Source organism: Arthrobacter sp. 135MFCol5.1, from assembly GCF_000374865.1.
GTDB lineage: Bacteria > Actinomycetota > Actinomycetes > Actinomycetales > Micrococcaceae > Arthrobacter.
Map to the genome: position 1 here is coordinate 57,364 of NZ_KB895456.1, position 56,932 is coordinate 114,295.

Sequence of the window (56,932 nt, forward strand, 5' to 3'; positions counted from 1 at the left end):
CCCGGTGTTCTGGACGGACGGGCAGTACTTCGGGCCCGCCGCGATCGTCAACGCCCACCGTTTCATCTTCGATTCCCGTGATGACGCCGGCGACATGCGCCTGGAGATCCTGAACGACAAGGAAGGCGTGTGGCGCTGCCGCACCACCTTCAACTGCTCAGAGGCTTGCCCCCGCGGCATCCAGGTGACCCAGGCCATCGCAGAGGTCAAGCAGGCCATCCTCGCCCGCAAGATCTAGCAGGTCCAACAACAGCAAGAACGGCCGACGGCGTCACTCACCACATGTGGTGGGGGCGCCGTCGTTGTTTCTCCCCACCCGTCCCCTGACCGTGCACGCCTGGCCCGGGAACCCGGCGGGCGTGGGAGCACAGCCATTCCTACCAAGCGAAAGGGAACAGCATGTCCCGCTCCGAAAAAGTATCCTTCGCAGGCTCAACCGGTGAGACGCTGTCCGGAATAATCGACGTCCCGGAAGGCGCGGTCAAGGGCTGGGGAGTGTTTTCGCATGGGTTCACGCTCGGCAAGGACAGCCCGTCCGCGTCCCGGATGTGCAAGGCACTGGCGGACAGCGGCATTGGCATGCTGCGGTTCGACAACCTTGGCCTGGGCGGCTCGGCCGGCGAATGGTCCGCCGGCTCGTTCAGCCACAAGGTGGCCGACACGGTGAAGGCCGCGGAGTTCATGCGTGCGGAGGGGAAGGAAATCTCCCTGTTGGTGGGCCATTCCTTTGGTGGTGCCGCCGTGCTGGCGGCCGCACGGGAGATCCCCGAGCTCGACGCCGTGGCGACGGTGGGCGCGCCCTTCTCCCCCAAGCATGTGGCACACGTCTTTGACGCCGCCCTGGACCGGATCCTCAGCGAGGGGAGCGCCGAGGTGGACCTGGGCGGGAAGCGGGTGGAGATCCGCCGGCACTTCGTGGAAGACCTGGAGAACGCCGACTTGACTGACTGCATCCGGCAGCTGCACAAACCGCTGATGGTGCTGCACTCCCCCACCGACAACACCGTGGGGATCGAGAACGCCAGCACGATTTTCCAGACCGCCCGGCACCCCCGCAATTTCGTCTCCCTCGAGGGTAGCGACCATCTGCTGACGGGCAAGGGCCAGGCCGCCCGCGCGGCCCGGATCATCGCGGCGTGGGCCGACCAGTACCTCGACGCCTGAATCACGCCCCGTTCCAGGGAGCGCCCGGGCACCGGGACTATTTGCCGATGGCAGCCTTGCTCTCGCTAATCCACTGCTCGGCGGCCTTGTCCGGCGCCAGCCTCTTGAACAGGACATCGGTGTTGATCCGGGCCGTGATTTCGGAGACGGCCGTCGAGCCGGTGGGTCCGATGTACGTCGGGGCAAAGTCCATCTTGCCGATCTGGTTGATGTAGTCGGCCTCCACCTTCCCCTGCGGCGTGAGCATGTCCTTGATGGCGTTGCGCATGTCGGCGTTACTGGGAACGCCCCGGTCGCTCTGGATGATTTTGGCCGCCGACTGGTCGTTGACCAGGAAGCTCACGAGCTTTGCCGCCGCGTCAGCGTGCTTGCTGCGGGCCGAGATGGTGTAGAACTGCGAGGACTGGAGCCAGATGCCGGGCGTGGGTTTTTCACCCGGGAGCTTGAGCAGCTTGAGGTCGGCGCCGGATGCCTTGCTGAGGGCGGACAACGAGTTGCTCCAGGTCAGCATCATGGCCGCTTTGCCCATGCCCAGAAGGGTTTGCTCGGTGCTGACGTTGAGCTTCTCGACGGTCTCGGAGGCGCTTGGGGCCGCCCCGGTTTCGCTCAACTTCAGTGAGTAGTCGAAGTAGTCCTGGACCGTTTCCTTGCCGAGCCCCAACTGGCCGTCCTGGGTGTAGAGCGATTCACCCCGCTGGCGGGCGAAGGCGTCCAGGGAGTCGTGGGTGAGCACGGTGGCGGTTCCGTAGGTCCCCTTGGGACTGTGGGCCGTGACATCCGCCGCGATCTTCGCGAAGTCGTCCCAGCTCCAGGAAGTATCGTCCGGCAGCGGGACTCCCGCCGCCGAGAACACCGCCGGATTGGCGACGATCGCCAGGGCATTGGCACCGGTGGACACCCCGTATTGCTTGCCCTTGACCTGACCGTTTTCCAGTGCGCCCTGGTCCATCTTTGACAGATCCAGCGGGCCCTTGACCGTGGCCAAATCCAGCAGGGCACCCCGGTTGGCATACTCCGCCGGATAGGCGCCACCCATGGTGATGACGTCGGGAGCATCATTGGCGGCCACCTGGGTGGCAAGCTTGTCGAAGTATCCGCCGATGTCGCCGTACTCCGGCTTGACCTTGATGTTCGGGTTGGCCTTCTCGAATTCGGCGATGGCCTTGTTGGTCAGGTCGGCGCGGCCTGCGTTGCCCCACCAGGAGAAACGGATTTCAACAGGGCCGTCCTCAGGCTTGTTGGATGGGGTACGGGAGCATGCCGCGGTGAGGCCAAGGAGTGCCGCGGCCGTGAGGATGGTTGATTTACGAAGGGTTCGGATAACTTTTCGCGTCATTGGGCAAGCTTCTTCCGAGATGAGAAAGCGATTTCGTGAAACGAATCAAAGGCCTGCTTCCGACGTCAAGGGCTCATTCCCACCCGAATGTGCACCATGGCTTCGCCTGCCAATGCCGTGAGTTTCTGACGCGCATAACGCGTACCAAGGGTTGACAGGGGCCCCGGCGCGCCGCAAGGATAAAGGCGGGAAAACGTTTTCTAACTCTTCGCCTTTCCCGCACCGCGCCTTTCCCGCAGGGTAAGTTACCCCGTCAGGCGGCTTGTCGTAATGGTGCTTTACCCCCGCATTCCCGCATTCCCCAGGAGGCCGTTCAGCGTGCACAGCCAAGGCACCACCGACCGCGCGGTGACGCCCAAGGCCTCGCCGGGCAGCACCGCGCCCATCGACAGGAGGGCCTTGGTCACGAGGCACAACGTCAGCCAGCGAACAGTGGACCCGCGAAGCCCGGTGTCGGTGGGCAACGGCGAGTTTGCCTTCACAATGGACCTGACCGGCGTCCAGACCTTCCCGGCCGACTATCCGGTGGGTGCCCGCGACGACGCCCTCCCGCCCGGGACACTCCTCGGTACGCAGTCCCAGTGGGGCTGGCATTCCCGTCCCGCCGAGGAACCCTACGGACTGGCCGGCTCCACCGTTTCCTACGATTCCCCCCGCGGGCCTGTGCCCTACGTGGACATGGTGGGAGACATCGTCAACGACCGCGAGACCGGCACCTCGGCCGCCGAAACATGGCTGCGGGCCAATCCGCACCGGCTGGACCTGGCACGCATCGGCTTCATGCTGGCGCCAGGCTCAACCGAACAGGCTATCAGCCGAACAGACCTGGCAGGCACCGTGCAGACCCTCGACTTGTGGACTGGCACCGTCCACAGCCGCTTCACCCTTGGTGGCCGTCCGGTCGACGTCCTCACCGCATGCCATCCGCGTCGCGATGAACTGGGCCTCCACGTGGAATCACCCGCCCTCCACGAGGGGCTGGTGCTCTGCATTGATTTCCCCTACGGATCCGAGGCCTGGCACAACGCCGCCGACTGGAGCCGGCCCGAGGCCCATACCACCACCCTCGGGAAGCCTGTCGCGTCAGAGGTCCATCCCGGCTCGACAACGTGGACCATTCACCGCGAACTGGACAACGCCCGCTACCGGATGGTGGTCAGCGGCAGCGGACTCGTCGTGGAGCAAACGGGCAGGCACCGGATCCGGATCAGCACATTGCCCGGCGGCCCCGGCGTACTCGACGTCGCGCTGGCCTTTGTACCCGCCGGCGACGGCGACTGTATCCCGCGACCCGGGGATGACGCCCTCCTGCCAACGGACCTGCCGCCCGGAGACGCAAAGGCCAGTGCCGCCGTCGGGCCCCTCCCCGGCAGCAACAGCCCCGGCAACGGCATTGCCGCTGCCTCCGCGGCCCATTGGGAGGGGTTTTGGACCACGGGCGCGGCCGTGGAACTGGGTGCGTCCGGAGACGCCCGCGCCAAGGAACTTGAGCGCCGCATTGTCCTCTCCCAGTACCTGACGGCGGTCAACTGCGCCGGCTCCCTCCCGCCCCAGGAAACCGGGCTCGTCTGCAATTCGTGGCGCGGACGGTTCCATCTGGAGATGCATTGGTGGCACGCTGCACACTTCGCCCTCTGGGGCCGTTCGGAACTCCTGCTGCCGTCCCTGCGGTGGTACGCCACGGTCCTCGAAACATCGCGGCAGACGGCGAGGGCCCAAGGGTTCGACGGCGTCCGCTGGCCCAAGCAAGTGGGCCCGGACGGGCGGGAGAGCCCCAGTCCGATCGGCACCTTCCTTCTCTGGCAGCAGCCGCACCCCATCTACCTGGCAGAACTTGTCTATCGCGCCAATCCCTGCAAGGAGGTCCTGGATGAGTTCGCGGAGATCGTGTTCGAGTCGGCCTCGTTCATGGCCAGCTTCGCGCACCCCACGGCGCGCGGATTCGAATTGGGGCCGCCCATCGTACCGGCCCAGGAAAGCTACGGCCCTATCCGGGCCTCCGTCACGAATCCCACCTTTGAACTGGCGTACTGGCAGTGGGGCCTCCGGACCGCCGCCTCATGGCGGGAACGGATGGGCCTGGAACCTGTGGCGGCGTGGCAGGACGTTGCGGGAGGACTCGTTCCGCCGCGGGTCATCGACGGCGCCTACGCAGCGATAGACGTGGAGCCGTTCACCATCAGGACCGACCACCCGTCAATGCTGTGCGCTTTGGGGGTCCTGCCGCGGACGGACCTCATTGACGAAGACATCATGCGGGCCACGCTGGCCGATGTCCTGGCCGGCTGGGATTGGGAAAGTACCTGGGGTTGGGATTACCCGGTCATGGCCATGACCGCTGCCCGCCTGGGCGATCCGGAGGCCGCCGTGGACGTCCTTTTGCAGGATGCGGGCAAGAATACGGTCCTGCCCAACGGGCACAACCGCCAAACCGATTCCTTGCCGTTGTACCTGCCCGGCAACGGCGGCCTCCTGGCCGCCACAGCATTGATGGCTGCCGGATGGGACAACGGCCCTGACCATCGCTCCCCCGGTTTCCCGCCGGGCTGGACGGTGCGGTGGGAAGGGCTGCTGCCCTTTCCCTAGGTGCCCGTTCGACCGGGTCAGGTTTGGGGTGTCGCCCGGCGGGCACCAAGGATCGTCTTGCGGGGCTTGCCGCCGGACGCGAGGTCGGCCTCGCGCACCGCTGACCACCCTGCGGAGACGAGGTAGGCCTGGCTGACCAGGTTGAACCAGATGAGCAGGCCGATGATGATGGCAAACGGCGCCAGGATGGGGTTCCGGCTGGCTCCGCCCAGCAGTTCCGTGCTGAAGATCTGCAGCACGGTGGTGCCCACGGCAGCAAGGATGGTCCCCTCGAGCAGGGCCTGGCGGGAAAGCTTCAACCCGGCAGCCAGCCGGAACATGATCAGCGCGGTGACCCAGTTCAGGACCAGTGGCACCACAATCTTGACGGACGTGGTCAGCGGGCCGGCCAAGGCGTCACTGAGATGCAGGAAATCGGCAACCCAACCTGCGGCGGTGCCGAACACCAGCGATGCGCCGGCGCTGATCACCAGCGCCACGCCCAGCAGGAGCAGGGTCCCGGCGTCGCGCAGCTTGAGCAGGATGGGATTGACCACCAGCGGAGGCAACTCAACAATCCCGCGGAGTCCGTCCCGGAGGCCGTTGATCCAGCCGAGCGAAGTAACCACGGTGACCACGGCGCTGATCACGGCCGTCCAGCCCAGTCCGCTGGGATCCAGCAAGTCCTTGGGGTCCACCAGGCCATCGCCGCCATTGACCTTCAACAGACCCGGGGCGCTCCTGGCCACGCTGCTGATGATGGTGTCCAGCAAGGCCGGCTGGCCGCGGAGTACCAGGCCGGCCACGGAAAAGCCGGTGGCCAGCAGGCCCGTGATGGAGAAGAACATGTTGAAGCCGATGCCCGCGCTCATCAACGGTCCGTAATGGAGTCCGTAATGCCTGAATGCCCGCATGGGCCGCACGACGTTCAGCCGGGCAGTGAACAACTGTATCCACGCCATCAGGGCAGGAACCTTGCCGCCGGAGCGGCGCGCCTTATGCCAGTCGCTGCGTTTCTGGATGACGTCCAGCTTCAGCCGGGCGATTTCAGTAGGCAGGGGCTGCTGGTCAGCCGGCGTCCGTTGCGGTGTTCGCGGCAGCGTCCGTGAAGGGGGTGCCGGCGTCGTTGTTAGTTTCGGTCCCAAAATCCAGCTCTTCCCTTAGCTGCCAGATGCCGTCGGCATCATGCTCATAGAGTCCCATGCTAACCACGGGGAAGGTTGCCTTATAGTTCTTTAGTGCCGTTTCGGCCTCGTCCAGGCTTTCCGGGGCGACGTCGTGGGCAATCGTGACGTGCGGATGGTAGGCGAACGGCAGCTCGCGGTGCAGTGGACCCTGCTGCAGCCTGCGGTGCAGATCCACGCAGTGTTCGAACCCGTCCTCCACTTTGATGAAGACAACAGGCGAGACTGGGCGGAACGTTCCCGTCCCGGCGATGGTGACCGTGAAAGGCCTTTGGCAGCGGGCAACCTCGCGGACGTGCTGTCGGGTTGCCTCCCAATCCTGCGTGGGCGTGGTGGTGATCAGGGTTATGTGCGCCGGTATCACTCCGGCCATCGGGTCCCCAAATGACGCGCGCCAGCGCTGCAGCTCCGCGGCAATCTCGTCCGGGAAACCCAGGATGACGCCCACGCTGACGTCTTCGGTCCCGGCCGCGCCGCCTTCCGCCACGGCATCCTGGCCGGGCTGGTCCTCGTAACGGTTACGCCGGGTCCGCTCCGCCTCGCCGGCAGAGCACGCGCTTCCCCTGGCGGTAGCGTTTTTCGAAGACATGGCGCTAGCGGACTCCAGCGAGGGTGAGGGACGGCAGGAAGCCCATGCGCTCGTACACCCGTGCGAGGGTGACCGAAGCGATCTCCCGGGCCCGGTCGGCGCCCAGGGCCAGCAGCCGGTCGAGCTCGGCGGGATCAGCCATGAGCTCGTTCGTGCGGTTGCGGATCGGTGTGATGAAATCCACCACCACCTCGGCGAGGTCCACCTTGAGGTGGCCGTACATCTTCCCCTGGTACTCGGCTTCCAGCTCGGTGACCGTTTTGCCGGTGAGGGCGGAGTAGATGGTCAACAGATTGGACACACCGGGCTTTTCCTCGGCGTCAAAGCGGATCTCCGTTCCGGCGTCGGTGACAGCGGACTTGATGCGCTTGGCTGCGATCTTGGGATCTTCCAGCAGCTGGATGGCACCGTTGGGCGACTCACCCGTCTTGGACATCTTGGCGCTGGGGTTTTGGAGATCGTAGATCTTGGCGCTTTCCTTGACGATCGTTGCCTCGGGCACAGTGAAGGTCTGGCCGAACCGGGTGTTGAAACGCTGGGCCAGGTTCCGGGTCAGCTCAAGGTGCTGGCGCTGGTCCTCGCCAACGGGCACGAGGTCGCTCTGGTACAGCAGGATGTCGGCCGCCATCAGCGTGGGGTAGGCGAACAGGCCCAGCGTGGCGGAATCCGCTCCGGACTTCTGGGTCTTGTCCTTGAACTGGGTCATCCGCGACGCCTCGCCGAAGCCCGTGATGCAGTTCAGGGCCCAGGCAAGCTGCGCGTGCTCGGGCACATGTGACTGGACGAAGAAGATGCTCTTGTCCGGGTCGATACCGGCGGCGATGTACTGGGCCGCGACGATGCGGGTCCGTTTGGCAAGTTCCCCGGGCTCAAAGTCCACCGTAATGGCGTGCAGGTCCGGGACGAAGAATACGGCGTCGTACTCCGCCTGCATATCCACCCAGTTGCGCACGGCTCCGATGTAGTTGCCCAGGTGGAGGGAATCGGCGGTCGGCTTGGCGCCGGAGAGTATGCGCTTCTTGGCTGGCTGGGAAGTCTGGCTGGTCATGGAAGAACTTTCGGGCTCAGAGCTGGTAGTCCACTACCAGCGGGGCGTGGTCGGAGAAGCGTGTGTCCCACGAGGCGGCACGGTCGACGACGGCGGACAGGGCACCGGACGCCAACCCTGCGGTGGCCAGGTGGTAGTCGATGCGCCAGCCGGTGTCATTGTCGAAGGCCTTTCCGCGCTGCGACCACCAGGTGTAGGGGCCGTCCATCTCGCCGGACAGGTTCCGGTGGACGTCGTGCCAGCCGATTTCCTCGCCCAGGAAGCGGTCGAAGTATGCGCGTTCCGCCGGCAGGAAACCGGCCTTCTTCACGTTGCCCTTGGCGTTCCGGATATCGAACGGTGTGTGGGCGACGTTCAGGTCTCCCACCACCAGCGCATGGTCGCTGTGCTTGGCCAGCTCCGGCAGCCGGGTGATCATGGCGTCCAGGAAACGGAATTTGTCGTCCTGCTTTGGCGTCCCCACCTCGCCCGAGTGCACGTAGGCGCTGGCTACGGTGAGCTGGACGGGGTTGCCGGCGGCATCCGGGTACCGGAAGTCGGCCTCCACCCAGCGCCCGGCCGTGGCAAAGTAGTCGTCGCCGATGCCGTTCCTGGTGGCGAGGGGTTCCTGCCGGGACGCGATGGCGACGCCGGCACGGCCTTTCGCTTCCGCTTCGGCGTGCAGGATATGCCAGTCATCCCCGAGCAGCTGCCGGACGATCGCGTCAGGGGCGCGTACCTCCTGCAGGCAGAGAATGTCCACGTCCCGCGGCTCAAGCCACGCCGCCATCCCGTTCTTGTAGGCAGCCCGAAGGCCGTTTACGTTGACGGATGCGATGCGAAGGTGGTCCTTGTTCAATGCCGAGCTCACCCGCTCCACTCTAGTCGATGATGGTTCCGGCGACCGGCTCTCCGCTGCCGCCGGAGGACTTGATCATGTCCCGGGCGTTGGTGGCTGTGATCTCGATGGTCTCCAGGGCACGGTTGATGGTGTCCTGGTTGGCGGACGCACCCTTGGCGCGCTCGTCTTCCACCACGCGGACCTGCACCTGGACGATCTTGAAGGAGTGGTCAAGCTTGAGGTCACGTACTTCGTCAGCTTCGGAGCGTTCGTAGATCACGCGGGTTCCGCCGTGGTCGGCGGAAGCGGGCGCGGGAGCGCGGCCGGTGGCGGTGTTGAAGGCGCTCTGCGCCTCGGTGAGCCTTGCCCCCGCCTTCCTGGCGGCCCGTTGGATGCTGAAGACCACGAACGCTGCCAGCGCCAGCCAGAAGCCGGCAATGATGGCAACAACCCAACCCACGACGTCGTTCTGGTTTGCCGCAAAGAGGACGGCAACGATGAACGCCGTTACCAGGACCATCAGGCCCGGCCCGCTGATGCGGAACATCGAAAAGCCGCCCCTGGCGGGTTTGGAGGATGACGGTGAGCTGCCCAAAGTTCGCATGCAGCCATTGTCTCAAATGGCGGGCAGTGCTCCGGCCGTCTTCCACCCCGGGCGAACAGGGGCTGCTACCTGAGGAAGAGGCTCCGCAGGCGGAGGGTGGTCAGGAGCATTCCGACGGCGGTCATGGCCAGGTAGTAGCCCACGTGCAACGATGTGGCGGCCGTGAAGCTTCCCACGCTGATCTGCCGCAGCAGTTCCACCCCGTGCCACAGCGGCATGGCCTGGATGAACCACTGGATGGGCTCGGGGTAGACGCTCAGCGGGTAGAACGTGGCGCTGAACAGGAACATGGGCAGCAGGATGAAGTTGATCCAGTCCATTTGTTGGAATGTCTTGAGGAAGCTGGTGATCCCCATGCCGAGGCTGGCGAAGCCGAAGGCAATCAGCACCGAAGCCGGAATCATGAGCAGCGCCCAGGCCGTGGTAATCAGCCCCATGGCTCCCATGACGGCGGTGAAGCCGGTGGCGTAGAGCATGCCCCGCAGCAGGGCCAGGAAGATCTCCCCCACCGCAACGTCCAGGGGCCCCAACGACGTGTAGAGCATGCCCTGGTAGAGCTTGGCGAAGTTCATTTTGAAGAAGACGTTCCAGGTGGAGTCGTACACGGCGCCGTTCATCGCCGACACGGCAAGCAGGGCAGGGGCGATGTACGCCGCGTAGCTGATGGAAGTCCCGTCGGGTCCGCGGACGTCTCCCACGATGGCACCCAGGCCCACCCCCATGGACACCAGGAACAGCACCGGTTCGAAGAATCCGGACACCATCACCAGCCAGTTGGTGCTGCGCGTGGCCATCAGTCCCCGGGAGACGACGGCCTTTGCATTGCGCGAGTACAGCGGCCCGAACGTCCGGTTGCGCGCCGCCTCGGTCACGCTGGCGGCGCGGCCTGAGACGGCGCTCATTGGCCCATCCTCAGGGCAAAGCGGCGCCGGGTCAGGAGCCAACCCAACGCGGCCAGTCCGCCGAGGACGGCGATGTGCAGGATGGTCAGCAGTGGCGCTTCGTGGTAGCCGAAGCTGAGTACCCGGCCAAGTTCGGTACCGTGCCAGATGGGCGAGATCCATCCGACCCAGCGCACTGCCGGCGGGAGGTTCTCGAGCGGGAAAAATGTCCCGGAGAAAAGGAACAGCGGCATCACGATGAACCGCATCACCAGCGCAAACTGGCCCTTGTCTTCCGTGATCGACGCGGAGTAGGCCATCAGCGGAAGCCCAAAGGCAAGGCCCGTCAGGGTGGCCACCAGGATCCCGGCCCAGCCCCAGCCGGACGGCGAGGCGCCGAACAGCGCTACGGCGGCGAAGTAGATGGCAGACTGCAGCAGCAGGCGCAGTGTCACGGCCATGATTTGTCCTGCCGCGATCTGCTGTGGAGTCAGCGGTGACGCGTGCGGCCCGTAGTAGATTCGGCGCCACTTGAAGCCGTCCATGACGGGGAACGTGAACTCGTTCGCGGCCGTCATCACGGCAGCGGAGACCAGCAGCGCCGGGGCGATGAAGGCCAGGTAGGACACGCCGCCGAACGCCGCGTTGCCGGAGTCCACCAGGGTGGCCAGGCCCACGCCCATGGCAAACAGGTACGCCACGGGCTGGCCCACGCTGTACATCACAATGGACCAGGAGTACCCCTTCATGACCCGGAGCACCTGCTCCGCATAGTAGAAGGCGCCCCAGCGCCGGGCCTTGGCAGCCGAGATTTCGGGCCGGTGCGCCCTAAGGGCGGGCTGCGGAGCGGCCAGTGGTTCAGTCAACGAGGCTCCGCCCGGTGAGCCGGAGGAAGACGTCCTCCAGCGAGGACCTGCGCACCAGCGACGTCAGCGGCCTCAGGCCGCGGGCCGAGACCTGCTCAAGGGCAGACTCGCCGTCGTGCGCGTACATCAGCACCCGGTCCGGCAGTACTTCGAGGCGGTCACCGATGCCTTCAAGCCGGGACGCGATGGCTGCGTTGCGTTCCGAGCCAAAACGCAACTCCACCACTTCCCTGGTGGAGTGCTCGCGGATCAACTGCGCCGGTGACCCTTCAGCCATGATCCGGCCTTTGTCCACGACGATCAGCCGGTCGCAGAGCTGTTCGGCCTCATCCATGTAGTGGGTGGTCAGGATCAGGGTGACGCCTTGTTCCTTGAGCCGGAACAGCCGGTCCCAGAGGATGTGCCGCGCCTGCGGGTCCAGGCCCGTGGTGGGTTCGTCAAGCAGCAGGATCCTGGGCTCGTTGATGAGGGACCGGGCAATCGTCAGGCGCCGCTTCATGCCGCCGGAGAGCGCGTCCACCTTGGACTTGGCTTTGTCCGTCAGCTGCGCGAACTCCAGCAGTTCGTCGGCTTTTGGCTTCAGGTAGCTCATGGGCAGGCCAAAGTAGCGGCCGTAGACCAGGAGGTTGTCGCGGACGCGCAGTTCTTCGTCGAGGTTGTCCTGCTGCGGCACCACGCCCAGGTGCGCGCGCACTTCCGGCCCGTGCGTGTCCGGGTCCAGTCCCATGATGCTGAGGTTGCCCGAGGTGCGCCGGGTGACCCCGCCGATCATCTTCATGGTGGTGGACTTGCCTGCGCCGTTCGGACCCAGCAGCCCGAAGGACTCCCCCGCCGGAACGCTGAAGGTGATGCCGTCCACGGCCGCCACATCGCCGTACGTCTTGGTCAGGTTCGCTGCGGAGATGACCACTCCGGGTGGCCGATGCGCGGTCATGGTGCCGGAGGGCAGGATGGCTTCGTTGTGCACCTGTGCAGACTAGTTGAGGTGCGGCGCATGTGGAAGTACGCTTGCAGTTTCGTTATAACGGCCGACGGCGGCACGGCGCCTTTCCTGCGAAAGGTGCCGTGCCGCCGTCGTGCGCCCGGTGGCGGGACTACTGCGCGATGCCGGCTGCGCGTTCTGCCGCTTCCACCACGTTGGTCATCAGCAGCGCCACGGTCATGGGTCCGACGCCGCCAGGGTTCGGCGAGATCCAGCCGGCCACCTCCGCAGCGGCGGGATCGATGTCGCCGTAGACGCGGCTCTTGCCCGTCTCAGGATCGGTCTCGCGGGTAACTCCGACATCCAGCAACGCGGCGCCGGGCTTGACGTCCGCCGCCTTGACGATGTGCTTGACGCCGGCAGCACCCACGATCACGTCCGCCTGCCGGAGCAGTTCGGAGAGGTTCGTTGTGCCGGTATGGGTCAGGGTCACCGTGGCGTTGACGTCCCGGCGGGTCAGCAGCAGGCCGATGGACCGGCCGATCGTGACGCCGCGGCCCACCACCACAACATGCTTGCCTGCCAGGCTGTATCCGTTGCGCTCAAGGAGCTCGATGACGCCGCGGGGGGTGCACGGCAGCGGTGTGGTGATCTTGTGGTTGACGTTCAGCACCAGCCGGCCAAGGTTGGTCGGGTGCAGCCCGTCGGCGTCCTTGGCGGGATCGATGCGTTCCAGGATCGCGTCGGTATCCAGGTGCTTGGGCAGCGGCAGCTGCACAATGTACCCGTGGCAGGCAGGGTCCGCATTGAGTTCGTCAATGAGGGCCTCCACCTGCTCCTGGGTGGCGTCCGCGGGAAGTTCGCGCTGGATGGAGTTCATCCCGATCTGCGCAGATTGCTTGTGCTTCATGGACACATACAACTGCGAGGCCGGATCCGCACCGACCAGTACGGTGGCGATCCCCGGAATGACGCCCTTGGCCTTGAGTGCGGCCACGCGGTCAGTCAGCTCGGCCTTGATGGCAGCGGCGGTGGCCTTGCCGTCAAGGATCTGCGCGGTGGTGGTTTCAGTCATTGGTCACCACTGCTCGTGCTGCGGGTACAGCGGGAAATCGGCGGCCAGCTTGTCAACGCGGGACTGCAGGGCCTCGACGTCGGCGCCGGTGCCGGCCTTGAGCGCGGTGGCGATGATCTCGGCGACCTCGGTGAACTCGGCAGCGCCGAACCCGCGGGTGGCCAGGGCCGGGGTACCGATGCGCAGGCCGGAGGTGACCATCGGCGGGCGGGGGTCGAAGGGCACGGCGTTGCGGTTGACGGTGATGCCCACGGAGTGCAGGAGGTCTTCGGCCTGCTGGCCGTCCAGCTGGGAGTTGCGCAGGTCAACCAGTACCAGGTGGACGTCGGTGCCGCCGGTGAGGACGGAGACGCCTGCCCCGGCAACATCGGCTTGGTTCAGCCGGTCGGCGATGATCCTGGCGCCCTCGAGGACACGCTCCTGGCGCTCCTTGAATTCCTGGGTGCCGGCGATCTTGAAGGCAACGGCCTTGGCGGCGATGACGTGCATGAGCGGGCCGCCCTGCTGGCCCGGGAAGACGTTGGAGTTCAGCTTCTTGGCCCACTGTTCCTTCGCCAGGATCACACCCGAGCGGGGACCGGCGAGAGTCTTGTGCACGGTGGAGGTGACGACGTCGGAGTGCGGCACCGGGCTGGGGTGCAGTCCGGCGGCAACCAGGCCCGCGAAGTGTGCCATGTCGGTCCAGAGCAGCGCGCCCACCTCATCGGCGATGGAGCGGAACGCGGCGAAGTCCAGGTGGCGGGGGTAGGCGGACCAGCCGGCGATGATGACCTGCGGCTTTTCGGCGATGGCCTGCTCACGCAGCTTGTCCATGTCGATGCGGAAGTTGTCTTCCTCGACCTGGTACGCGGCAACCTGGTACAGCTTGCCGGAGAAGTTCAGCTTCATGCCGTGGGTCAGGTGGCCGCCGTGCGCCAGGGACAGGCCGAGGATCTTGTCGCCCGGGGTGATCATGGCGGAGAGCGCAGCGGCGTTGGCCTGGGCACCGGAGTGCGGCTGGACGTTGGCGTACTCCGCACCGAACAAGGCCTTGACCCTGTCGATGGCCAGTTGCTCGGCGACGTCGACATACTCGCAGCCGCCGTAGTAGCGGCGGCCCGGGTAGCCTTCGGCGTACTTGTTGGTGAGGACGGAGCCCTGGGCCTCCATCACGGCGCGGGGCGCGAAGTTCTCGGAGGCAATCATTTCCAGGGTGCCGCGCTGGCGGCCAAGCTCCTGGTCCAGGACTGCGGCGATTTCGGGGTCGAGCTCTGCCAGCGGCTGGTTGCTGACGGCTGTGGTTGAGGTGGCTGTAGTAGTCACGAAGAACTCCTGGCTAGGGATACGGGCACTGCTTAGGTCAGGCTACCGGCTGGCGCGCCCCCGCACTGCGTTGATGACACCGCGTGGAAGCACTGGGCATGGTGCTGCTGCATTGACGCAGGAGCAGCCCCACAACCGGCAAAACATGACCCTCGGCCCAGGCGTACGATCCGTGGTCTTCGTGATTGCCGCTCCCTGGTGGTTAGCCACCCAACGCCAGTTGCGACCACTCCAGCCTATCAAAAGCACCGTCCGCAGCGCGGGTAGGCTATTACGCGTGAATGAACAGCTGCTGAACCAAGCGTATGTGGTAACCCTGTCCTGCCCGGACCGTCCCGGAATCGTCCACGCGGTGGCCGGCGCCCTTCTGGTGGCAGGATGCAACATTACGGATTCACAGCAGTACGGCAGCCCCTCAACCGGCAACTTCTTCATGCGCGTCGAGGTCACCACACCCGCCGCCAAGTCCGAACTGCGTGCGGCCCTTGAACCGGTGGCGGAGGCCTTCTCCATGCAGTGGAGCCTGAACACCGTCGGCGACAAGGTGCGCACCCTGGTGCTTGCCAGTACCGCCGCCCACTGCCTCAACGACCTTCTCTTCCAGCAGCGCTCCGGGACTCTGCCCATCGAGATCCCCGCCATCGTGTCAAACCACCGGGACCTGGCCGGACTCGCGGAGTTCTACGGCATCCCGTTCCATTACATCCCCGTCACCAAGGACACCAAGGTGCAGGCGGAAGACAAGCTTCGTGGCATCATCGCCGAACACGGCATCGAACTGACGGTCCTGGCCCGTTACATGCAGATCCTGTCCGACGACCTCTGCACCGAGCTGACCGGCAAGGCCATCAACATCCACCACTCGTTCCTGCCGTCCTTCAAGGGCGCCAAGCCGTACCACCAGGCCCACGCGCGCGGCGTGAAGCTGATCGGCGCCACGGCCCACTACGTGACCGCAGCCCTGGACGAGGGTCCGATCATCGAGCAGGAAGTCATCCGGGTGGATCACGCCCGCACGGCGGAGCAGTTCGTCCAGATGGGCCGTGACGTGGAGGGGCGGACCCTGGTCCAGGCCGTGCAGTGGCATGCCGAGCACCGGGTGCTGCTGGACGGCAACCGGACAGTGGTCTTCAACTGACGCGGTCTTCAACTGGCTTCAACCAGCTGGCAGAGGATGCCGTTTTGCTTCCTCAAAACGGCATCTGCTGCGAGTCAGTTGGGTGCAGGGGTGGCTTAGGGTGAAGCCATGGCTCCTCTGTACCCTTTCGCCGGAAATTCGCCGGCTGTCCATGAAACAGCGTTCGTAGCGCCCTCAGCCTCCATCATTGGCCGGGCGACCCTGGACCAGGATTCCAGTGCCTTCTACGGCGTTTCCGTCCGCGCCGACACCGCGGCCATCAGCGTGGGTGCCGGCAGCAACCTGCAGGACAACGTGGTGCTGCACGCCGACCCCGGCTTCCCCTGCACGGTGGGCCGGGGTGTCAGCGTGGGGCACGCCGCCGTCGTGCATGGCTGCACGGTGGAGGACGACTGCCTGATCGGTATGGGCGCCACCGTCCTCAACGGCGCCGTGATCGGTGCCGGCTCGCTGGTGGCGGCCGGCGCCGTCGTCCTGGAAGGAACCGTGGTTCCGCCGCGGTCCCTGGTTGCCGGGGTGCCCGCCAAGGTGCGCCGCGAACTCACGGAGGAAGAGTTCGACGGCGTCCGCGCCAATGCGGCGCACTACGTGGAGCTCGCAGCGAAACACCGCGAGCTCCACCAGTAGGCTTCGACGCCGAGCCGGCGCTAGTCCAGGCTGATTGGCCCCATTGCGTCCAGCAGGTCACCCGGGCCGGGGTTGCCGGGCGCGGATGTCCCGCCCAGGTGGTTCACCACGCCCCATACGGCGTTCAGCCCGGTGGTGACGGCGCCTTCGGCCCAGCCGGCCGTGAAAGAGACGTCGTCGCCGGCCAGGAAGATGCCGCGCTGGGATTCGGGCAGCGCGTCCTGCTTGAAGTGCGTGAACAGCCGCTGCTGGTAGCGGTAGTGCCCCGGCAGGTTGGCTTTGAAGGCGCCCATGAAGTTGGGGTCGGCTTCCCAGGACACGGTAATGGGCTGCCCCACGATGTGCCCGGCGATATCCACTCCGGGGTAGATCTGTTCCAGTGAGTGCAGCATCAGCTCCACGCGTTCGTCCGCGTCCAGGGCAAGCCATTTCAGGGCGTCGTCGTTCCAGGTGTAGGACAGCAGGATGACGGCGGGCTGGTCCGGGCCGTTGTCCAGCAGGTACGTGGCGCGGTTCAGCCGGTCGGTTAAGGTCATGGACAGGACCTCGTGCCCGGTGTCCGGGTCGGTGTCCTTCCAGAACGGCCGGTCCACCATAACGAACGTCTTGGACGACTGCATGTAGTGCGAGCGCTCCATGGCGGTCCACAGCTCAGCCGGGAACAATGCTTCCTCGGTGTGGATGCGGGTGGACAGCAGCCACGACTGGCACGTGCTCACCACCGCCGGGTAGCTGGCCTCGCGGCCCCAGCGTTCACGGATCCGCAGGTTTCCGTCCGGGTCGCGGCTGATCTTCCCCACAGCGCCGCGGGGCGAGCCGGAGTGGAGGGAAGCAAGGGAGGTGCCGTCGGGCCAGTGGACCAGGTCCGACGGCGCGTGCTGCCAGAGTGCCTCGGGGAGCCGCTGCGCTCCTCCGCGGATGAACCGGTGCTGGTCGTCCGCGTCGGTGTAGACCACGCGGAGGATCTCCAGGATGGAGTTGGGGAAGTCGGTGTCCCAGCCGCCCGTGCCGAATCCCACTTGGCCGAAAGCCTCGCGGTGGGCGAACCCTGCCTCCTTGAACGAATCGCTCGCGGCGATGAACCCGTAGAAGGTCTGCTCATCCATGAGCGGGAGCAGTTCGTTCCACAGTTCCTTGATCCGGGCCGTGTCGCGGGAGCGGATGGCGTCCTGCATTTCGGTGAACTTGGCGCCGTCGTTGACGGCCGCTTTCCAGGCGTCCGCAACCTCACGGAAAAAGGGCGGGAGGTCTGCCGGCTTTTCCGCGTAGTGCTTCTTGCCTGCCAGCTCGATCACGGTGCTGGAGGTGGCCTCGGCCAGGGGGTTGGGGAACTCACAGGTTTCCAGGCCCAGCAGGTCAACGTAGTGGTAGAAAGCCTTGCCCGAGACCGGGAACCGCATACCGCCGAGGTCCGCCACCACGCCGGGAGCTGCCGGGAAGGCTGCCGTGCGGAGGCGGCCGCCGATCTGGTCTGCCTCGTAGACCACCGGGCGCAGGCCGAGTTTCATCAGCTCGTAGGCGGTCACCAGGCCGGAGAGCCCGGCTCCGATGACGGCCACTTCCGTGCCGTAGAGCTCCGGCGGGACGGAGCCCATGCCGTCCGGGTGGGCCAGGTAGTGGTCGTAGCTGAAGGGGAAATCGGGGTTCAGCATGGTGATGGGCGCCCGGCCGTCGGGGCCCTGCCCGGTTGCTGTGTCCGGCCCGGTTGAGGTGCTGGAGGGATCAGGGGCCGGCAGTTCGGTGGCGGTGGTCATGAGTGTTCTGCTTTCACAGGTTCCTGGCGCGGGGGCTTGGCGGTCAGTTCACGGTAGTCGAGCTCGCTCAGGGCCGCTACCTTCGAGTTTCGGCGTCCGTAGCCGAAGTAAATGGCAATCCCTACGAGCATCCAGGCGCCGAAAACCACCCAGGTATCGGCACCAAGGTTCGCCATGAGGTAGGCGCACATGAGCGTTCCCAGCACGGGCGTGACCGGGTACAGGGGCACCCGGAAACTGCGCTCCAGGTCCGGGCGGTTGCGCCGCAGGTAGATGACGGCGACGTTGACCAGGGCGAAGGCGAACAGCGTTCCGATGCTGGTGGCGTCCGCCAGCGCGCCGAGCGGCACGAGCCCTGCGGTCAGGGCGACGGCGGTTCCCACGATGAGCGTTCCGGCGGCAGGAGTGCCGGTCCGGGCGGAGACGCGACCGAAGACCTTGGGCACCAGGCCGTCCCGGGACATCGAGAGCAGGATGCGCGTCTGGCCGTACAGCACGGTGAGGACGATGCTGGCGATGGCCAGGACGGCGCCGATGGAGAAGACCAGCGCAATCCACGGCTGGTGGGTGGTCTCCTCCAGGATCTGGACGAGGGCGGCCTCGGTACCGTCGAACCAGCCCCAGGGCCTGGCCCCGATGGCGGCAACCGCCACGAGGACATAGACGCTGGTGACGATCACCATCGAGAGCAGGATGGCCCGGGGAAGGTCGCGCTTGGGGTTCCGGGCCTCTTCGCCGGCGGTGGAGGCTGCGTCGAAGCCGATGTAGGAGAAGAACACCCGCGAGGCAGCTGCGGAAACACCGGCGGCGCCCATGGGCAGGAGCGGTTCGAAATTGCCCGCATTGAACGCGGTAAAGGCAACGGCGCAGAAGAAGAGCAGGATGCCGATCTTGATGATCACCACTGCCGTATTGATCCAGGCGCTTTCCCGGGCGCCGCGGACCAGCAGGACCATGGCCAGGACCACGATGGCCATCGCCGGGATGTTCACCAGTCCGCCGTCGCCGGGAGGCTGGGACATCGCATCCGGCAGCACCTGCCCAAACGCCGCCAGCGCTTCATTGACGTACTGGCCGGCACCTACGGCTACGGCGGCCACGGAAACGGCGTACTCAAGGACAAGGCACCACCCGCAGATCCACGCCATGCCCTCGCCCATGGTGGCGTAGGAGTAGGAATAGCTGGAGCCCGCTACCGGAACCAGGCCGGCCATTTCGGCATACGACACCGCCGAGAGGAGCGCGGCCAGGCCGGCAATGACGAACGAGATCCAGATGGCCGGCCCGGCCAGCGGCACCGACTCGCCAAGGATCACCAGGATCCCGGTCCCGAGCGTGGCGCCAACACTGATCATGGTGAGGTGGAGGACGCCGAAGCTGCGGACCAGCGCAGTGCCGCCCTCGCCGCTTCCGGCTTCGCTGACCATCTGGCCGATTGGCTTGCGGCGCAGGAGCTGGTCTGCCAGGCGCGGCCGGGAGGCACCCGGCGCAATGGGTTTTTCGGTGGTCACAGGCACAGTCACCGTTGACGTCCCTTCAGAGTAGTTTTCGGTTTCCCCTCCCCAAGGTTGGCATGTGAGCCAACTCTCAAGGCGGTGCAATATGACCTATAGTTGCCAACCATGAGACTATCTGCACACCGCCACCACGGGTCAACCGCGGCCCGGGCGGGCCGCTCCGCCGGGTCGGTCCGCCATGCCCACTGAGCCCGCAGCAGCCGGCCGGCTGAGCTTCGTCACGCTCCAGCAGTTCCTCGACCAACTGCCGCCGGTGTTGAAGACGCTCCACGACGGCGGCAGCGGCGACCGGCTGCTGCGCTGGGTGGAACCCAGTGAGCTGGAGGATCCGACGCCCTACCTGCCCGAGGGTGAGTTCCTGCTGACCGCCGGCCTTCCCTTCCTGGGCAGCGGCGGGGCGCCCGCCAGCGTGGACGCGTATGTCCGGCGGTTGGTAGACGCCAAGGTAGCGGCCTTGGGATTCGGAATCAGGCCCTACTTCGACGCCGTCCCGGACGTGGTCATCGACGCGTGCCGGCACCACAACCTCACCTTGTTCGAAGTACCGGAATCGCTCCCGTTCGCGGCCATCGGCCTCCAATTCTCCCAGCTGCTGGAGTCCGATACTGCGCGGGTCTTCCGGCAACTGGCGGAAACCAACCGGCAGTTGATGCGCGCAGTCCTCTCCCCCAGGCCGGAACACGAACTGCTGGCGGCGCTGGTGCAGCGCGTGCCCGTCTGGGCAGTGATGGTGGGAGCGGACGGCCGGGTCCGGGCCCGCGGCACCAGCGGCGGCGGCAGCCCCGCCGTCGAGCTTTCCCTGCTGGAACCCATGCTCAAACGCTTGTTCTCCGGCAGCGGCCCCCGGGTGGAGATGGACGGGTTTGACCTGCCGGGCTCGGCCTTGGTGGTTGGCCATCCGCTGCGCAGCACCAAGGACGCAAACCTGGGGGCACTGGTCCTGGGTTCAGACGCACCCTTGACGCCGGCGCAGAACAACGTGGTCCAGACCGCCGTCGGACTCCTCGAACTGTTGGTCCGGCAGCGAACCAGCGGTTCGCTGGCACCCAGCCAACTGGCTACGGCTGTGCTGCTGCACCCCGAAAGCCTCACCAGCGGGAGCGCCAGGCACCTGAACACACTCAGGGACCTGATGGCGCAGAGCCTGTCCTCCACCCGGTCCGCGGCCATGCGCGTGGTGCAGGGCATCAAGATGGACGCACCGGAGTGGCCCGCCGGGGACAGCCCGGTCCGGGAGCTCCTCCAGTGGCGGCGCCTGTTCGATACCAAGCTGGTGGAAATCACCGATTACGGATTCGCTGCAGTGACCCGGTTGAAGGTGGACGACTCCCTGCTCGCCGAGGTCGAAAAGCTCGGGTGGCGCCTGGTGGTTGGCGAACCCACCGAACTCACCGGCCTTGCCGCCGCATATCAGGATGCGGGTTCCCTGCGGAGCCGCGTGCAGAGGAGCGGGCAAAGCGTCCGCGCCGACGAGGTTCAATGGTCGGTGGCCGGGCTGCTGGGCCGCGAAGCAGGGACCATGCTGGCTGAACGGCTCCTTCATCCGGTGCTGTCCCTGGAACCGGACCGGCGCGATCCGCTGCTGGCGGTGCTTCGCGGCTGGCTTACCGAGAACGGCAGCTGGGACGGCTCCGCCAAGCTGCTGGGACTTCACCGCAACAGCGTGCGGCGCCAGGTCGGGGTCCTTGCAGACCTCCTCGGGATGGACTTGAACCAGGCGCAGGTGCGGGCAGAGCTGTGGATTGCACTGCAGTACGCGGACGCATTGACCGGCCCGACGGCGGGCAGCTAGGCCAGGTGATCCGCGGACTGGGCCGGGCCGGACGCAAGCCCGGCCTCCCACGCGCGGTACAGCTCCGGCCGGCGCTCCCTCAGGTAGGGCACGTCGTTCCTGGCGGCGCGGACAGCCTCCGTGCCCACGGTGGCGAACAGCAGTTCCGGAGCAGTGCCCGCCGCAGCCAGCACGCCGCCATCCGGCCCCGCCACCACGCTTCCCCCGCCGAACGTAGAGGAATCCTCGGCGCCACAGTGGTTGGCATAGGCCACGTTGAGCTGGCTTTCCAGCGCACGTGCGCGGACAAGGACCTGGGGCACCGCCTCATAGCCCGCGGACAAGGCGGTGGGCACCAGCAGCAGTTCCGCGCCGCGCGCGGCTGTGGCCCTCGCGGCTTCCGGGAATTCGATGTCGTAACAGATCAGCAATGAGGTGCGGATGCCGAGGAAGTCGACGACGGCGGGCGGCTCGCTGGCCGCGACGAATGCCTTGCGTTCCTCGTCGCCGAAGAGGTGCACCTTGGCGTACCGAAGAAGTTCCGCGCCGGTGGCGTCCACCAGGGACGCGGAAATGTGCCAGCCGGGACCGCCCGCGCGGTCCATGTACCGGGAGCCGTTGCCCTTTTGGGCGGCGGCAGCGCCGTCACCTGCGCCACCGGCGGCTTCGGCCGGGAGGCTGTAAACGAGGCCAATCCCGTTGCGGCGGGCAATCCCCGCGAGGCTTTCGCGGAGTGCGGGAAGGGTTGCCGGGTCCAGTTCGCTGCGCAGCCGCAGTGGGGCGTAGCCCACCGGAAACAGCTCCGGCGTCAGGAGCAGGCCGGCGCCGGCGCGGGCGGCCCGGTTGGCAGCCTCGTCAATGGTCCGGAGATTCGCCTCAACGTCCAGGACCGCGGCGTTTGCCTGCAGGACGGACAGCAGCATCATTACCACCTTCTGTATGCCTGTCCGTGGTGACTGGACAGGCCGGACTGTTGACTGCCTCCAGCCTAGCCAGCGCTGCAGGGAAGGAGACGGGTCGTTTGGACCCGTCCGCCCCCTGCCGCGGGACGGAATGCCCACGGCCGGCTCGCAAAAGAGGTCAGACGCGTTTACCGGACACCCGTCCGACGTTATGCGTTAACTTCTTGACTACAAGAGGAACGATAGGGCAATCTTCTTAGCATGTCCGCAACCACGCGCTCAACGAGGAGCAAGCCCAAGAATCCCGGCTCGCAGTCAGCCCTGCGGCAGCTGAACCAGCAGCGGATCATTGAGGCCCTTATGGGGGGTCCGTCCACGCAGGCGGAGCTCGCCCGGCAGACGGGGCTTTCTACTGCCACCGTCTCGAACATCGTCAAAATCATGCTGGACTCCGGCTTGGCCTCCACCGAACCGATTACCAGTTCCGGCCGCCGGGCATTGAACGTGCGGCTCAACAGCAATGGCGCCGTTGCGGTCGGCATCGATTTCGGCCGCCGGCACCTGCGGGTGGTCTTGGCCTCCCTCAGCTACCACGTCATTGCAGAAGAGTCGGTGATGCTTCCGCTGGGCCACCAGGCGGACGACGGCATCCAGGCGGCGGTGGTGCTGCTGGAGAAACTGCTCCGGGAAAGCGGGGTGGAACGGAGCTACATGGTGGGCGCCGGCGTCGGAATTCCAGGCCCGATCGACCGGCGGACCGGCACCGTCGCGCAGGGGGCAATCCTTCCCGAATGGGTGGGCATCAACATCCTCCAGCATCTTGAGGAAACCTTGAGAATCCCCGTGTTTGTGGACAATGACGCGAATCTGGGCGCATGGTCAGAAGTGACCTGGGGGCAGCATTCGGGGGTCAGCAACCTGCTGTTCCTGAAGATCGGTTCCGGTATCGGCGCCGGCCTGATCCTCAACGGAGCGCCGTACTACGGCAACGTGGGAATCACCGGCGAAATCGGCCATGCCACCATCCACGAGCAAGGGCTGGTGTGCCGGTGCGGGAACCGCGGATGCCTGGAAACCATCGCGTCCACCACCACCATGATCGAGCTCCTGAGCCGCGGCGAGGACCGGCCGTTGACGCCCGCCGACATCGTCAGGAAAGCCTTGAACCGGGACTCGGCAACCCTCCGCGTGGTGGACGACGCAGGCCTGGCGGTGGGGCGTGCCCTGGGCAACGTGGCCAATCTGATCAACCCCGAAGTCATCGTGGTGGGCGGGCCGCTGGCAGGCTTGGGCGACATCCTGCTGGACCCTATCCGCAGGGGGCTGATCCGGCACGCCGTGCCGGTGATCGGCGAAACAACCACCTTGGCCATGTCCTCGCTGGGCGACCGAGCCGAAGCCCTGGGGGCGGCCGCTTTGGTGTTCCAGCATGCCGGTATCCGACGCTCGTAGACCATTTCGTTATCCGGCAATTGCGTTAAAGACTTGACGACAACAGCTGTGATCCAGTTTACTTTTGGTTCAGACGGCCCTGCGCTTTGCCGGCCGGACAAAGAAGTCATTGCATTGGAGGGTTAGGGCTCATGACGTCCCAGACCACGCATACGGATCCGATCATCCTTGAGATGCGGTCCATCACCAAGGAATTCCCCGGCGTTAAAGCCTTGTCGAACGTGAGCCTCCGGGTCAGGGCCGGCGAAATCCACGCCATCTGCGGCGAAAACGGCGCCGGCAAGTCCACCCTCATGAAGGTCCTCTCGGGCGTCTACCCCTACGGCAGCTACGACGGCGACATCGTGTACCAGGGCCAGGTCCAGCAGTTCAAGGACATCAGGGCCAGCGAGCATGCCGGAATCGTCATCATCCACCAGGAACTGGCGCTGATCCCCGAGCTGTCCATCATGGAAAACATCTTCCTGGGCAACGAACCCACCAAGCGGGGCGTCATCGACTGGGCCGAGGCCCGGCTGCGGTCCCTGGACCTGCTGGCGCGGGTAGGCCTCCGGGATGACCCGGACACCCCCATCAAGGAAATCGGCGTCGGCAAGCAGCAACTGGTGGAAATCGCCAAGGCGCTGAACAAGTCCGTGAAGATCCTGATCCTGGACGAGCCCACTGCAGCCCTTAATGAATCCGACTCCCAGCATCTGCTGGATTTGATGCTGGGCCTGAAGGCGAAGGGCATCACGTCGATCATCATTTCGCACAAGCTCAACGAGATTGAGCAGGTGGCCGATTCGATCACCATCATCCGCGACGGCAAGTCAATCGAGACCCTGGACGTCAAGAAGGACGGCGTGGACGAGGACCGGATCATCAAGGGCATGGTGGGCCGGACACTGGAATCCCGGTTCCCGGACCACACACCCAAGATCGGCGAGGTGTTCTTCGAGGTCAAGGACTGGACTGTTGGCCACCCGGCCATCCAGGACCGCCTGGTCTGCAAGGGCTCGAACTTTTTTGTCCGCCGTGGTGAAATCGTCGGTTTCGCCGGGCTCATGGGTGCCGGGCGCACGGAACTGGCCCGCTCGGTCTTCGGCCGGTCCTACGGCCGCTTCATCGACGGCCATATCTACAAGGATGGCAAGGAAGTCGTCCTCAAGAACGTCCGGCAGGCCATCGACGCCGGACTGGGCTACGTCACCGAGGACCGCAAGTCGCTGGGCCTGAACCTCCTGGATGACATCAAGACCACCACCGTGGCGGCCAACCTGCGCAAGATCAGCCACAACTTCGTGGTGGACGCCAACCAGGAATTCACGGTTGCGGAGCAGTACCGCAAGTCGCTGCGGACCAAGACGCCCTCTGTCGAGGAAGGTGTCGCCAAGCTCTCCGGCGGCAACCAGCAGAAGGTGGTCCTCGCCAAGTGGATGTTCACGGACCCCGACCTGCTGATCCTCGACGAGCCCACGCGCGGCATCGACGTCGGCGCCAAGTATGAGATCTACGGCATCATCCAGCAGCTCGCCAACCAGGGCAAGGGCGTCATCGTTATTTCCTCGGAGCTGCCCGAGCTCCTGGGCCTGTCCGACCGCATCTACACCATCTTCGAAGGCGCCATCACCGGTGTCCTGACCAAAGACGAGGCCAGCCAGGAAAGCCTGATGAAACTGATGACCTCCGCTACCCGAAAAGCCGCCTGACCTTCTGGCAATCCCCAGAACCTTCCGGACACAAGGACTGACACCATGAACGCCCTCAAAAAGCTGTTTGGCGGCAACACCCGCCAATTCGGCATGATCTTCGCCCTGGTTGCGCTGATCATTTTCTTCCAGATCTTCACCGACGGCCGCACCCTCACACCCGGCAACGTCATCAACCTCTTCAACGGCAACTCCTACATCCTGATCCTGGCGATCGGTATGGTCCTGGTGATTATCGCCGGCCACATCGATCTTTCCGTCGGTTCGGTCGCGGCGTTTGTCGGGGTCAGCGTCGCCCTGGCCATCCGCGACTGGGGAATCCCCTGGTATGCGGGCGTGCTCCTGGGCCTGCTGCTCGGAGCGCTGATCGGAGCCTGGCAAGGCCTGTGGACAGCGTATGTGGGCATTCCGGCCTTCATCGTCACCCTGGCCGGCATGCTCCTGTTCCGCGGCTTCAACCAGTTCGTAGGCAAGTCCAACACCATTCCCGTCCCGGAAGACTTCCAGTACCTCGGCTCCGGCTACCTCCCCGAGGTAGGACCGGACACCGGGTTCAACAACCTGACACTCCTGATGGGCATCGCCGTTGCGGTCTTCGTCGTCGTAGGTGAACTCCGGGCCCGGGCACGGGCCAAGGCGCTGGGCGCAGGCGTCCCCGAAATGTGGGTGACCGTGGTGAAGCTGGTGCTGATCTGCGCCGCCATCCTTTACGCCACGTACCTGTTCGCCACGGGCCGGCCCGGCACGTCCTTCCCCATCCCCGGCCTGATCCTGGCCGTCCTGGTCCTGATCTACGGCTTCATCTCCTCGCGCACCGTCGTTGGCCGCCACGTCTACGCTGTCGGTGGCAACCGCCACGCAGCCGAACTGTCCGGCGTCCAGTCCAAGAAGGTCAACTTCCTGGTCATGATGAACATGTCCATCCTGGCCGGGCTGGCCGGCATGATCTTCGTGGGCCGCTCCACCGCGTCCGGCCCCTTTGACGGCGTCGGCTGGGAACTGGACGCCATCGCCGCTGTCTTCATCGGCGGCGCGGCAGTGACAGGCGGCGTGGGCACCGTGGTCGGCTCCATCATCGGTGGCCTGGTCATGGCCGTGCTCAACAACGGCCTGCAGCTCCTGGGCGTCGGCGCCGACCTCACCCAGATCATCAAGGGCCTGGTCCTCCTGATCGCCGTCGCCTTCGACGTCTACAACAAGTCCCAGGGCAAGCGGTCCATCATCGGCATGCTGACCCGGAACATGAACCGCAACACCGCCGGCCCCAGCGGCCCCATCCAGCCTGACGAAACAACCTCCACCAAGGAAGCGATCGCCAGGGAAGCCTGAAGTTTGCAGCCTGAATACTGTTCCATCACACAAAGAAAGAGAACCAACAATGCGAATGTTTGGTAAAGCAGGGAAGGCCGCAGCGGTTGCTGCCATCGCAGCACTGGCGCTGACGGGCTGTGGACGCTCGGAACCCTCCGGTGGTTCCAGCAGCGGTGCCGCGGGATTCGACCAGAACTCCTCCATCGGCGTCGCGCTTCCGCAGAAGACCAGTGAGAACTGGGTCCTGGCCGAGAAGCTGTTCAACGACGGCCTGAACGGCGCAGGGTTCAAGGCTGACGTCCAGTTCGCCAACGGCGGCGTTTCCGAGCAGCAGAACCAGATCAGCGCCATGGTCACCAAGGGTGCCAAGGTCATCATCGTGGGCGCCATCGACGGCTCCCAGCTGGGTACCCAGCTCAAGCAGGCAAAGGACGCAGGCGCCACCATCATCGCCTACGACCGCCTCCTGCTGAACACCGCCAACGTGGACTACTACGTGGCGTATGACAACTTCAAGGTCGGCGTTCTCCAGGGCCAGGCCCTGCTGGACGGCCTCAAGGCCAAGAAGCCGTCCGGTCCCTACAACATCGAACTGTTCGCGGGTTCACCGGACGATGCCAACGCCAAGGTGTTCTTCGACGGCGCCATGAGCGTCCTGAAGCCCAAGATCGACGACGGCACCCTCAAGGTTGTCTCCGGACAGGCCAGCTTCGAGCAGGCCGTAACCCAGGGCTGGAAGGCTGAGAACGCCCAGCGCCGCATGGACACCCTGCTCAGCGGCAGCTACAGCAGCGCCAACGTTGACGGCGTCCTGTCCCCCAACGACACCCTGGCCCGCGCGATCCTGACCTCCGTCAAGGCCGCAGGCAAGCCGATCCCGGTGGTCACCGGCCAGGACTCCGAGGTTGAGTCGGTCAAGTCCATCCTCGCCGGCGAGCAGTACTCCACCATCAACAAGGACACCCGCAAGCTCGTTGAGCACGCAATCACCATGGTCAAGGACCTGCAGGCCGGCAAGAAGCCTGAGGTCAACGACGACAAGTCCTACAACAACGGCAACAAGGTTGTACCCGCCTACCTGCTGGAGCCGGTCATCGTGACCTCCGCCAACGTGAAGACGGCCTACACGGACGACCCCGTACTCGGCCCGATCACCAAGTAGCACCCGTGCAACAGCCGGCGTAAAACCGGCTACAGGAAAGCCCGGTCCCTTCGTGGGGCCGGGCTTTCCTGCGTCTGCCTAGCGCTGGACCCGGAGCACTCCCGGACCGGTGAACTGCAGCGCGTGGTTCTTCACGGCCGCAGGGGTGGTAAACGCCTTGTAGGCGTAGGCGTCGGCGGGGTTCCAGCCCACATCCGTGGTGAAGTCCCAACCGGTCCAGTCCGGGGCAATAGTTCCGGTCTCTTCTGCTTCGGCAAGGGCTTGCGCACGATGTTGGTCGAAGGAGGCACGGGCTATGGCATTCAGGTCTGCTTCGGCCCCGTTGAACCAGGACCCGGTATCGCTGAAGCGGTTGCCGTTGTAGCTGCTGACCATGACGCTCTGGTCAGCCCCGGGACCGGTGTATTCGAACGCATTTCGCTCTGAAAAGATTCGTGATTCATATCCGGCGCCGAGGAAGTAGCTGTGGCCGCCCTGCCCTTCGCTGATCATGGGGTACTCGGGATCATCCGTGCTGCCAACGAAGTAGTTGTTCACCACATGGACCTCGCCGAAGCGTACGCGCGGTCCGCGCTGCTGGATGTTCTCGAAGAGGTTTCCGATATATGTGACACGAAGCTTCCCGCCGTCCTTGTCCACGTGCTCATCACCCGATCCCAGGAGCATGGTCTTGTCGTGGTCGGACAGGCTGCTGTTCGAAACGGTGACGAAATCGGTGCCGTCCTTAAGGTCCAGCAGTCCATCGTGCCGGTTCGCAGGCTTGTTCCGGAAGCCCATCGGCGCCTCGCTGTCGGGGAACCTGCCGTCGGACAGGTGGACGTGATCTATCCACACGTGGTTGGACGTCACTGAAGAGACAGCATCAAAGCGCGCGTTCCAGGCTCCGTCGCCGTCGTCGGGAGACCATGTGGTGAAGAAATCCACGGGCGCTTCAATGCTGAGGTTTCGAATGACCACGTTCGAGGCGCTAAGGATCACGATGTTGGCACCCACGAAGCCAGCGCCGCCATCCACCCCAACGAGGGTGGTGTTGCTGGGGATGCTGACCTCGATCTGCCGCTTCATGTTGTTGCTGCCCGTCTGGCGCAGTTGGCGCTGCTTTTTGCAGTAATCGAAGGCCTGGTCGCTCCACTCCTTGCCCTCCGGCCCGAAGCAGGACATGTACTTGGTGATGTCGTATCCGGGCGCGTAATCCTGTTCCCCGAGGATGCGGCCGTCCGGTGCCTGGTTGCCGTCGATGGTGCCGCTGACGTAAACCACCTTCGGCGCCGTGGGCTCACCATGGTTGGCCAGCGCAGCCTTCAGCCCGGCAAGTGTGCTCACCTCATAGGTGTTTGCGGCAGGTGCGCCGGCGCCGCCATTGGTACCGCTTCCGACGGCGGCCCAGCCAGTGGGTGCCGCATCATCAGCACGGATGATGCCGCCGCCAGCTGGCGCCGGGGTGGCCGGGGCGGGAGCTGCCACAGCAATTCCGACGGCCAGCGCGCAGAGGACGGAAGTGGAGAACGCAGCGACACGCGGCAGACACCGCTGCGCTAAGGGGAAGGGTCGAAGCATTTTCAGGGACGTCATTGGCCTGGTTTCCGGCATGCCAAATAGAACCACATGCCTTGGTACGTGGTGCATCGGATGGGTTACGACTCGAGTCAGAAAACGCTTTCTGAGGAGACTCTTAATATTTAGTACTTCTGTGACAAAGCTGTCAATAGCACTTCACAGCACAAACACAGCTTTGGCCGGATTCCTGCACAGCATGCCCGGGGAAGGTTGATTCGAAGCCGGCTCTCCGCGCCGGCACCTGAGTCCTAGGAGTAACGTGAGCGTCCTTGCCCGAAGCGTAGGCAATGCCTTCAGAAACAAGGTCCGCACCGCAGCTGTTGTCGCGGTGCTGGCCGTCGCCATTGGACTGGCTCTGGCCATGCTGGTGGCCAACCAAGCGGTCGGAGCGAAAGTGCAGGAGCTCAACGCCTCCGTGGGCACGGTGCTGACCGTAAACCCCGCCGGTGGGCAGGGCTTCGAAGGCGGCGGAGAGCCGCTCACCGCCGACCAAGCAGCTGCCGCCGCTGCCGTGCCCAACGTCAGTGCCGTCGTCGGGACCTCATCGCTCCGCCTCCGCAACGCCACTGAAGCCGCAGCGCAAGCAGCAGCGGGGCAGACCGGGCAGACTGGTCCCGGGGGCCAGGGCGGCCCCGGCGGCCAGTCGGCAGCGACCCTGACCACCAGCCTGACTGCGGCGGTGGACGCCGGCACTCTGGGAAACCGCAACCAGCAGGCCAACGGAACCACCGGTTCCACCGGGGGCACCCAGGCCGTCAGGTCCCTGCCCATCACTGCCACGGGGATCGGCGCAGAGGTGGACACCACGGGCAAAGCCTTGAACATCACGCAGGGCTCCGGACTCGGAGACTACTCAACCGCTTCGACCAGCGCGCTGCTCGGCACCACACTGGCTGAGAAGAACAACCTCACGATCGGTTCCACCTTCACCATCAATGACCAGGCCTACACAGTGGCGGGACTGTTCGATGCAGGCACCGCGTTCGGCAACAACGCCGTATACGTGACACTGCCTACTGCCCAGACCTTGGCCGGGACGCAAAATGAGCTGTCCAGCATGATTGTCACGGTCAACTCGATGGACAATGTGGCCTCCACCAAGACAGCGCTGCAATCGGCTCTCGGCACCGACAAGGCTGACGTCACCCAAGGCCAGAACCTGCAGACGGCGGTCAGCTCCCTGGACAGCGTCAAGAACATTTCCTTGATCGCATTCATCGCCGCCCTTGGCACGGCAGGCCTGATCATCCTGCTCATTATGGTCATGCTGGTCCGCGAGCGCCGCCGAGAGATCGGCGTACTGAAGGCTATCGGGGCACCCAACCGCACCATCGGACTGCAGTTCGTGCTGGAAGCACTGGTCCTCGCCGCACTGGGCAGCGCGGTGGGAGCCGGTATCGCATCATTCGCCAGCGGCGGCATTGCCTCTGCCCTGATCAGCAGCAACACCACCCCGACGGCGGCCACAACCACCGGCCGCGGATTCCCGGGCGGGGCCGGTGGCTTCCCCGGTGGCCAGGGCGGTCCCCTGGGTGGCGCCTCCCAGCTTTTGAACTCCGTGACCGCGAGCGCATCGCCGGGAGTCATCGCCGGTGGCATTGCGGCCGTCTTCGGCGTCGCCATCGTCGGCGCCCTGGTTCCCGCGCTGCTCACGGCGCGTATCCGTCCCGTCGAAGTCCTGCGAGGAGAATAGCCATGATTGAAGTCAAGAACCTGATCCGTACTTTCAACTCCGGTGACCGCACCATCAAGCCGGTCAACGATGTCAGCTTCGCCTTGGAGCAAGGAACCCTTGCCTCGATTGTTGGCAAGAGCGGCAGTGGCAAGAGCACCCTCTTGTCCCTCCTGGGCGCGCTTGACAAGCCCACCAGCGGTGACGTGCTGGTCAACGGGGTCAGCCTCGCCAGGATGCCCGACGCAAAGCTGACCGAGTACCGTCGGCGCGATATCGGTTTCGTTTTCCAGCAGTTCAATCTGATCCCCAACTTATCGGCAGTGGACAACGTCATGCTGCCCATGGAGTTCGCCGGCATGCGCAAGGCAGCCCGGCTGCAGCGGGCAAAGGAGTTGCTGGAGCAGGTCCAGCTGGACCCTTCCAAGCATGAGCGGCGCATCAACCGGCTCTCCGGTGGCGAGCAGCAGCGCGTGGCCATTGCCCGGGCACTGGCCAACGAACCCAAGCTCATCCTGGCCGACGAGCCCACCGGGAACCTGGACGAGCAAACCGGCGACCACATCATCGAGCTCCTCAGTTCGCTGAGCCGGGACCACAACACCACCATCCTGGTGGTCACGCACGACCGCGCCTTGGCCAACAAGACCGACCGCCGTTTCCGGCTCCAGCAGGGCAAGTTGACGGAGGAACCCGTCCGCGGCCGGGCCGCCGTCGCCGCTTCTGCCTGAGGCGTCCGGGGCTCGAGGCGGGGCACCGCGCCCCGCCTTGGGCCCGTTGTGCTGGTGCCGTCCTCCCCCGTGGCGGCGCACTCCCCCACCCCGCAGCGCGCTGTGACAGGATGGCAGTTATGACTGCTCCCATCGCCACGCCATGGCTGACCGGCCAGCCTGACCAGGACCCCCGCTCCGCCACCGGAACGCCCCTGCGCTGGGGAATCATCGCAACAGGCAGCATTGCCCGCGCCGTCTCACAAGATCTTGCGTTGCTTCAGGACGCCAGGCTGTACGCGGTCAGTTCCCGGGCCCAGGACTCTGCGGACGCGTTTGCTGTCGCCTACGACTTTGAGAAAGCCTACGGGGACGACGACGGCGTGCCCGGCTACCAACGGCTCCTCGCCGATGACGCCGTGGACATCGTCTACGTCGCAACGCCGCATGCGCAGCACCACGAGATTGTCCTCGCCGCCCTCAACGCCGGCAAGCACGTGCTGTGCGAAAAAGCCTTCACCATCAACGCCCGGGAAGCGGCCGAACTCATCGACGTCGCCCGCAAACACAAGCTCTTCCTGATGGAGGCGGTCTGGAGCCGGTTCCTGCCGTCAATGCAGCGGGCTTTCGAAATTGCCGCATCGGGTGAACTGGGCGACATCCACTGGATCAGCGCCGACCTCGGCTTTCCTGCACCGTACTCCCCCACCGCCCGGCTCTGGGCGCGCGAAGACGGCGGGGGTGCGCTGCTGGATCTGTCGGTTTATCCGCTTCTCTGGGCCTTGGGGACCCTCGGTTTTCCGCAGACCGTGAGCGCCACCGGATTCGTGAACGACGACGGCGTGGACGCCCAGAACGCGATGACCCTCGGCTACAGCCACGCGGCCCAGGTCCAGCTCACCTCATCGCTGCTGGCGCATGGGCCCCGTACCGCCACCGTTGCCGGAAGCCTGGGGTTCCTGCAGAGCGTTGGGTCGATCAACAGTCCGCGCGAACTCATCATCGCCAACGGGTGGGAGAACCGCCGGACGGAAACGTTCGACGTCGTCGGAAAGGGCTACACCTACGAGCTGCGCGAGGTGATGAGGTGCGTCCAACAGGGGCTCACGGAGAGCCCGGTGATGCCTCTGGAGGATTCACTGAACACGATGCGGCTGTTCGACGGTGTTCGCGCGCAGCTGGGCGTCACCTACCCGAACGACAACCGCTAGGGCTTGGGGCGGAGTTCCCAGATTGTTTGCGCCAACCCCTAGACTTCCCGGAATGCCCGGTCCTACCCTGTAGGCAGCATCGATTGCGCCGGTCACTGGGGGGTGGTACGCATGGCTCGAAGGAGTTCGCCATGGTGTGCCCTGCGCCCTGCGCTCCTCGCCGGAGCGGCCGCAGTCTTGTGGCTGACGCTGTCGTCAGCCCCAGCGTCGGCGGATTCCGGTCCTGGCTCCCCGCCCGTGCTCGGCGACGTGACCGGCTCGGTTTCAGCAATGACCCACGATCTTGCGAATCCGGCGTCCCCAGTGGCCCCTCCGGCCGGACCTGCTGCAGCACCCGGACTGGTGCAGACGGTGGCACCGCCGGTATCCGAGGCTGGGGACACTACCATTTCCACGGTTCCCGTGGTGGACCAGCTTGTTCCGGGGGGAAGCGTTTCCGCTGTCTCCGCTGCAGTTGGTGGCATGGCCGACCAGATAGCGGCCGGGGTGGCGGAGGTTGTTGCGGCCCCTGCAGCCGAGGCCGTCCCGGCACTCGAACCGGCGCTCCAACCGGTTGCTGATCTTCTGACCCGTGCCACCGCAACACCGCTTCCGCTTCCCGCTCCGACCGTCGACGCCGTGCTGGCAGATCTGCCTTCCGTGGTTGCTCCTGTTCCCGCAGCTGGGCCCGAGGCCTTGGAGGCGCTTCCGGATGTACCTGGAATGCTCCCGGAAGCGGAACAGGGAGCAGGGGCGTTGCCCACGGCGCCGGCCTGCAGCAGCAGCGCTGGCTTTGCGACGGTAGGTCGCGCAGCCTTGGCGAACACGTCTGCCCCGCAGGCTGGCATGTCTGTCCCTGCTGGGCCCGCTTCAGGACAGCCCCTTCCCGTCGATCCGGCAACGCTGCCTGCCCAGGTTCCTGCCGCACCGGCATCCGGCACGGGCAGCGGTGCATCATCCGGCGGTGCGGCCGGTGCCGCAGCATGGCTGAGCCCTGCCTACTTTGGCTTTGAACGTCCCGGCGCTGTTCCCGCCGGTGAGACCTTCGAGCACGCCCCTGCGCCGGTGTCATTCGACCCCGGTTCTTCCCCTGACTAGTTGAGGCCGCCTGCCCTCTAACGGGCAGCACGTGGCTTTACGGGCAGCTGATCAGCGCCCGAACAACATCAACCATTCAGGAGTCACCATCATGAACTGCACCCTTCGCAGGGGGCTGCTTTGCACCCTCTTTGCCGGCGGCCTTCTGGCCTTTGGCTGCGCTGCCGCCAACGCGGCGGACACAACCAGCGGGACGGATCTTTCCGCGTCCGCCCTGATCTCGGCGGCGCCCGCTGACTCGACGTCGTTGGGCCTGCTGGGTGGCCCAACGCCGTCCAGCTCAACGGGCGTCGCCGCTGCAGTGGATGTCAACCTCGGCCTCAGCACCAACGGCACCGGGACCACGGACGGCACAACCGCCGACCTCGGCGCAACCGTAGACCTGGGACTCGGCAGCGCCACCACCCCCGCAACCGGCACCACCGACCTCGCAGCCGCAGCCGACGTCAACCTCGGCCTCGGCACCAACGGCACCGGGACTACAGACGGCACAACCGCCGACCTCGGCGCAACCGTAAACCTCGGCACCGCCACCACCCCCGCAACCGGCACCACCGACCTCGCAGCCGCAGCCGACGTCAACCTCGGCCTCGGCACCAACGGCACCGGGACTACAGACGGCACCGCCGGAGACGCCGGAACAGCTGATCCCGGAACAAGCACCCCCGGCGCAAGCAATGCTGCCTCCGGCGACGTCCCGGCGGCATCCGCAGGCTCCAGGGCCGTCAGCGGAGCCATCGCACCTGTCACTGTCCCGCTCAGCAACCCCGCGCAGGGCCGTCCCGGCCTCGCCACCACGGGAACCGCGAACACCGGCCTCGCCAAGACCGGCTGGGATGGATCCTTGGCGCCTCTGGCACTGCTGCTCCTGGTGGCAGGACTTCTGGTGCTCCGGAAACGCAAGGTCTCCTAGGGGTTCGTCTTTCAATAGGCAGCGCCCGCGCGGAGGCGCCTGAAAGGGCTGCCTCGCGCGGGCCGGCGAGAGGAGGACATCCACCCGGAACAAACCTGAGCACAACACAAAACATGTCATCAGCACACATGTCCTTGTAGCCAATGGTCCGGCGGAAATGCTTCAACACACCGCCGGACCGTTGGCATGCGCACCGCCAAATCTGTGGTTTAACCGCGGCCCTCGTATAATTTGGGGTACGACAGTGCCGCAGCGCACCGGGAGGAACGGTCATGGTGGCGGAATCGCCTAGCTCCATCAAGAATGAAGTGGTCGGCGGACGTTACCGTTTGAGCGAAGTAATCGGCCGCGGCGGAATGTCATCGGTGTACTGCGCCCGCGACGAAAACCTCGGCCGCGACGTCGCCTTGAAACTCTTCGCTCCGCAGGCCCCGGACGCGGACGAGCTCAAGCGCCAGGAAGCCGAGATCCAGCTCCTTGCCACGCTCAACCATCCCGGCCTGGTCACGCTCTTCGACGCCGGGATTGATGACCGGATCCCGGACGAACCCCGGCCCTTCCTGACCATGGAGCTCGTCGACGGACAAGACCTCCGCAGCCGCATCCGGCACAGCCGGGTGCCCCTGGAAGAATTGTCCGTCATCGGTGCCGGCATCGCCGATGCCCTGGCCTACGTCCACGGCCTGGGCATCATCCACCGCGACATCAAACCCGGCAACATCCTGCTGGTCCAGATCCGTCCCGGCGAGCCGCTGCGCCCGAAACTCACGGACTTCGGCATCGCCAGGATCGTGGATTCCACCAGGCTCACTGCCACCGGGACCATGGTGGGCACCGCCGCCTACCTCAGCCCCGAGCAGGCACTCGGCAAGCCCCTGTCCCCCGCAACCGACATTTACTCGCTGGGGCTGGTGTTGCTCGAGTGCATTAAGGGCACCGTGGAGTATCCCGGCAGTGCGGTGGAATCGGCTGTGGCGCGGCTGCACCGCGCCCCTGAAATTCCCGACGACGTGCCCTCCGAATGGGCTGAGCTCATCCGCTCCATGACGTCCATCGAGCCGCTTGAACGGCCAACGGCTGCCGACATCGAGACCTCGTTGCGCCAGGCCCTCGTCTCGCCCGCCTCCACCCCCGGGGAACTGGCTGCGGAGACCACCCGGGTGCTGCCCGCCATGCCCTTCCACCCGCCGTCCATCACTGCCGAAGAATCGATGGATGAGCTGCGGGAAGCGGCTGCCCCTGGGAGCGCGCGACGCCCTGTAAAGAAGAGCGCCTCTTCGCTGCGCCGGTTCCTGTGGAGCAAGCGAATCTGGCTGGCCGTGGTCCTCGGCCTACTGGTGGTTGCCGCTGCTGCGGCAGCGGTGATGATCAGCGTCTCCGCCCGGCCCGCCGACGTCGTCCCTTATCCCACGGTCACAGGCACCTTGGGTGACCATCTGAAGGAACTCCAAAAGAGCGTGGCCCCGTGACGTTGCACCCGACCACAATGGCGAGGTTTGCCCTGGCCGGCACCGCGGCGCTGCTTGTGTCCGGTTTCCTGGGCGCGTGTGCCTCGCCCGGTTCCGGCCTGCAGCGGGAGGCCGCCACACAGTTCCAGGCGCGGGTACTTGAGGTTACCCAGGCGGCTTCGCAGGACGATCCTGCCTCGGCCCTGAAGGCGCTGGACGGGCTTGAATCCGACCTCTCGGCGGCAACGGCGAAGGGCCAGGTCTCCGAGGAGCGGAGCCGCAGCATCACCACGGTCGCCAGCGCCGTCAGGGCAGACCTCAACGAGGCCGTTGCCGCCCAGCAGGCTGCCGCCAAGGCCGCCGAGGACGCGCGGACAGCAGCACAGCAAGCGGCGCAGAGCGCGTACCCCACGGCGGATGCGCCCGTGCCCCAGCCTGCCCCCGCCCAAGGTAGTTCCGGCAGCGGCGGCGCAAAGAACAGCGGCGGCGACAAGGGCAAGGGCAAGAACTGACCTGCACCCATCCGCCGACATGCAAAGGGGCGGTGCCCCGGAATCATCCGGAGCACCGCCCCTTTCATTGCTGCCGAAGCCGCGGCGGCTAGGCCAGGCTGGCGATGACCTTGTTGAGGGTGGCGGAAGGACGCATCACGGCGGAGGCCTTGGCGTCATCCGGGCGGTAGTATCCTCCGATGTCTACTGGCGAGCCCTGGACTTCAGCCAGCTCGCCAACGATCGTTTCCTCGTTGGAAGAAAGCTCGTTGGCGACCGAGCTGAACGCGGCGGCAAGGTCGGCGTCGGACGTCTGCTTGGCCAGCTCCTCAGCCCAGTAACGGGCCAGGAAGTAGTGGCTGCCGCGGTTGTCCAACTCGCCGGCGCGGCGGCTGGGCGACTTGTTCTCGAGCAGGAACGTGCCGGTGGCGCGGTCCAGGGTGTCTGCGAGGACCTGGGCGCGGGCGTTGCCGGTGGTGGTGGCCAGGTGCTCGAAGCTGACGGCAAGGGCCAGGAACTCACCCAGGCTGTCCCAGCGAAGGTGGTTTTCCTTGAGCAGCTGCTGGACGTGCTTGGGGGCGGAACCGCCGGCGCCGGTCTCGAAGAGGCCGCCACCGTTCATCAGCGGCACAACCGAGAGCATCTTGGCGCTGGTGCCCAGTTCCAGGATGGGGAACAGGTCCGTGAGGTAGTCGCGGAGCACGTTGCCGGTGACGGAGATGGTGTCCTCGCCCTTGCGGATCCGCTCCAAGGTGAAGGCGATGGCCTTGACCGGGGACATGATCTGGATGTCCAGGCCCTCGGTGTCGTGGTCCTTCAGGTATTCGTTGACCTTGGCGATGAGGTTGGCGTCGTGGGCACGCTCCTCATCCAGCCAGAACACGGCGGGGGTCTGCGAGGCGCGGGCGCGGGTGACAGCCAGCTTGACCCAGTCGCGGATGGGGGCGTCCTTGGTCTGGCAGGCGCGCCAGATGTCACCGGGGACGACGTCGTGTTCGATCAGGACGTTGCCGTTGCCGTCAACGATCTGCACCGTACCGGCTTCCTGGATTTCGAACGTCTTGTCATGGCTGCCGTACTCTTCGGCGGCCTGGGCCATCAGGCCAACGTTCGGGACGGTGCCCATGGTGGTGGGGTCGTAGGCGCCGTTGGCGCGGCAGTCATCGATGACCACCTGGTAGATGCCGGCGTAGGAGCTGTCCGGCAGGACGGCCAGGGTGTCGGCTTCCTTGCCGTCCGGGCCCCACATGTGGCCGGAGGTGCGGATCATGGCCGGCATGGAGGCGTCGACAATGATGTCGGAGGGCACGTTGAGGCTGGTGATGCCCTTGTCGGAGTCCACCATGGCCAGCGCGGGGCCATCTTCCAGGCCCTTCTTGATCAGGTTCTGGACGCCGTCGCGGACATCCGCCGGCAGGTCCTCGAGGCTGCTCAGGATGGCGGCGAGGCCGTTGTTGGGGCTGATGCCGGCGGCGGAAAGCTGCTTGCCGTAGGTCTCGAAAAGTTCGGAGAAGTAGGCCTTCACCACGTGGCCGAAGATGATGGGGTCCGAGACCTTCATCATGGTGGCCTTCAGGTGCGCGGAGAACAGCACGCCCTCTTCCTTGGCACGGGCCACCTGGGCCTTGAGGAACTCGTCAAGGGCGGCGGCGCGCATCACGGTGCCGTCGATGACCTCGCCGGCCAGGACGGGGAAGGCCTTCTTCAGGACCTTGACCGAGCCGTCCTCACGGACCAGCTGGATGGCGATGGTGCCGTCGGCCTCGATGACCACGGACTTCTCGTTGGAGCGGAAGTCGTCCTGGCCCATGGTGGCCACGTTGGTCTTGGAGTCTGCGGTCCAGGCGCCCATGGAGTGCGGGTTCTGCCGGGCGTAGTTCTTGACGGACAGCGGTGCACGGCGGTCCGAGTTGCCTTCGCGCAGGACGGGGTTCACGGCGGAGCCCTTGATCTTGTCATAGCGGGAGCGGATGGCGGTCTCTTCGTCCGAGGTGGGGTTGTCCGGGTAATCCGGCAGTGCATAGCCCTGGCCCTGCAGCTCGGCGATGGCCGCCTTCAGCTGCGGGATGGAGGCGCTGATGTTGGGCAGCTTGATGATGTTGGCTTCCGGCGTCTTCGCCAGCTCACCAAGTTCAGCAAGGGCGTCACCGATCTGCTGTTCCGGGGTGAGGTAGTCACCGAACACGGCAATGATGCGGCCGGCGAGCGAGATGTCGCGGGTCTCCACCTCCACACCTGCAGTCGAAGCGAAGGCCTCGATGATGGGCAGGAACGAATAGGTAGCCAGCATCGGCGCTTCGTCGGTGTGGGTGTAGATAATCTTGGACATGCGCGGGCGTCTCCCTGAAGGTCGGCTTGGTTGTGAAATCTTTGTCTATTTCACCAAGTACAACTTACCCGAGGACGCCGGTTTGAACCTTAACGGGCCTCCCGGATTACCCCGGTGAGAGCAGCATTACAGCGATGGAGAACGCCCGACGACGGCACGCTTCCGGGTGCACCGCCGCCGTTGCCACAGGTGGGGCGGTACCGGGCGGCCGCCCGGCTCGTGCCGCCTGATGATTGGTCACGAGTGTGTACAAACGCCGCGCGCGGCGATAAGTTCGCTAAGTCACTCCCGATCCCGGGCCCAACCCCGTTCAGACAGGACAACAATGACACGTACCAGGTCCCTGGCATCCGGCTTCCTGACCTTCTCCGCAGCCGCGGTGCTGGCACTTACGTCCGCCGGCGGGGCTTCCGCCACCCCCGCACCGTCCGACGGTACGTCGAATCCCTCGGTTGCCAGCATCTCAGTCGACGCCGGCGGAGCAGCTGACTACTGGACCCCCGAACGGATGCAAAGCGCCCTTCCAGGTGACACCCTTGCAGGGAAGGCGCTCGAGCGCGGCAACCGCTCCAGCCTCGCCGTGGTGGAGAAGGGCAAGCCCTCCACCACCAAGGGAACCAAGGGAAAGCCCACCATCGCCAAGAGTGAAAACCCCGTCGCCCACATCGGCAAGGTCTTCTTCACCATGGGCACAACCAACTACGTGTGCTCGGGCAACGCCGTCTCCTCCGCGAACGGCAGCACTGTGGCAACGGCCGGACACTGCGTTAACGAAAGTGGCGCCTACGCCACCAACTTCGTCTTCGTGCCCGCCTACGACAACGGCGCAGCCCCCTACGGCAAGTGGACCGCCAAGGCCCTCTACGCCCCCACCCAGTGGGTTTCAACCGGGGACATGACCTATGACACCGGCTTCGCGGTCATGAACCCCTTGAACGGCCAGAAGCTGACAGACGTCGTTGGCGGCTCGGGCACTGCCTTTAACCAGGCCCGCGGCCTGACCTACACGGCCTACGGCTACCCGCAGGCCTCACCGTTCGACGGCACGTCCCTGTGGAGCTGCACCGGCACGGCCAGCAACGATCCCAACAACCCGCAGTTCGGCACCCAGGGCATTCCGTGCGACATGACCGGCGGTTCCTCGGGCGGTCCGTGGTTCATCGGCATCGGGTCCGACGGGCTGCAGAACTCGATCAACAGTTACGGCTACAACGGCTCCGCCGTCATGTACGGCCCTTACTGGGGCTCGGTTATCGAGGCCACGTACACCAATGCAGCGAAATCCTAAAGAACCCGCACCGGACCAGGACCCCGTCAGCCATGTCGACCTTGAACAGTCCAGCGAGGAAGTCCTCGAATACTGGACCGAGGAGCGGATGGCTGAAGCCCGGCCCCGGGAGGTAAAACTTCCGGAACCCGGCCCCGGCCCGGCGGCCCGGCACTAACCGCACAACAGACGACGGCGCCCGTCCCCTTCTCAGGGGACGGGCGCCGTCGTCGGTTCAATCCGCCATCGATTGCTCCGTACCCGTGGGGAGCAATCGATGCAGCCGATCAGTGGAAGAAGTGCCGGGCTCCGGTGAAGTACATGGTGATGCCGGCCGCGTTGGCTGCCGCGATGACTTCCTCGTCGCGGACCGAGCCACCGGGCTGGACTACGGCGCGGACACCGGCGTCGATCAGGATCTGCAGGCCATCGGCGAACGGGAAGAACGCGTCCGAAGCCGCCACGGCACCGCGGGCGCGCTCAGGTGCGCCGCTCGCGTCCGCATTCGAGGCGCCGCCGGCGCCGTCGACGTCGGAGGCAACCTCCACGCCCAGCGTGTTGGCCCGCTCAACGGCCAGGCGACAGGAATCGAGCCGGTTCACCTGGCCCATGCCGATGCCCACGGCTGCGCCGTTGTCGGCAATCAGGATGGCGTTCGACTTCGCGGCCCGGCACGCGGTCCAGGCGAAGGCGAGGTCTGCGAGGGTCTTCTCATCCGCGGCCTCACCGGCGGCGAGGGTCCAGTTGGCGGGGTTGTCGCCGTCGGCGTCCACCTTGTCGCTGACCTGGACCAGCATGCCACCGGATACCTGGCGGAACTCCGTCGGATACCGGCCGTAGCCTTCGGGGAGGGCAAGCAGGCGGATGTTCTTCTTTTTGGACAGGATCTCCACGGCCTCGGGTTCAAAGCCGGGGGCGATGACGACCTCGGTGAAGATGTCCTTGACGGTGTTGGCCATGCCGGCGGTGACGGTGCGGTTGGCCGCGATGACGCCGCCGAATGCGGAGACGGGGTCGCAGGCGTGGGCCTTGGCGTGTGCGTCGGCGATGGGGTCGGCGGCGTCCGCGGAGCCGACGGCAACACCGCAGGGGTTGGCGTGCTTAATGATGGCGACGGCGGGTTCGCTGAAGTCGTAGGCGGCGCGCAGGGCGGCGTCGGCATCCACGAAGTTGTTGTAACTCATGGCTTTGCCGTGCAGCTGGTCCGCCTGGGCGATGCCCACCGGCGCAGCCTTGTCCACGTAGAGTGCCGCCTGCTGGTGCGGGTTCTCGCCGTAGCGCAGGACCTCCGAGCGTTCCAGGGAGAGGCCCGCGTAGGCAGGCCAGTCGATGACGCCGTCGCCGTCTTCATCCAGGAACTGGCTGGCGGTCCAGGTGGCCACTGCGTTGTCGTACGCGGCGGTGTGGGCGAACGCCTTGGCAGCGAGGCGGCGGCGGGTCTTCAGGTCGAAGCCGCCGGCGGCAGCGGCCTCAACCACCTGACCGTAGAAGGTCGGGTCCACCACAATGGCGACAGCGGCATGGTTCTTCGCGGCAGAGCGGACCATGGCGGGGCCCCCGATGTCGATCTGCTCAACGACATCGTCCTGCGCGGCACCGGACTTCACCGTCTCCACGAACGGGTAGAGGTTCACCACCACCAGGTCGAAAGCCTCAATGTCCATGCTTTCGAGCGTCTCCATGTGGGCGGGGACGCGGCGGTCGGCCAGGATGCCGCCGTGGACGCGGGGGTGCAGCGTCTTGACGCGTCCATCCAGCATTTCCGGGGAACCGGTGACTTCCTCAACCTCTTGCACGGGGATGCCGGCGGCGGCGATCTTCTTGGCCGTGGAACCGGTGGAGACGAGCTTCACGCCGGCCGCGTGCAGGCCCGTAGCGAGTTCCTCCAGACCGGTTTTGTCGTACACCGAGATGAGGGCCCGGCGGATGGGTACACGGTCAATGGATACGCGCTCATGCTGCGTGAAGCTCACAAATGTCTCCGTCTTATCTCGCGGAACAGGGCCGCGGTTGGTGGGGATACGGCCAGTTTATCGCGAAGGCAGCGGTTACCCCCTGTGTGCTCCGGAGTGTGAACGTCCGCGGGCCCGGATAGAGTCTTCAGCAGGAGGCGGCGATGAATACTTACACCACTGTGCCCAGCGGCGAACAGGTGGTCCAGGAACTGCCCTGGCGATGGAAAGTCCAGGGCAGGATATTCCTGATCGGGGGCCTCGGCTTCATGTTCGACGCCTGGGACGTGACCCTTAATGGCATCCTCATCCCGCTGCTGTCCACGCATTGGGCCCTGACACCGGGCGAGGCCGCATGGGTGGGTACGGCCAACCTGATCGGGATGGCCCTCGGGGCGTTCGCCTGGGGCACCATTGCGGACACCGTGGGCCGCAAGAAGGCGTTCACGGCCACGCTGCTCCTGTTTTCCATCTTCACCGTACTGGGCGCTTTCTCACCCGACTTCATGTGGTTCTGCATCTTCAGGTTCCTGGCTGGTTTCGGACTGGGCGGCTGCATTCCGGTGGACTACGCCCTGGTGGGTGAGTTCACGCCGCGGAAGCAGCGCGGCAAGGTCCTGACGGCCATGGACGGCTGGTGGCCCATTGGCGCGGCCCTGGCCGGGTTCGTCTCGGCCGGCCTGGTGGCCCTGAACGGTGACTGGCGACTGACCATGCTGGTGATGGTGCTCCCGGCCCTGCTGGTGTTCTGGGTCCGGCGGAGCGTCCCCGAGTCCCCCTTGTTCCTGATCCGAAAGGGCCGGCGGGAAGAAGCGGCCAGGATTATTGACGGGCTGGTGGTGGCCACAGGCGCCGAATCCCGGGCCTACAGCCTGCCCGATGCCAAGGATGCCCCGAGGCTTTCGGCCGGCAGCGCCTGGACCCAGCTGCGCTCTGTCTGGCAGTTCAACTGGAAAATCACCACCGCCGCCTGGGCCCTGTTCTTCAGCATCCTGCTGGTCTATTACCTGTCCCTGACCTGGATGCCCAGGATCCTGATCGGCGCCGGATTCGCCGAGTACAAGGCGTTCGTCACCACGGCGTCCATGGCCGCCGTCGGCTTCCTCGGCGTGGTGGCGGCAGCCCTGCTCGTGGAACGTGTGGGGCGCAAGTGGATCCTGGCCATCACCGGACCGCTGTCCGCCCTGACCCTGGTGATCGTGGCGTTCGTGGTGGACATTCCCACGGCCGCGGTGTTCTGGCTGCTGGTCTTCGGGTTCGTGGTGCAGGTGGCCATCCCGGTGCTCTATGCGTACGTCTCCGAGCTCTACCCCACGGAACTGCGGGGCAGCGGCTTTGGCTGGGCATCAACGTTTTCCCGCCTGGGCGCCGGCTTTGGGCCGCTGATCTTCGCCAACTACTTTTGGCCGGAACTGGGCCTCGCCACGTCCTTTGCGCTGGCGGGTGCCCTGGTGCTGCTGTCGGTGCTGTGGATGGCTTTCTTCTCCCCGGAAACCCGCCAGCGCCGCCTCCAGTAGGGTTGACCGCTACGCGTACGAGGGGTCTGCGGCGAGGGCGGCCAGGGTGGACACCAGCAGCCGGCGCTCCACGACCTTGATGCGCTCGTGCAGCGTCTCCTCGGTGTCCGAGTCCTCGATGGTCACGGCCTCCTGGGCAATGATGGGCCCGGTGTCAACGCCGGCGTCGGCCCAGTGCACGGTGCAGCCGGTCACCTTCACGCCGTAGGCCATGGCATCCCGTACGCCGTGGGCCCCGGGAAAGGCCGGCAGCAGGGCGGGGTGGGTGTTCAGGTACCTGCCCTTGAATGCGTCAATGAACTCGGGGCTGACGATCCGCATGAAGCCGGAGGACACCACCACGTCTGGCTTGAAGGCGGCCACGGCCTCGGTCAGGGCGGCGTTCCAGTCCGCACGGTCCCGGTACGACCTGAAGTCCACCACAAACGTGGGGATGCCTGCCGCGGCGGAACGTTCGACGCCGAAGGTCCCCTCCCTGTCGGCCCCCACCGCGGCGATTTCCACGTCGAGTTCCCCCGCCTTGACGGCGTCGATGACTGCTTGGAGATTGGACCCGGTGCCGGAGACGAGGACGACGATACGCATTGGTCCAGCTTAGGTGCACGCTCGCGTACGCTGGAAAACATGAACAGCCAACCGGGCCGGGGCGTCCAGCAACAGGCCAAACCCCCGCTCAGCGAGGCAGCAAAGGCCTCCCGCACCAAGACCTTTGCCCTGTTCCGGATGTTTCTGGTTTCGGTCCTCGGCGCTCTGTTCGTCTACCAGTTGGACGTCAGCTACCTGTGGTTGTCAACTGTCCTCACGGCAGCCGGCCTGGCCCTGGGGATCTCCCTGCTGGTCAGGGCTATCCGGTTGAAGGAATCAAAACTGGTCCTGGTTGGCACCATCTCGGGCCTGGTGATGGCCGTGGTCATGGTGCCGCTGCTCGTGACCGCCATGGTCTTCTTCAACCAGGTGCGCGACTACCAAGGATGCATGGGACGGGCGCTGACGGACCGGGCGACTAATGCGTGCGTGACGCAGTTCCAAAATTTCTTACCCACCAAAGTGGGTTAGCGCGCCGGCGAAGCGCCTAGCTGACGAGTTCGGCGTCCCGTTCCGCGGCCCCGCTTTCCTCACGTTCCAGCCACGGCCCGGCCGCGTAGCCAATGACGACGCCGATGCCGACCTCGGCCGCCACCCACAGGCCGGTCCAGAGCGGGTCGGGTCCGATATCCGTTAGTCGGCCGAGTCCCGCGGACCCCCGCGCCACCCAGGAAAGGCACATCGTCAACACCCCGGCGGCCAGCCCGGTGAGTGCCCCGAGCACCAGGGTGGAAACGGTGGCGGTGAACCAGCGTGCATGGATCTTGATGGCGAGCCATTCGTCGAAGTGGTTCTCCCCCTCCCGAAGGAACCACCACCCGGCCACGACGCCGGCCAGCACCGGTACGAGCAACGCCACGAACGCGTAGTCCATGGGGCCGGACGGGATGGCCGCCAGGACCGGAACGGATGGCATGGGCCCCACCGCGGTGCCCAGCGGCCCCGCCTGGGACCCCACGCCCATGGCGAAACCGGCGCCTGAGGTCCAGGCGAGGGCGAAAACCACCAGGTTCGGCAGGAAGCCGAGCTGCGCGATGGTGAGGGCGGCGCCTCCTACCGGACCGGCGTCGAGCGCCTCATAGACAGAAACCACGAGGTTCCAGTGGATGAACAGGTCCACGGCCAGCAGCACTGCGGCCAAGGTAAGGGCCGACACCACGGCCACGAAGCCGGCCTTCGCGGCAGAGCCAAAGTATGAGCCCGCCCAGCGGGAGTGCTGGCTGGTGCGCGAAATCCAGTCCACCGCGTCGACGCCGATGAGCCGGCTCCAGGAGCCTGCTTCCCTGCGGGCGCCGATCACCATGCCGAGTCCGTAGGGAATGAGCGGCACCAGCATGGCATACCAGAGATTGATGACGACGTCGGTGCTGCGGCACACGAAACCGGTGGCTGCACCGAAGGCGGCGTAAACCAGCCATGAGCCCAGCAGGGCCTGCCATAGCTGGTCGGTGTAGGAGGCCCGGGCCAGGCGGCGGCCGGCGCGCCAGGCCAGCAGGAAGGGGATCAGGGTCAGGCCGAGGGGAATCAGGTTCAGGATGTCCGAGCCGGCATGAGCTGCCGGGGCCGGCCCCGCTCCCGTGAGTTCCAGTGGCACGCCATGGACCAGGAGCCAGGACTGGCCGGCCAAACGGGCCAATACCTCGAACTGCCCGTTCTGGAAACCCGCAGTGGCCCAGACGGCGACAATGGGGGCTATCACCACCAGCGCGGAAATGACGGCCGCCTGTGCTGTTTCAAGGGCGCCCTGCAGCCACAACGGCATGGGGAGGCCACGGTTTCCGGTCTGATCAGCACGCAGTTTCATCGTCTTCCATGGTGTCACGCCGGGTGCCTCCTGCCCGCGAACGACAGGCTCCGCGGCGGCACTGGGTGAACAATCAAGTGGGGATGCGACCGGCGCTTTTCCAAGGGCCTCGCCGTAAAATTGGTATCTAAACCAACACCCGCCCACCCGGGCGCAGTGCGATGTGTTTCGGCGCCGGACATTTGCCGCGCCGGCCAATGACCCGGATCCGTAAACCGGGAAACAGGAGCCGCGAATGAGAGATGAACCGTAAGTTCTGACGATATTCGTCCTACTGGCTGGTGCACCCACGGCATACAGCGTGGTTGCACCAGCGCTTAACGGTGCGGCGCCGGGAACCCCCAAGGTTCCCGGCGCCGTTCACTGCCAAAGGGGCCAGGTCAGTGGCCGTACTTCCGAAGCCTGGGTGCGGTGTCCCGTTCGGAGCTGATTCCGGCGGTGGGGGTGCCGGCGTTCAGGTCGGCGTCGCCCTGCAGGTCCACGTCTCCGGCGTCGGAGTCCATGCCGGTCCGGGCTTCCGAATACGTCCGTGCGCCGCGGTCGTAGTACGTGTACAGCCGGTCCTCTTCTTCAGGGGTGAGGTGGCCGTCAGCGTCCACCCGGGGAGCGTCCTTCACGTGCTCCTTGGTGAACGGGACCACCAGGTCCTCTCCCTCGCTGCGGGCCCCTTCGACCGGGACGAAGGTCTCGGACGTGCCAAAGAGGCCGGTCTTGACGGTGACCCAAGTGGGCTCGCCCGTGTCGTCGTCAGCGTACAGCTGGCCGATCGAGCCGATCTTCGCACCATCGGTACCCACGACGTTGCCGCCCTTGGCCAGCAGGCTTTCGAGGTTTTCCCTGTTGAGCATGACGTCTCCTTGGTTGTGTCTTAGTACCGGGTTTGCCAGCCCGGAGCCCGGGCACCGGGTCACCCCGGTGTCCGGCCCCTGCCCCGGCTGCTTGAGGCTAGTGCTGGCTACCCGTTTAACGTAAGCATGCTTAGCATCAAATGCCAAGCTTACTTAGTAGTTTTCCTGGTTGAGGGGGCAGCTGTTCACCCAACCTTTCCCTGCGGGTCATGCCCCCTCCCCCGCCATTTCAAGGCGGCCACCCACGGTTGAAGGGTGAGGATCGCAATCGTTGCCGAATCATTTTTGCCGCTGATGAATGGCGTCACCCATTCAATCCTGCGGGTCCTGGACCACCTCCAGGACCGGGGCGACGACGTCCTGGTCATCGCCCCGTCCGCCCATGACGGACAGGCGCCGGGACGGGTCAAGGGCGCTGCGGTCCACCGGCTTCCCGCGGTTCCGCTGGCGGGATACACGAACGTGCGGGTGGCACTGGGAGGTGTGTACCGGGTCAAGCGAATCCTTGCCGAGTACGCCCCTGACGTGGTGCACCTTGCCTCGCCGTTCGTGCTGGGCTGGCGGGCCGCCCAGGCTGCCCATCAGCTCGGCATCCCGTCGGTGGCCATCTACCAGACCGAGGTTCCCAGTTACGCCGCCCGGTACGGAGTGCCGTTCCTGGAGAACTGGGCCTGGAACCGGGTCGAGAACATCCACCTGCTGGCCACCCGCACCCTGGTGCCGTCCACGTTCGCGCTGAACCAGTTGCGCGGGCGGGGGATCCCCCGGGTGCGGATGTGGCGGCGCGGGGTGGACACCGCGCGGTTCTCGCCGGGAAAGCGCGACGACGGGTGGCGGGCTTCGGTTGCCCCCGGCGGCGAGCGGATCATCGGCTACGTCGGCCGGCTCGCGGTGGAAAAGCAGGTGGAAGACCTTGCCGCGCTGGCCGGGCTCCCCAACTCGAAGCTGGTGGTGGTGGGCGACGGGCCGCAGCGGGCCGCACTGGAAGCCGCGCTCCCCGGTGCAGCCTTCACGGGATTCCTGGGCGGTGATGAGTTGGCACGCGCCGTGGCGTCGTTCGACTTGTTCGTCCATCCGGGCGAGTTCGAAACCTTCTGCCAAACCATCCAGGAGGCCATGGCATCGGGCGTGCCGGTGGTGGCCACGGGCCGGGGCGGCCCCCTGGATCTGGTCGAGAATTCACGGACGGGTTGGCTGTACGAGCCGGGCGACTTGTCCGCCATGCGTGCCCGTGTGCAGGACCTGATGGGCGACGATGCCAAGCGCCGCGCGTTCGCCGCCGCGGCACACGCCTCCGTGCAGGACCGAACCTGGCCCGCCCTCTGCACCGAACTGGTGCAGCACTACGCCGACGTCATCGCGGACGTCCAGATGGCAACGGCGGTCAACAGCAAGGGAGCAACCCTGTGAAAATCTCCGTGATCGGCTGCGGTTACCTCGGAGCAGTCCACGCTGCAACGCTGGCTTCCATGGGCCATACCGTGATTGGCATCGACGTCGATCCCCGCAAGGTGGCGCAGCTGTCCAGCGGCGCGGCACCGTTCCACGAGCCCGGACTCGATGAGCTCCTCCGGGACGGCCTCGCCACCGGCCGGCTGCGCTTCTCCACCGACCCCGCCGGGGCCAAGGCAGCGCAGGTGCACTTCCTGTGCGTGGGGACGCCGCAAGAGAAGACGTCCGACGCCGCCGACCTCACCTTCCTCGTCTCCGCTTCGGAAGCCTTGCTGCCGCACCTGGCCGCGGGCGCCGTCGTCGTTGGCAAATCAACCGTGCCCGTGGGCACCGTGGACATGCTCCGCGGTGTGCTGGCGCCGCGGCCTGACGTACTGGTGGGTTGGAATCCCGAGTTCCTGCGGCAGGGAACCGCCGTCAAGGATTCCCTGGTGCCGGACCGGCTGGTGTACGGCGTGGAAGGGGGCCGGGCCGCCGCCTTCAACCGCGACACCGGCGCGCCGCTGGGCGTGACGGCGGCACTGGACGCCGTCTACGAACCGCTGCTACGCGCCGGAATCCCCCGGCTGGTCTGCAACTTTGCCACGGCGGAACTCATCAAGTCGGCCGCGAACGCATACCTTGCCACCAAGGTCAGCTTCATCAATGCCGTCGCCGAATTGTGCGACGCCGCGGGAGCCGATGTCAGCGAACTCGGCGAAGCGATGGGGCTGGATCCGAGGATCGGCAGCCGCTACCTGCACGCGGGCCTGGGCTTCGGCGGAGGCTGCCTTCCCAAGGACATCCGCAGTTTCCGGACCCAGGCCGCGGCGCTGGGCGTCCCTGCCGTGGAGGACTGGATGGGCCTGGTCGACTCGGTGAACCTGGACCAACGGGCGCGCACGGTGGGCCTGGCAGCGGCTATGTGCGGAGGCTCGCTGGCAGGGCGTTCCATCACTGTGCTCGGAGCCTCCTTCAAGCCGGACACGGATGACATCCGCGACTCCCCCGCCCTGGACGTGGCGGACCGGCTGGCCGCCGCCGGCGCGCACGTTACCGTGACGGACCCCAAGGCGGTGAACCACGCGTGGCGCCGCTACCCCGGGCTCCGGTTCGAGGTGTCCACCAGGCGGGCACTCCAGGACGCAGAGCTGGTGCTGCTGCTGACCGAATGGGACGAGTACCGGCAGCTTTGCCCTGCCGCCACCGGCAGGCTGGTCCGACGCCGGGCGGTCCTGGACGCGCGGAACGTGCTGGACGCCGCGGCATGGCAGGCAGACGGCTGGACCGTGCGGGGGCTTGGAACGTCCGCCGCGGTCATGGCCGCAGCTGCGGCCGGCTGAGGTTCAGCCCAGGAGCCCCAGATCGGCGAACGCCAATGCGACACCTGCCCCTGCCGGTCCGGCGGTGGTCCTGTCGGCCACGGCGAGGACTGCCGGGTGGCCGCCTTCGACGGCAATGCCCACCCCGGCGTATTCGAGCATTTCAATATCGTTGGCACTGTCACCGATGGCAACAATGTCCGCCCGGTGGAGGCCAAGCCGGGCCTCCACCACCTGGATGCCCACCGCTTTGTGCGTGCCCGCCATGAAGATCTCCCCCGCGCGGTCTCCCAGCGCCGAAAGCGAACTGGGGATCAGCCCGACGCCGGGACCGAGCTTATCCATCAGCCGCCTCAGCGGGACCGTCGAATCGAAGACCGAGATCTTGGCATAGGAGGTGCTGCGGAGGTCGTCGCTGTACTGCATCGGACCCAGGATGTCCTCCAGCGGATCAACGTCGGTGCTGAGGACTCCATCGTGCCGGGGGCGGCCGGCGAAGATGGGCCCCAGGACCTCCCTCAGCCGCTGGTCCACGCCGGTGCGGCCGTGCAGGGCCTCGGGTGCTTCCAGGATGTAGGCGGCCCCGTGGGCATCGAGGGTTTCCACGATGAGCGCCCCCAGGTCCGGCTCAAAGCGCTGGTCCCGAAGGACCTCACCGTCGACTTCCACCCTGGCGCCGGCCCCGGTGATGGTCCCGTCGAAGCCGGCGTCCAGGATGTGGCCGGGCACCATGGACAGCGGGCGCCCGGTGCAGACGAACACCAGATGGCCCAGCCCGCGGGCGGTCCGGACCGCGTCCACGTGGGCATCCGGGGCCAGGCCGTGGTCCGCATACGTACCGTCGATATCGAGGAACACGGCACGCGGCCTGGCGGTCTGGCTTGGCATGCCTGGGCTCCTTGGTCAATTGCGGGACATCCAAATCCTATCCCCGGCCCCTGGTTCACCAGGGTGGACTACGGTGGCCTGCTCCGCCTTAAGTGACAGCCATCCTGTGATATTCAAAGCCTTGCACAACAAATAAGCCTGCTGATTGAATAAGGGAACCGGAAATGGGGGCCCGGCACAACTTACTGACAAGGAGTGACAACATGGGCATTCTCGGATTTCTCATTTTGGGCCTGATCGCCGGCGCTATTGCCAAGGCCATCCTTCCGGGCCGCCAAGGCGGCGGCTGGGTGGTAACCATGGTTCTCGGAGTTGTGGGGGCCATCCTGGGCGGCTGGATCGGATCGCTTATTTTCGGCGGCGGACTGGCCGAATTCTTCGACCTTCGGACATGGCTGCTGGCGATCCTCGGCTCGATCATCGTGCTGCTGGTCTACGGAGCAATCACCAACCGCAGCGGCCGCAGGGCATAGCCGCACCACCGTCTTTACCATCAGTAAAAAGGCGCCGGACTCCGCGCAGGAGACCGGCGCCTTTTCACATTCCCGAAGAACGCATCCGCAAAAGGGAAACCCGCCCAACAGCTTTGCCGGTGAGCCGCCCAATTTGGGGATCTGCCCTTTATGATGGCCAAGGGGTGGTGTTATGACCGGTATTTCGGGCCGTGGCAATGATGTGGCATTACAAATTTTTGGCGCGGCCATGAATGCCAGTCCGGACGCCCTCCTGGCACTGGACGCCGACGGCATGGTTCTCTGCGCCAACGCCGCTGCGGCCCGGCTCTTTGGGTTGCCCCAGGACGCGTTTGCCGGCCTGGACCACCGGCCCCTGATCGCCGAAGGATTCCGCGGTGAGGTGGCGAACCTGTTCCGGCAGCTCCTGGCCCACCCTGACCAACCGCAGCCGCCGCGTGAGATCGCGGGCCTCCGCAGCGATGGATCCGAGTTCCCCCTGGAGGTTGCCGCTGCGGTCCTCCCCGCCGGGCCGCTGTCCGATCCCGCCCTCATTCCTGCCGGGGACACCGGCCCTGCCGGAGCACGCCTCCTGCTCTCCGCCCGGGGCACAGCACACCGCCAAGCCACCAACGAAAGCCTTCGCGAAGCCATGTCACTGCTCACGGCCACCCTGGAATCCACGGCGGACGGAATCCTGGTGATGGGCGTTGATGGCAGTGTGGCCGGATTCAACGAGCAGTTCCTCACCATGTGGGGCATCCCGCCCGCCTTGTTGGAAGCGGACAGCGAGGAGCCTGCGGTCCGAGTGGTGATGGCCCAGGTGGCCGACCCTGTTTCCTTCACGGCCCGGCTGAACGAAGTCCAGAAGGACCCGTCTGCCGAAAGCCACGACGTCGTCGAGTTGCTCGACGGGCGGACCTTTGAACGGTACTCACGCCCGCAACGGGTGGGTGAGAAGATCGTAGGCCGGGTGTGGAGTTTCCGGGATGCGACGCCCCGGCGGAAGGCACAGGAACAGGTGCACCAGGCGTTGAAGGACCTCGCGGAACAGGCCGAGAAGCTACGGGCCATGGCTTTCCAGGACCCGCTGACCGGGCTCGCCAACCGGGCGGTGTTCAACGAGGCCTTGGCCAACTCGCTGGCGGAGCCACGGCTGAAGACGGTCGACGTCCTGCTCCTTGACCTGGACGACTTCAAGGAGGTCAATGACATCCTTGGCCACCAGGCCGGCGACGACATGCTGGTGGAGGTGGCGCGCCGGCTCCGCGGCTGTACACCTACGGCGGACGTGGTGGCACGCCTTGGCGGCGACGAATTCGTGGTGCTCCTGACGGCCTGCCCCGACCCCGACGAGATCGCGGCGTGCATTGTGCGGTGCCTGCATGTGCCGGTGACCATCGGTGGCACCGTCCTGCGTCCGAGCCTGAGCCTGGGGCTTGCCTCCCTGGGGCAGGACAGCGTGGGTCCCTCCGAACTGCTCAGGCACGCGGACATCGCCATGTACGCGGCCAAGGCTGCGGGCAAGAACCGTTTCCTGCGCTTCCACCCGGACATGATGCAGGCGCTGGTGCAGCGGACGCACATGGAAAGCGGCCTGCAATTGGCGGTTCCGCGCGGCGAGATCACGGTCGATTTCCAACCGATCGTTTCGCACCGCATGGGGCAGGTAGTCCAGCTGGAGGCGCTGGCCCGGTGGGACCGCGGCGGTGAACGGGTGCCGCCGTCGATCTTCATTCCGCTCGCCGAGCGCACCGGCCTGATCAACGAGATCGGAGCAGAGGTGATGGCCAGCGGCATGGTGCAGCTGGCGCGCTGGCTGAGCGAGGATCCGTCCCGGTCGCTCGCCGTGAACGTCTCCGGGGTCCAACTGCAGGAGCGGGACTTTGCCGAGACGGTCCTCAAGCTCGCGGAAGCCAGCGGGGTGGCCCCCTACCAGCTTGTCCTGGAAGTCACCGAAAGTGTCTTCTTCGACGCGGACGGCGACCTGATCGACCAGCTGGGAACCCTGCGCGCCGCCGGCGCCCGGGTGGCGCTGGACGACTTCGGCACTGGGTATTCCTCGCTTGGCCGGCTGCAGGACCTGCCCGTGGACACGGTCAAGATCGACAAAACCTTTGTCTCAATGGTGCGCACCGGAAACGAGCGGCTGCCGATCCTCAGCTCCATGATCAACATGGCCCACAGCCTGGGCCTGACCGTCACCGCGGAAGGGATCGAGACGGCGGCGCAAGCAGACTATCTGACCGCCCTGGACTGCGACTCCCTTCAGGGCTACCTGTTCTCATTGCCGGAGCCGGGCGACCGGCTGATACCGGCCCTGCATCACGCCGAAGAGGCGCTCAATGCTTTGAAAGGACGTTAGGGCGGGAAGGCCTAGGCTGCTTCCCGGCCGGATTGCCGCGGCTTCTTCGCGGGCAGAGGAGGGCGTGAGGCTTGCGCCGCAGCGGGAGAAGGCGTCACGGCATCTGCCTCCGCTGGGCCCGCAGGCACGGCGGAGGGCGCAGTAGTGGATTCCGACGGTGCCTCACCGCTGAAGGTCTCCGCCTCGAATTCCCGGCGGGCTTCAGGAGCGGCGGCGCGGTTGCGGCGCCAGCGGCGGACCAGGTCGATGCCGGCCACCAGTCCGGCGACGGGGCTGAGGACGGCAGCGGAGTAGACGAACAGCAGCCAGGTCAGGGTGGTCAGCGGCGGCTGGTTGTTGTTCAGCAGCGACAGCCCGCCGAGCAATCCCACCACCCAGAAGAGCAGCACGGCCGCCAGCACGGATCCGGCAGGAAAATACTGGTTGGTCACGATTTTCTTCAGGGTTTCCATGCACTTCCTCCTGCCTGGCCCGGGGACGGCAAAGGCCGTTCAAGACAAGTATGGGGCCCGGCCCGTGCGAAACTGCGCAAGACGCCACGGCGAGTGACCAAACTAACCCGGCCGCCCGGCGTCGTACGGATTTCCGGGCCGAAGAAGCCCTGCAGAACCCTTCCGCCCGGCGCCTCCGGACACATAGCGTAGGGCTGACCACTCGATCAATGGAGGACCCATGCGCAAAGTCACTGCCGGCCTGTTCCACTCAGTTGACGGGGTGGTGTCAGAACCATTCAAGTTCCAGTTCGACAGCTTCGATGAGGAACTCGGCCACGGGCTGACCCGGATGATGAACACCGTGGACACGGTGGTGCTGGGCCGTGTCAGCTACCAGGAGTGGGCGGGCTACTGGCCCAACGCCTCCGCCGACCAGGACTTTGCCGCCTTCATCAACCCCGTGGAGAAGTACGTGGCGTCGCGGACACTGGCGGGGCCGCTGGAGTGGGAGAACTCCCGGCTGATGGATGCACCGCTCGAGGACTTCGTGGCGGCCCTGAAGGAGCGCGAAGGCGGTGAGATCGCCGTGTGCGGCAGCATCTCCGTGGTGCGGCAGCTGCTGTTTGCCGGTTTGCTGGATTCGCTTCAATTGATGACGCACCCGGTCATTGCGGGCACCGGCCGCCGCCTGTTTGAGGACGGCGACCCGTTGACCCGCCTGGAGCTGCAGGAGCAGTCCCGGACCAGCAAGGGGAACGTGCTCAGCACGTACGGAGTCCGCGCCGGCTAGGTCATGCCGCCAGCCGTGCCCCGAACAGCTCCTCCGCGAGCCGGGGCAGGTGTTCCGGCACGTCCGCTTCGGTTCCGTGTTCGCCGCGGCCGAGGAAGACGGCGGTGCCGCGGATCCCGTCCAGGTCCAGGCCGCATTCGTGCATGAGCTGGCCTGCACGGAAATTCACCGGCAGCAGCATGGCCACGCTTTCGGCGTTCAGGTACACGTGCCAGTCGCCGCGGATCACGGATTCAAGGGGCCCGTCCACCAGGGATTCCAGGGCCTGCAGCTCCGCTCCCACCTGCTCCATGCGGATGGGCTCGGCGTTGTTGGCCGGTACAACGAGTGCTTGGTACGTTCTGCTGTCCATGATTGGTCTCTCCACAGGGTTTAACATGCGGGGAGGGTGTGGTGTTCCCGGCCGGGCGCGGGCGAGTGGACCGTGCCCGGCCGACTACAAAGCGGCGACGGCGGCGATGTCACCCGGAGTGGTCCGGCAACAACCCCCGATGATCCGGGCACCCTCTTCGCGCCAGGCAGGAACTCCGCCGGCGAGGTCCTGTGGTGCCCCGTCCGGCGTCCCGCCTATTCCGGGCGCACCCCACGTCTTGGTGTCCGCGTGGTACGTTTCGCCGGAATTCGGGTAAGCCAGCAGGGGCTTGTCCGTGTACTGCCGCAAGGTTGCGAGTGCCGGAGCCACCAGGTGCAGGGGCACGCAATTGACCCCGACTGCGGCAACGTGAGGGTGCATATCGAGAAGCCTGGCCACGTCCGCCAGGGGTGTGCCGTCGCTGATACTGGCGCCGTCGCGCAGCGTAAAGGAAAACCAGGACTCGACGCCGGCTTCCGCAGTGAGCGCCAGCAAGGCCTCCGCCTCGGCGAAGGAGGGCAGCGTTTCACAGGCCAGGACGTCGACGCCGGACTGAACCAGGGCGTTGATGCGGGGTGCGTGGAACGCACGGAATTCCGCAGGGCTGAGGACGTAATCTCCGCGGTACTCAGACCCATCTGCGAGGTAGGCGCCGTACGGACCCACCGATCCAGCGATGAGCAGGGGACCGGCGTCAGGGTGGTCCGCCAGGTGCTCCCGCCGGGCCTCCTCCGCGAGCCGGACCGACAAACCAACAAGGTCCAAGGCCTCCTGCCGGCCGATCCCCCGGGCAGCAAATCCCTGCGGCGTGGCCTGGTAGCTGGCGGTGGTTGCGATGTTCGCCCCGGCGGCGAAGTAGTCCCGGTGCACGTCCCTGATGAGTTCGGGTTGCTCCAGGAGGACCTTGGCGGACCACAGCGGATCGTTCAAGTCGCAGCCGCGCGCTTCAAGTTCGGTGGCGAGGGCGCCATCGGAGACCAGGGTCCTGCCTCCAAGCGAGGTGGCAAGGGAAAGACGGTGGGGCATCGCAACTCCGGTCGATTTGTGCGGTTTTACTCATTATAGACAAGTTTCCATGCTTGTAATGAATATCACTCTGTGTCACCATGACTGCATTGATGACCACCCCAGAGGAGAATTTCGTGAGTGTGCACCTGAACAGCGTCCGTAAGCTGCGGGTCCATTGGCCCATCAGCGCAGAAACCTTCAGCCGCATCGCAGCCGGAAACGCTGACGCGGTCCAGCAGGATCCAGGGCTGGCAAAACTCCTGAAGGCCGTTGAACAGTTTCCCGACCTTGGTGATTTCGGAAACTACAAGCACGTCTTCGAATCCGGAATCGGGTTCGAGGGATTCTCCTGCGGCGAGGGGGCGACGCCCACCCTCGGCCGGGTAGGCGAGCAAACGCTTTCGCCCACGTTCGTCTTCACCACCTATTTTGATTCCGCCTTGGACGATTCCGTCCTGGAGCGTGCCATGCAGGAACTTGTGGCCATCCACCCGTGGGAACTGCCCGTCATCGAGGTGACCGGCCCACTCAGCGTTGCCGGAAGACTGCACCGCAATACTCCTTCAAAGGCGGCATCATGACCCTCACCACCACCGCCGCTTGGCCGGCACTGCAGTCCGCACTGGCAGGCAGGACGTTTACGGACCTCACCCACGCCTTCCACCCGGGCCAGCCGCGTTTCGCCGCTTTTCCGGACGAAAGCCGGGAAGCGCTTTTCGATCTTGAAAAAGGCGACGGATTCACGGCCCACCGGTATTCGATCGTGGGGCAATGGGGAACGCATGTGGACCCCCCGTCCCACTTCATCCGCGGGGGCCGCACCCTCGA

General features: G+C 65.8%; 52 protein-coding genes and 1 riboswitch (2 of these 53 running past the window's edge). Of the genes, 28 read left to right on the forward strand and 24 right to left on the reverse strand.

Features of this window, described 5'->3' with window-relative positions; translation table 11 throughout:
• Together C563_RS0110095 and C563_RS0110100 are read left to right on the forward strand one after the other, a co-directional pair.
• Positions 1-238: the 3' portion of a succinate dehydrogenase iron-sulfur subunit gene (locus tag C563_RS0110095; protein ID WP_018761929.1), read on the forward strand. It extends 545 nt beyond the left edge of the window; the window shows 238 of its 783 coding nt (coding positions 546-783); its start codon lies off the left edge, out of view; it ends in the stop codon at positions 236-238.
• A 161-nt stretch (positions 239-399) separates the two neighbouring features.
• Positions 400-1,164, forward strand: coding sequence for an alpha/beta hydrolase family protein (locus C563_RS0110100; protein WP_018761930.1), 765 nt, complete (start codon positions 400-402; stop codon positions 1,162-1,164).
• 37 nt (positions 1,165-1,201) lie between these two features.
• On the opposite strand, the gene C563_RS0110105 is transcribed toward C563_RS0110100, so the two are convergent.
• A complete protein-coding gene (locus tag C563_RS0110105; RefSeq protein ID WP_018761931.1) occupies positions 1,202-2,500 on the reverse strand; it encodes an ABC transporter substrate-binding protein in 1,299 nt (432 codons plus the stop codon).
• A 318-nt stretch (positions 2,501-2,818) separates the two neighbouring features.
• On the opposite strand from C563_RS0110105, the gene C563_RS0110110 reads away from it, so the two are divergent.
• On the forward strand, positions 2,819-5,086 hold the full coding sequence (locus C563_RS0110110; RefSeq protein WP_442852932.1) for a hypothetical protein: 2,268 nt from the start codon (positions 2,819-2,821) through the stop codon (positions 5,084-5,086).
• Positions 5,087-5,103: 17 nt separating this feature from the next.
• On the opposite strand, the gene C563_RS0110115 is transcribed toward C563_RS0110110, so the two are convergent.
• The 10 genes from C563_RS0110115 to glyA all read right to left on the reverse strand — a co-directional run bounded on the left by C563_RS0110115 (position 5,104) and on the right by glyA (position 14,356).
• Entirely contained in the window at positions 5,104-6,027 is a 924-nt protein-coding gene (locus tag C563_RS0110115) for a YihY/virulence factor BrkB family protein (protein ID WP_196803324.1), read from the reverse strand.
• A gap of 106 nt (positions 6,028-6,133) precedes the next feature.
• On the reverse strand, positions 6,134-6,838 hold the full coding sequence (locus C563_RS0110120; RefSeq protein WP_018761935.1) for a 2'-5' RNA ligase family protein: 705 nt from the start codon (positions 6,836-6,838) through the stop codon (positions 6,134-6,136).
• 4 nt (positions 6,839-6,842) lie between these two features.
• Entirely contained in the window at positions 6,843-7,886 is a 1,044-nt protein-coding gene (gene trpS, locus C563_RS0110125) for a tryptophan--tRNA ligase (protein ID WP_018761936.1), read from the reverse strand.
• A gap of 16 nt (positions 7,887-7,902) precedes the next feature.
• Positions 7,903-8,736, reverse strand: a complete 834-nt coding sequence (locus C563_RS0110130) for an exodeoxyribonuclease III (RefSeq protein WP_026264634.1) — start codon at positions 8,734-8,736, stop codon at positions 7,903-7,905.
• Between the two features lie 10 nt (positions 8,737-8,746).
• On the reverse strand, positions 8,747-9,310 hold the full coding sequence (locus C563_RS0110135) for a hypothetical protein (RefSeq protein ID WP_026264635.1): 564 nt from the start codon (positions 9,308-9,310) through the stop codon (positions 8,747-8,749).
• 65 nt (positions 9,311-9,375) lie between these two features.
• Entirely contained in the window at positions 9,376-10,212 is an 837-nt protein-coding gene (locus C563_RS0110140) for an ABC transporter permease (protein ID WP_018761939.1), read from the reverse strand.
• Complete coding sequence (locus C563_RS0110145; RefSeq protein WP_018761940.1) at positions 10,209-11,057, reverse strand: ABC transporter permease; 849 nt, start codon at positions 11,055-11,057, stop codon at positions 10,209-10,211. Before C563_RS0110145 ends, C563_RS0110140 begins: the two co-directional genes overlap by 4 nt.
• Positions 11,050-11,991: an ABC transporter ATP-binding protein gene (locus tag C563_RS0110150; RefSeq protein WP_026264636.1), complete on the reverse strand. Its 942-nt coding sequence runs from the start codon at positions 11,989-11,991 to the stop codon at positions 11,050-11,052. The genes C563_RS0110145 and C563_RS0110150 overlap by 8 nt, the downstream gene beginning before the upstream one ends.
• A gap of 160 nt (positions 11,992-12,151) precedes the next feature.
• Positions 12,152-13,054, reverse strand: a complete 903-nt coding sequence (locus C563_RS0110155) for a bifunctional methylenetetrahydrofolate dehydrogenase/methenyltetrahydrofolate cyclohydrolase (RefSeq protein WP_018761942.1) — start codon at positions 13,052-13,054, stop codon at positions 12,152-12,154.
• Positions 13,055-13,057: 3 nt separating this feature from the next.
• On the reverse strand, positions 13,058-14,356 hold the full coding sequence (gene glyA / locus C563_RS0110160) for a serine hydroxymethyltransferase (protein ID WP_018761943.1): 1,299 nt from the start codon (positions 14,354-14,356) through the stop codon (positions 13,058-13,060).
• 148 nt (positions 14,357-14,504) lie between these two features.
• A riboswitch (ZMP/ZTP riboswitch) is annotated at positions 14,505-14,590 on the reverse strand.
• Between the two features lie 43 nt (positions 14,591-14,633).
• Here glyA and purU point away from each other — a divergent pair.
• On the forward strand, positions 14,634-15,494 hold the full coding sequence (gene purU, locus C563_RS0110165) for a formyltetrahydrofolate deformylase (protein ID WP_018761944.1): 861 nt from the start codon (positions 14,634-14,636) through the stop codon (positions 15,492-15,494).
• Between the two features lie 108 nt (positions 15,495-15,602).
• On the forward strand, positions 15,603-16,121 hold the full coding sequence (locus tag C563_RS0110170; protein ID WP_018761945.1) for a gamma carbonic anhydrase family protein: 519 nt from the start codon (positions 15,603-15,605) through the stop codon (positions 16,119-16,121).
• 20 nt (positions 16,122-16,141) lie between these two features.
• Here the strand turns inward: C563_RS0110170 and C563_RS0110175 are convergent, their stop codons facing one another.
• Positions 16,142-17,875 carry a flavin monoamine oxidase family protein gene (locus tag C563_RS0110175; protein ID WP_018761946.1) on the reverse strand — a complete coding sequence of 578 codons (1,734 nt, stop codon included), beginning with the start codon at positions 17,873-17,875 and terminating at the stop codon, positions 16,142-16,144.
• Positions 17,872-19,398: an amino acid permease gene (locus tag C563_RS0110180; protein ID WP_196803325.1), complete on the reverse strand. Its 1,527-nt coding sequence runs from the start codon at positions 19,396-19,398 to the stop codon at positions 17,872-17,874. The genes C563_RS0110175 and C563_RS0110180 overlap by 4 nt, the downstream gene beginning before the upstream one ends.
• 172 nt (positions 19,399-19,570) lie before the next feature.
• Here C563_RS0110180 and C563_RS0110185 point away from each other — a divergent pair, with 172 nt between their 5' ends.
• Positions 19,571-21,184 carry a PucR family transcriptional regulator gene (locus C563_RS0110185; protein ID WP_018761948.1) on the forward strand — a complete coding sequence of 538 codons (1,614 nt, stop codon included), beginning with the start codon at positions 19,571-19,573 and terminating at the stop codon, positions 21,182-21,184.
• Here C563_RS0110185 and C563_RS0110190 read toward each other — a convergent pair.
• Positions 21,181-22,089 (reverse strand): nitrilase-related carbon-nitrogen hydrolase, encoded by a 909-nt coding sequence (locus C563_RS0110190; RefSeq protein ID WP_018761949.1) that lies wholly within the window; start codon positions 22,087-22,089, stop codon positions 21,181-21,183. The genes C563_RS0110185 and C563_RS0110190 overlap by 4 nt on opposite strands.
• A 237-nt stretch (positions 22,090-22,326) precedes the next feature.
• Here C563_RS0110190 and C563_RS0110195 point away from each other — a divergent pair, with 237 nt between their 5' ends.
• The 4 genes from C563_RS0110195 to C563_RS0110210 all read left to right on the forward strand — a co-directional run bounded on the left by C563_RS0110195 (position 22,327) and on the right by C563_RS0110210 (position 27,681).
• Positions 22,327-23,517: an ROK family transcriptional regulator gene (locus C563_RS0110195; RefSeq protein WP_018761950.1), complete on the forward strand. Its 1,191-nt coding sequence runs from the start codon at positions 22,327-22,329 to the stop codon at positions 23,515-23,517.
• Between the two features lie 131 nt (positions 23,518-23,648).
• Complete coding sequence (mmsA, locus tag C563_RS0110200) at positions 23,649-25,208, forward strand: multiple monosaccharide ABC transporter ATP-binding protein (protein ID WP_018761951.1); 1,560 nt, start codon at positions 23,649-23,651, stop codon at positions 25,206-25,208.
• A gap of 45 nt (positions 25,209-25,253) precedes the next feature.
• On the forward strand, positions 25,254-26,537 hold the full coding sequence (gene mmsB, locus C563_RS0110205) for a multiple monosaccharide ABC transporter permease (RefSeq protein ID WP_018761952.1): 1,284 nt from the start codon (positions 25,254-25,256) through the stop codon (positions 26,535-26,537).
• Positions 26,538-26,586: 49 nt separating this feature from the next.
• Complete coding sequence (locus C563_RS0110210; RefSeq protein ID WP_043424015.1) at positions 26,587-27,681, forward strand: substrate-binding domain-containing protein; 1,095 nt, start codon at positions 26,587-26,589, stop codon at positions 27,679-27,681.
• A gap of 78 nt (positions 27,682-27,759) precedes the next feature.
• Here the strand turns inward: C563_RS0110210 and C563_RS21055 are convergent, their stop codons facing one another.
• On the reverse strand, positions 27,760-29,145 hold the full coding sequence (locus tag C563_RS21055) for a pectate lyase family protein (protein ID WP_018761954.1): 1,386 nt from the start codon (positions 29,143-29,145) through the stop codon (positions 27,760-27,762).
• 352 nt (positions 29,146-29,497) lie between these two features.
• Between C563_RS21055 and C563_RS0110220 the strand changes: the two genes are divergently transcribed.
• The 7 genes from C563_RS0110220 (at position 29,498) to C563_RS0110250 (ending at position 36,781) form a co-directional block, all read left to right on the forward strand.
• Positions 29,498-30,931, forward strand: coding sequence for an ABC transporter permease (locus tag C563_RS0110220; RefSeq protein ID WP_018761955.1), 1,434 nt, complete (start codon positions 29,498-29,500; stop codon positions 30,929-30,931).
• A gap of 2 nt (positions 30,932-30,933) precedes the next feature.
• Positions 30,934-31,641 (forward strand): ABC transporter ATP-binding protein, encoded by a 708-nt coding sequence (locus C563_RS0110225; protein ID WP_018761956.1) that lies wholly within the window; start codon positions 30,934-30,936, stop codon positions 31,639-31,641.
• A 119-nt stretch (positions 31,642-31,760) separates the two neighbouring features.
• Positions 31,761-32,831, forward strand: a complete 1,071-nt coding sequence (locus tag C563_RS0110230; RefSeq protein ID WP_018761957.1) for a Gfo/Idh/MocA family protein — start codon at positions 31,761-31,763, stop codon at positions 32,829-32,831.
• Between the two features lie 270 nt (positions 32,832-33,101).
• Complete coding sequence (locus C563_RS0110235) at positions 33,102-33,908, forward strand: hypothetical protein (protein ID WP_231369868.1); 807 nt, start codon at positions 33,102-33,104, stop codon at positions 33,906-33,908.
• 91 nt (positions 33,909-33,999) lie between these two features.
• Positions 34,000-34,821, forward strand: a complete 822-nt coding sequence (locus C563_RS21860) for a hypothetical protein (protein WP_026264641.1) — start codon at positions 34,000-34,002, stop codon at positions 34,819-34,821.
• A 272-nt stretch (positions 34,822-35,093) separates the two neighbouring features.
• Positions 35,094-36,290, forward strand: a complete 1,197-nt coding sequence (locus C563_RS0110245) for a serine/threonine-protein kinase (protein WP_018761959.1) — start codon at positions 35,094-35,096, stop codon at positions 36,288-36,290.
• Entirely contained in the window at positions 36,287-36,781 is a 495-nt protein-coding gene (locus C563_RS0110250; RefSeq protein ID WP_018761960.1) for a hypothetical protein, read from the forward strand. Before C563_RS0110245 ends, C563_RS0110250 begins: the two co-directional genes overlap by 4 nt.
• 88 nt (positions 36,782-36,869) lie before the next feature.
• On the opposite strand, the gene C563_RS0110255 is transcribed toward C563_RS0110250, so the two are convergent.
• Positions 36,870-39,089 carry an NADP-dependent isocitrate dehydrogenase gene (locus C563_RS0110255; protein WP_018761961.1) on the reverse strand — a complete coding sequence of 740 codons (2,220 nt, stop codon included), beginning with the start codon at positions 39,087-39,089 and terminating at the stop codon, positions 36,870-36,872.
• Between the two features lie 325 nt (positions 39,090-39,414).
• On the opposite strand from C563_RS0110255, the gene C563_RS0110260 reads away from it, so the two are divergent.
• Positions 39,415-40,377: a trypsin-like serine peptidase gene (locus C563_RS0110260; RefSeq protein ID WP_018761962.1), complete on the forward strand. Its 963-nt coding sequence runs from the start codon at positions 39,415-39,417 to the stop codon at positions 40,375-40,377.
• Positions 40,361-40,534: a hypothetical protein gene (locus C563_RS22560; protein ID WP_018761963.1), complete on the forward strand. Its 174-nt coding sequence runs from the start codon at positions 40,361-40,363 to the stop codon at positions 40,532-40,534. The genes C563_RS0110260 and C563_RS22560 overlap by 17 nt, the downstream gene beginning before the upstream one ends.
• 109 nt (positions 40,535-40,643) lie before the next feature.
• On the opposite strand, the gene purH is transcribed toward C563_RS22560, so the two are convergent.
• The gene (purH, locus tag C563_RS0110270) at positions 40,644-42,329 is read right to left on the reverse strand and encodes a bifunctional phosphoribosylaminoimidazolecarboxamide formyltransferase/IMP cyclohydrolase (protein WP_018761964.1); all 1,686 of its coding nucleotides are present in this window, start codon (positions 42,327-42,329) and stop codon (positions 40,644-40,646) included.
• Positions 42,330-42,472: 143 nt separating this feature from the next.
• Here purH and C563_RS0110275 point away from each other — a divergent pair, with 143 nt between their 5' ends.
• The gene (locus C563_RS0110275) at positions 42,473-43,825 is read left to right on the forward strand and encodes an MFS transporter (protein ID WP_018761965.1); all 1,353 of its coding nucleotides are present in this window, start codon (positions 42,473-42,475) and stop codon (positions 43,823-43,825) included.
• A 9-nt stretch (positions 43,826-43,834) separates the two neighbouring features.
• Here C563_RS0110275 and purN read toward each other — a convergent pair whose 3' ends face one another.
• A complete protein-coding gene (purN, locus tag C563_RS0110280) occupies positions 43,835-44,410 on the reverse strand; it encodes a phosphoribosylglycinamide formyltransferase (RefSeq protein WP_018761966.1) in 576 nt (191 codons plus the stop codon).
• A gap of 39 nt (positions 44,411-44,449) precedes the next feature.
• Here purN and C563_RS0110285 point away from each other — a divergent pair, with 39 nt between their 5' ends.
• The gene (locus tag C563_RS0110285; protein ID WP_018761967.1) at positions 44,450-44,881 is read left to right on the forward strand and encodes a hypothetical protein; all 432 of its coding nucleotides are present in this window, start codon (positions 44,450-44,452) and stop codon (positions 44,879-44,881) included.
• Positions 44,882-44,897: 16 nt separating this feature from the next.
• On the opposite strand, the gene C563_RS0110290 is transcribed toward C563_RS0110285, so the two are convergent.
• Positions 44,898-46,214 (reverse strand): cell division protein PerM, encoded by a 1,317-nt coding sequence (locus C563_RS0110290; RefSeq protein WP_018761968.1) that lies wholly within the window; start codon positions 46,212-46,214, stop codon positions 44,898-44,900.
• Positions 46,215-46,594: 380 nt separating this feature from the next.
• Positions 46,595-47,062: a PRC-barrel domain-containing protein gene (locus C563_RS0110295; RefSeq protein ID WP_018761969.1), complete on the reverse strand. Its 468-nt coding sequence runs from the start codon at positions 47,060-47,062 to the stop codon at positions 46,595-46,597.
• Positions 47,063-47,317: 255 nt separating this feature from the next.
• Here C563_RS0110295 and C563_RS0110300 point away from each other — a divergent pair, with 255 nt between their 5' ends.
• Positions 47,318-48,472 (forward strand): glycosyltransferase family 4 protein, encoded by a 1,155-nt coding sequence (locus C563_RS0110300; RefSeq protein WP_026264643.1) that lies wholly within the window; start codon positions 47,318-47,320, stop codon positions 48,470-48,472.
• Positions 48,469-49,836 carry a UDP-glucose dehydrogenase family protein gene (locus C563_RS0110305; protein ID WP_018761971.1) on the forward strand — a complete coding sequence of 456 codons (1,368 nt, stop codon included), beginning with the start codon at positions 48,469-48,471 and terminating at the stop codon, positions 49,834-49,836. The genes C563_RS0110300 and C563_RS0110305 overlap by 4 nt, the downstream gene beginning before the upstream one ends.
• Positions 49,837-49,839: 3 nt before the next feature.
• On the opposite strand, the gene C563_RS0110310 is transcribed toward C563_RS0110305, so the two are convergent.
• A complete protein-coding gene (locus tag C563_RS0110310; protein WP_018761972.1) occupies positions 49,840-50,703 on the reverse strand; it encodes an HAD hydrolase family protein in 864 nt (287 codons plus the stop codon).
• 203 nt (positions 50,704-50,906) lie between these two features.
• Between C563_RS0110310 and C563_RS0110315 the strand changes: the two genes are divergently transcribed.
• Both C563_RS0110315 and C563_RS0110320 read left to right on the forward strand, forming a co-directional pair.
• On the forward strand, positions 50,907-51,176 hold the full coding sequence (locus C563_RS0110315) for a GlsB/YeaQ/YmgE family stress response membrane protein (protein WP_018761973.1): 270 nt from the start codon (positions 50,907-50,909) through the stop codon (positions 51,174-51,176).
• A 172-nt stretch (positions 51,177-51,348) separates the two neighbouring features.
• Entirely contained in the window at positions 51,349-53,520 is a 2,172-nt protein-coding gene (locus tag C563_RS0110320) for a putative bifunctional diguanylate cyclase/phosphodiesterase (protein ID WP_231369869.1), read from the forward strand.
• An 11-nt stretch (positions 53,521-53,531) separates the two neighbouring features.
• Here C563_RS0110320 and C563_RS0110325 read toward each other — a convergent pair whose 3' ends face one another.
• A complete protein-coding gene (locus tag C563_RS0110325) occupies positions 53,532-53,972 on the reverse strand; it encodes an alpha-ketoglutarate decarboxylase (protein ID WP_018761975.1) in 441 nt (146 codons plus the stop codon).
• 220 nt (positions 53,973-54,192) lie between these two features.
• Between C563_RS0110325 and C563_RS0110330 the strand changes: the two genes are divergently transcribed.
• The gene (locus C563_RS0110330) at positions 54,193-54,744 is read left to right on the forward strand and encodes a dihydrofolate reductase family protein (RefSeq protein ID WP_018761976.1); all 552 of its coding nucleotides are present in this window, start codon (positions 54,193-54,195) and stop codon (positions 54,742-54,744) included.
• A gap of 1 nt (position 54,745) precedes the next feature.
• On the opposite strand, the gene C563_RS0110335 is transcribed toward C563_RS0110330, so the two are convergent.
• Both C563_RS0110335 and mmuM read right to left on the reverse strand, forming a co-directional pair.
• Positions 54,746-55,096 (reverse strand): DUF3846 domain-containing protein, encoded by a 351-nt coding sequence (locus tag C563_RS0110335; RefSeq protein ID WP_018761977.1) that lies wholly within the window; start codon positions 55,094-55,096, stop codon positions 54,746-54,748.
• An 84-nt stretch (positions 55,097-55,180) separates the two neighbouring features.
• Complete coding sequence (gene mmuM, locus C563_RS0110340; RefSeq protein ID WP_018761978.1) at positions 55,181-56,122, reverse strand: homocysteine S-methyltransferase; 942 nt, start codon at positions 56,120-56,122, stop codon at positions 55,181-55,183.
• A gap of 92 nt (positions 56,123-56,214) precedes the next feature.
• On the opposite strand from mmuM, the gene C563_RS0110345 reads away from it, so the two are divergent.
• Positions 56,215-56,685: a hypothetical protein gene (locus C563_RS0110345; protein WP_018761979.1), complete on the forward strand. Its 471-nt coding sequence runs from the start codon at positions 56,215-56,217 to the stop codon at positions 56,683-56,685.
• A protein-coding gene (locus C563_RS0110350) for a cyclase family protein (protein ID WP_018761980.1) crosses the window boundary here: on the forward strand, positions 56,682-56,932 show its beginning. Its footprint extends 499 nt past the window's final position; the window shows 251 of its 750 coding nt (coding positions 1-251); the start codon lies at positions 56,682-56,684; its stop codon lies beyond the right edge, outside the window. Before C563_RS0110345 ends, C563_RS0110350 begins: the two co-directional genes overlap by 4 nt.

Excerpts from the sequence above, each read along its gene's own strand:
- C563_RS0110100 (WP_018761930.1), top strand. The coding sequence starts at position 400 with ATGTCCCGCTCCGAAAAAGTATCCTTCGCAGGCTCAACCGGTGAGACG.
- C563_RS0110105 (WP_018761931.1), bottom strand. The coding sequence starts at position 2,500 with ATGACGCGAAAAGTTATCCGAACCCTTCGTAAATCAACCATCCTCACG.
- C563_RS0110115 (WP_196803324.1), bottom strand. The coding sequence starts at position 6,027 with ATGGCGTGGATACAGTTGTTCACTGCCCGGCTGAACGTCGTGCGGCCC.
- C563_RS0110120 (WP_018761935.1), bottom strand. The coding sequence starts at position 6,838 with ATGTCTTCGAAAAACGCTACCGCCAGGGGAAGCGCGTGCTCTGCCGGC.
- trpS (WP_018761936.1), bottom strand. The coding sequence starts at position 7,886 with ATGACCAGCCAGACTTCCCAGCCAGCCAAGAAGCGCATACTCTCCGGC.
- C563_RS0110135 (WP_026264635.1), bottom strand. The coding sequence starts at position 9,310 with ATGCGAACTTTGGGCAGCTCACCGTCATCCTCCAAACCCGCCAGGGGC.
- C563_RS0110140 (WP_018761939.1), bottom strand. The coding sequence starts at position 10,212 with ATGAGCGCCGTCTCAGGCCGCGCCGCCAGCGTGACCGAGGCGGCGCGC.
- C563_RS0110150 (WP_026264636.1), bottom strand. The coding sequence starts at position 11,991 with ATGACCGCGCATCGGCCACCCGGAGTGGTCATCTCCGCAGCGAACCTG.
- C563_RS0110155 (WP_018761942.1), bottom strand. The coding sequence starts at position 13,054 with ATGACTGAAACCACCACCGCGCAGATCCTTGACGGCAAGGCCACCGCC.
- C563_RS0110170 (WP_018761945.1), top strand. The coding sequence starts at position 15,603 with ATGGCTCCTCTGTACCCTTTCGCCGGAAATTCGCCGGCTGTCCATGAA.
- C563_RS0110175 (WP_018761946.1), bottom strand. The coding sequence starts at position 17,875 with ATGACCACCGCCACCGAACTGCCGGCCCCTGATCCCTCCAGCACCTCA.
- C563_RS0110185 (WP_018761948.1), top strand. The coding sequence starts at position 19,571 with ATGCCCACTGAGCCCGCAGCAGCCGGCCGGCTGAGCTTCGTCACGCTC.
- C563_RS0110190 (WP_018761949.1), bottom strand. The coding sequence starts at position 22,089 with ATGATGCTGCTGTCCGTCCTGCAGGCAAACGCCGCGGTCCTGGACGTT.
- C563_RS0110195 (WP_018761950.1), top strand. The coding sequence starts at position 22,327 with ATGTCCGCAACCACGCGCTCAACGAGGAGCAAGCCCAAGAATCCCGGC.
- mmsA (WP_018761951.1), top strand. The coding sequence starts at position 23,649 with ATGACGTCCCAGACCACGCATACGGATCCGATCATCCTTGAGATGCGG.
- mmsB (WP_018761952.1), top strand. The coding sequence starts at position 25,254 with ATGAACGCCCTCAAAAAGCTGTTTGGCGGCAACACCCGCCAATTCGGC.
- C563_RS0110210 (WP_043424015.1), top strand. The coding sequence starts at position 26,587 with ATGCGAATGTTTGGTAAAGCAGGGAAGGCCGCAGCGGTTGCTGCCATC.
- C563_RS0110225 (WP_018761956.1), top strand. The coding sequence starts at position 30,934 with ATGATTGAAGTCAAGAACCTGATCCGTACTTTCAACTCCGGTGACCGC.
- C563_RS0110230 (WP_018761957.1), top strand. The coding sequence starts at position 31,761 with ATGACTGCTCCCATCGCCACGCCATGGCTGACCGGCCAGCCTGACCAG.
- C563_RS0110235 (WP_231369868.1), top strand. The coding sequence starts at position 33,102 with ATGACCCACGATCTTGCGAATCCGGCGTCCCCAGTGGCCCCTCCGGCC.
- C563_RS21860 (WP_026264641.1), top strand. The coding sequence starts at position 34,000 with ATGAACTGCACCCTTCGCAGGGGGCTGCTTTGCACCCTCTTTGCCGGC.
- C563_RS0110245 (WP_018761959.1), top strand. The coding sequence starts at position 35,094 with ATGGTGGCGGAATCGCCTAGCTCCATCAAGAATGAAGTGGTCGGCGGA.
- C563_RS0110255 (WP_018761961.1), bottom strand. The coding sequence starts at position 39,089 with ATGTCCAAGATTATCTACACCCACACCGACGAAGCGCCGATGCTGGCT.
- C563_RS0110260 (WP_018761962.1), top strand. The coding sequence starts at position 39,415 with ATGACACGTACCAGGTCCCTGGCATCCGGCTTCCTGACCTTCTCCGCA.
- C563_RS22560 (WP_018761963.1), top strand. The coding sequence starts at position 40,361 with ATGCAGCGAAATCCTAAAGAACCCGCACCGGACCAGGACCCCGTCAGC.
- C563_RS0110275 (WP_018761965.1), top strand. The coding sequence starts at position 42,473 with ATGAATACTTACACCACTGTGCCCAGCGGCGAACAGGTGGTCCAGGAA.
- purN (WP_018761966.1), bottom strand. The coding sequence starts at position 44,410 with ATGCGTATCGTCGTCCTCGTCTCCGGCACCGGGTCCAATCTCCAAGCA.
- C563_RS0110285 (WP_018761967.1), top strand. The coding sequence starts at position 44,450 with ATGAACAGCCAACCGGGCCGGGGCGTCCAGCAACAGGCCAAACCCCCG.
- C563_RS0110290 (WP_018761968.1), bottom strand. The coding sequence starts at position 46,214 with ATGAAACTGCGTGCTGATCAGACCGGAAACCGTGGCCTCCCCATGCCG.
- C563_RS0110295 (WP_018761969.1), bottom strand. The coding sequence starts at position 47,062 with ATGCTCAACAGGGAAAACCTCGAAAGCCTGCTGGCCAAGGGCGGCAAC.
- C563_RS0110310 (WP_018761972.1), bottom strand. The coding sequence starts at position 50,703 with ATGCCAAGCCAGACCGCCAGGCCGCGTGCCGTGTTCCTCGATATCGAC.
- C563_RS0110315 (WP_018761973.1), top strand. The coding sequence starts at position 50,907 with ATGGGCATTCTCGGATTTCTCATTTTGGGCCTGATCGCCGGCGCTATT.
- C563_RS0110320 (WP_231369869.1), top strand. The coding sequence starts at position 51,349 with ATGACCGGTATTTCGGGCCGTGGCAATGATGTGGCATTACAAATTTTT.
- C563_RS0110325 (WP_018761975.1), bottom strand. The coding sequence starts at position 53,972 with ATGGAAACCCTGAAGAAAATCGTGACCAACCAGTATTTTCCTGCCGGA.
- C563_RS0110330 (WP_018761976.1), top strand. The coding sequence starts at position 54,193 with ATGCGCAAAGTCACTGCCGGCCTGTTCCACTCAGTTGACGGGGTGGTG.
- C563_RS0110335 (WP_018761977.1), bottom strand. The coding sequence starts at position 55,096 with ATGGACAGCAGAACGTACCAAGCACTCGTTGTACCGGCCAACAACGCC.
- mmuM (WP_018761978.1), bottom strand. The coding sequence starts at position 56,122 with ATGCCCCACCGTCTTTCCCTTGCCACCTCGCTTGGAGGCAGGACCCTG.
- C563_RS0110345 (WP_018761979.1), top strand. The coding sequence starts at position 56,215 with ATGACCACCCCAGAGGAGAATTTCGTGAGTGTGCACCTGAACAGCGTC.